The 56173-nt window shown below is 64.5% G+C and carries 52 protein-coding genes and 2 pseudogenes (1 of these 54 cut by a window edge); 25 read left to right on the top strand and 29 right to left on the bottom strand.

The window, feature by feature from the left end; translation table 11 throughout:
* From IWX85_RS12085 to IWX85_RS12070, 4 genes are all read right to left on the bottom strand, one after another.
* Nucleotides 1-1290, bottom strand: partial view of an NAD(P)(+) transhydrogenase (Re/Si-specific) subunit beta gene (locus IWX85_RS12085; RefSeq protein ID WP_036808224.1) — the 5' portion only. 135 nt of this gene lie to the left of the window's left edge; 1290 of the gene's 1425 nt are visible here — the first part of the coding sequence; its start codon is at nt 1288-1290; its stop codon lies off the left edge, out of view.
* Nucleotides 1287-1619, bottom strand: coding sequence for an NAD(P) transhydrogenase subunit alpha (locus IWX85_RS12080; RefSeq protein ID WP_196869890.1), 333 nt, complete (start codon nt 1617-1619; stop codon nt 1287-1289). The genes IWX85_RS12085 and IWX85_RS12080 overlap by 4 nt, the downstream gene beginning before the upstream one ends.
* 87 nt (nt 1620-1706) lie before the next feature.
* Nucleotides 1707-2822 carry a Re/Si-specific NAD(P)(+) transhydrogenase subunit alpha gene (locus tag IWX85_RS12075; protein WP_036808218.1) on the bottom strand — a complete coding sequence of 372 codons (1116 nt, stop codon included), beginning with the start codon at nt 2820-2822 and terminating at the stop codon, nt 1707-1709.
* 235 nt (nt 2823-3057) lie between these two features.
* A complete protein-coding gene (locus IWX85_RS12070) occupies nt 3058-4593 on the bottom strand; it encodes a CoA-acylating methylmalonate-semialdehyde dehydrogenase (RefSeq protein ID WP_196869889.1) in 1536 nt (511 codons plus the stop codon).
* Nucleotides 4594-4712: 119 nt separating this feature from the next.
* On the opposite strand from IWX85_RS12070, the gene IWX85_RS12065 reads away from it, so the two are divergent.
* The 3 genes from IWX85_RS12065 to mnmA are packed head-to-tail and all read left to right on the top strand — an operon-like array spanning nt 4713 to nt 7538.
* Nucleotides 4713-5720, top strand: a complete 1008-nt coding sequence (locus IWX85_RS12065; protein WP_196869888.1) for a LysR substrate-binding domain-containing protein — start codon at nt 4713-4715, stop codon at nt 5718-5720.
* A gap of 35 nt (nt 5721-5755) precedes the next feature.
* The gene (locus tag IWX85_RS12060; RefSeq protein WP_036808214.1) at nt 5756-6265 is read left to right on the top strand and encodes an NUDIX hydrolase; all 510 of its coding nucleotides are present in this window, start codon (nt 5756-5758) and stop codon (nt 6263-6265) included.
* Nucleotides 6266-6323: 58 nt separating this feature from the next.
* Complete coding sequence (mnmA, locus tag IWX85_RS12055; protein ID WP_051984212.1) at nt 6324-7538, top strand: tRNA 2-thiouridine(34) synthase MnmA; 1215 nt, start codon at nt 6324-6326, stop codon at nt 7536-7538.
* A gap of 32 nt (nt 7539-7570) precedes the next feature.
* Here the strand turns inward: mnmA and IWX85_RS12050 are convergent, their stop codons facing one another.
* On the bottom strand, nt 7571-9007 hold the full coding sequence (locus IWX85_RS12050; RefSeq protein ID WP_370584272.1) for a MipA/OmpV family protein: 1437 nt from the start codon (nt 9005-9007) through the stop codon (nt 7571-7573).
* A gap of 218 nt (nt 9008-9225) precedes the next feature.
* On the opposite strand from IWX85_RS12050, the gene IWX85_RS12045 reads away from it, so the two are divergent.
* Together IWX85_RS12045 and IWX85_RS12040 are read left to right on the top strand one after the other, a co-directional pair.
* Nucleotides 9226-10029: an alpha/beta fold hydrolase gene (locus IWX85_RS12045; protein ID WP_196869887.1), complete on the top strand. Its 804-nt coding sequence runs from the start codon at nt 9226-9228 to the stop codon at nt 10027-10029.
* Nucleotides 10030-10044: 15 nt separating this feature from the next.
* Entirely contained in the window at nt 10045-11607 is a 1563-nt protein-coding gene (locus IWX85_RS12040; RefSeq protein ID WP_370584271.1) for an ATP-binding protein, read from the top strand.
* A 106-nt stretch (nt 11608-11713) separates the two neighbouring features.
* On the opposite strand, the gene ssb is transcribed toward IWX85_RS12040, so the two are convergent.
* Nucleotides 11714-12217: a single-stranded DNA-binding protein gene (gene ssb / locus IWX85_RS12035; protein WP_196869885.1), complete on the bottom strand. Its 504-nt coding sequence runs from the start codon at nt 12215-12217 to the stop codon at nt 11714-11716.
* A gap of 130 nt (nt 12218-12347) precedes the next feature.
* Between ssb and IWX85_RS12030 the strand changes: the two genes are divergently transcribed.
* The gene (locus tag IWX85_RS12030) at nt 12348-13712 is read left to right on the top strand and encodes a chloride channel protein (RefSeq protein WP_196869884.1); all 1365 of its coding nucleotides are present in this window, start codon (nt 12348-12350) and stop codon (nt 13710-13712) included.
* A 4-nt stretch (nt 13713-13716) separates the two neighbouring features.
* Here IWX85_RS12030 and IWX85_RS12025 read toward each other — a convergent pair whose 3' ends face one another.
* Nucleotides 13717-14919: an MFS transporter gene (locus IWX85_RS12025; protein ID WP_196869941.1), complete on the bottom strand. Its 1203-nt coding sequence runs from the start codon at nt 14917-14919 to the stop codon at nt 13717-13719.
* A 335-nt stretch (nt 14920-15254) separates the two neighbouring features.
* On the opposite strand from IWX85_RS12025, the gene uvrA reads away from it, so the two are divergent.
* The 3 genes and pseudogenes from uvrA to IWX85_RS20475 form a co-directional block, all read left to right on the top strand.
* On the top strand, nt 15255-18311 hold the full coding sequence (gene uvrA, locus IWX85_RS12020; protein WP_196869940.1) for an excinuclease ABC subunit UvrA: 3057 nt from the start codon (nt 15255-15257) through the stop codon (nt 18309-18311).
* Between the two features lie 161 nt (nt 18312-18472).
* Nucleotides 18473-19696, top strand: coding sequence for a glycerophosphodiester phosphodiesterase (locus IWX85_RS12015; RefSeq protein ID WP_231379717.1), 1224 nt, complete (start codon nt 18473-18475; stop codon nt 19694-19696).
* Nucleotides 19697-19850: 154 nt separating this feature from the next.
* Nucleotides 19851-20015: pseudogene (locus tag IWX85_RS20475) on the top strand (EamA/RhaT family transporter); the annotation flags it as partial.
* A gap of 211 nt (nt 20016-20226) precedes the next feature.
* Here IWX85_RS20475 and IWX85_RS12005 read toward each other — a convergent pair.
* The 6 genes from IWX85_RS12005 to IWX85_RS11980 form a co-directional block, all read right to left on the bottom strand.
* Nucleotides 20227-22086 (bottom strand): N-6 DNA methylase, encoded by a 1860-nt coding sequence (locus tag IWX85_RS12005; RefSeq protein WP_255529446.1) that lies wholly within the window; start codon nt 22084-22086, stop codon nt 20227-20229.
* 90 nt (nt 22087-22176) lie between these two features.
* Complete coding sequence (locus IWX85_RS12000) at nt 22177-23049, bottom strand: nucleotidyl transferase AbiEii/AbiGii toxin family protein (protein ID WP_196869881.1); 873 nt, start codon at nt 23047-23049, stop codon at nt 22177-22179.
* Nucleotides 23046-23657, bottom strand: coding sequence for a type IV toxin-antitoxin system AbiEi family antitoxin domain-containing protein (locus tag IWX85_RS11995; protein WP_196869880.1), 612 nt, complete (start codon nt 23655-23657; stop codon nt 23046-23048). The genes IWX85_RS12000 and IWX85_RS11995 overlap by 4 nt, the downstream gene beginning before the upstream one ends.
* An 85-nt stretch (nt 23658-23742) precedes the next feature.
* Complete coding sequence (locus tag IWX85_RS11990; protein ID WP_196869879.1) at nt 23743-24207, bottom strand: RES family NAD+ phosphorylase; 465 nt, start codon at nt 24205-24207, stop codon at nt 23743-23745.
* An 8-nt stretch (nt 24208-24215) separates the two neighbouring features.
* Entirely contained in the window at nt 24216-24644 is a 429-nt protein-coding gene (locus IWX85_RS11985) for an antitoxin Xre/MbcA/ParS toxin-binding domain-containing protein (RefSeq protein WP_196869878.1), read from the bottom strand.
* 216 nt (nt 24645-24860) lie between these two features.
* The gene (locus IWX85_RS11980; RefSeq protein WP_196869877.1) at nt 24861-25640 is read right to left on the bottom strand and encodes a hypothetical protein; all 780 of its coding nucleotides are present in this window, start codon (nt 25638-25640) and stop codon (nt 24861-24863) included.
* A gap of 89 nt (nt 25641-25729) precedes the next feature.
* Between IWX85_RS11980 and IWX85_RS11975 the strand changes: the two genes are divergently transcribed.
* On the top strand, nt 25730-25963 hold the full coding sequence (locus tag IWX85_RS11975; protein ID WP_196869876.1) for a helix-turn-helix transcriptional regulator: 234 nt from the start codon (nt 25730-25732) through the stop codon (nt 25961-25963).
* On the opposite strand, the gene IWX85_RS11970 is transcribed toward IWX85_RS11975, so the two are convergent.
* Nucleotides 25953-26264 carry a hypothetical protein gene (locus IWX85_RS11970; protein WP_196869946.1) on the bottom strand — a complete coding sequence of 104 codons (312 nt, stop codon included), beginning with the start codon at nt 26262-26264 and terminating at the stop codon, nt 25953-25955. The two genes, IWX85_RS11975 and IWX85_RS11970, sit on opposite strands and share 11 nt — an antisense overlap.
* On the opposite strand from IWX85_RS11970, the gene IWX85_RS11965 reads away from it, so the two are divergent.
* The 5 genes from IWX85_RS11965 to IWX85_RS11945 all read left to right on the top strand — a co-directional run bounded on the left by IWX85_RS11965 (nt 26254) and on the right by IWX85_RS11945 (nt 31643).
* A complete protein-coding gene (locus IWX85_RS11965) occupies nt 26254-27879 on the top strand; it encodes an ABC transporter substrate-binding protein (protein WP_231379715.1) in 1626 nt (541 codons plus the stop codon). The two genes, IWX85_RS11970 and IWX85_RS11965, sit on opposite strands and share 11 nt — an antisense overlap.
* A 17-nt stretch (nt 27880-27896) precedes the next feature.
* Nucleotides 27897-28988, top strand: a complete 1092-nt coding sequence (locus IWX85_RS11960; RefSeq protein WP_370584270.1) for an ABC transporter permease — start codon at nt 27897-27899, stop codon at nt 28986-28988.
* 167 nt (nt 28989-29155) lie between these two features.
* Nucleotides 29156-30034, top strand: a complete 879-nt coding sequence (locus IWX85_RS11955) for an ABC transporter permease (RefSeq protein WP_051984207.1) — start codon at nt 29156-29158, stop codon at nt 30032-30034.
* Nucleotides 30031-30873 carry an ABC transporter ATP-binding protein gene (locus IWX85_RS11950; RefSeq protein WP_196869873.1) on the top strand — a complete coding sequence of 281 codons (843 nt, stop codon included), beginning with the start codon at nt 30031-30033 and terminating at the stop codon, nt 30871-30873. The genes IWX85_RS11955 and IWX85_RS11950 overlap by 4 nt, the downstream gene beginning before the upstream one ends.
* Complete coding sequence (locus tag IWX85_RS11945) at nt 30870-31643, top strand: ABC transporter ATP-binding protein (RefSeq protein WP_196869872.1); 774 nt, start codon at nt 30870-30872, stop codon at nt 31641-31643. Before IWX85_RS11950 ends, IWX85_RS11945 begins: the two co-directional genes overlap by 4 nt.
* 259 nt (nt 31644-31902) lie before the next feature.
* On the opposite strand, the gene IWX85_RS11940 is transcribed toward IWX85_RS11945, so the two are convergent.
* Nucleotides 31903-32226, bottom strand: a complete 324-nt coding sequence (locus IWX85_RS11940; RefSeq protein WP_036808179.1) for a YqjD family protein — start codon at nt 32224-32226, stop codon at nt 31903-31905.
* A 351-nt stretch (nt 32227-32577) separates the two neighbouring features.
* On the opposite strand from IWX85_RS11940, the gene IWX85_RS11935 reads away from it, so the two are divergent.
* Together IWX85_RS11935 and IWX85_RS11930 are read left to right on the top strand one after the other, a co-directional pair.
* On the top strand, nt 32578-33453 hold the full coding sequence (locus IWX85_RS11935) for an EamA family transporter (protein ID WP_051984497.1): 876 nt from the start codon (nt 32578-32580) through the stop codon (nt 33451-33453).
* A gap of 91 nt (nt 33454-33544) precedes the next feature.
* Nucleotides 33545-33820, top strand: coding sequence for a hypothetical protein (locus IWX85_RS11930; protein WP_036808173.1), 276 nt, complete (start codon nt 33545-33547; stop codon nt 33818-33820).
* A 69-nt stretch (nt 33821-33889) separates the two neighbouring features.
* Here IWX85_RS11930 and IWX85_RS11925 read toward each other — a convergent pair whose 3' ends face one another.
* The 8 genes from IWX85_RS11925 to tsaB form a co-directional block, all read right to left on the bottom strand.
* Nucleotides 33890-34870, bottom strand: coding sequence for a succinylglutamate desuccinylase/aspartoacylase family protein (locus IWX85_RS11925; RefSeq protein WP_196869871.1), 981 nt, complete (start codon nt 34868-34870; stop codon nt 33890-33892).
* The gene (locus IWX85_RS11920; protein WP_370584269.1) at nt 34867-35871 is read right to left on the bottom strand and encodes a Bug family tripartite tricarboxylate transporter substrate binding protein; all 1005 of its coding nucleotides are present in this window, start codon (nt 35869-35871) and stop codon (nt 34867-34869) included. The genes IWX85_RS11925 and IWX85_RS11920 overlap by 4 nt, the downstream gene beginning before the upstream one ends.
* 32 nt (nt 35872-35903) lie before the next feature.
* Nucleotides 35904-36884 carry a tripartite tricarboxylate transporter substrate binding protein gene (locus IWX85_RS11915; protein ID WP_196869870.1) on the bottom strand — a complete coding sequence of 327 codons (981 nt, stop codon included), beginning with the start codon at nt 36882-36884 and terminating at the stop codon, nt 35904-35906.
* A gap of 108 nt (nt 36885-36992) precedes the next feature.
* Nucleotides 36993-37892, bottom strand: a complete 900-nt coding sequence (locus IWX85_RS11910) for a LysR family transcriptional regulator (RefSeq protein ID WP_036808161.1) — start codon at nt 37890-37892, stop codon at nt 36993-36995.
* 32 nt (nt 37893-37924) lie between these two features.
* Nucleotides 37925-38749 carry an orotidine-5'-phosphate decarboxylase gene (gene pyrF / locus IWX85_RS11905; protein WP_196869869.1) on the bottom strand — a complete coding sequence of 275 codons (825 nt, stop codon included), beginning with the start codon at nt 38747-38749 and terminating at the stop codon, nt 37925-37927.
* Nucleotides 38750-38773: 24 nt separating this feature from the next.
* Nucleotides 38774-39568 (bottom strand): uracil-DNA glycosylase family protein, encoded by a 795-nt coding sequence (locus IWX85_RS11900; protein ID WP_196869868.1) that lies wholly within the window; start codon nt 39566-39568, stop codon nt 38774-38776.
* Nucleotides 39569-39591: 23 nt separating this feature from the next.
* Entirely contained in the window at nt 39592-40086 is a 495-nt protein-coding gene (gene rimI / locus IWX85_RS11895) for a ribosomal protein S18-alanine N-acetyltransferase (RefSeq protein WP_036808152.1), read from the bottom strand.
* Nucleotides 40087-40098: 12 nt separating this feature from the next.
* The gene (gene tsaB, locus IWX85_RS11890; RefSeq protein ID WP_036808149.1) at nt 40099-40887 is read right to left on the bottom strand and encodes a tRNA (adenosine(37)-N6)-threonylcarbamoyltransferase complex dimerization subunit type 1 TsaB; all 789 of its coding nucleotides are present in this window, start codon (nt 40885-40887) and stop codon (nt 40099-40101) included.
* A gap of 288 nt (nt 40888-41175) precedes the next feature.
* Here tsaB and IWX85_RS11885 point away from each other — a divergent pair, with 288 nt between their 5' ends.
* The 6 genes from IWX85_RS11885 (at nt 41176) to IWX85_RS11860 (ending at nt 46020) form a co-directional block, all read left to right on the top strand.
* Complete coding sequence (locus tag IWX85_RS11885; protein WP_196869867.1) at nt 41176-41670, top strand: DUF1499 domain-containing protein; 495 nt, start codon at nt 41176-41178, stop codon at nt 41668-41670.
* 216 nt (nt 41671-41886) lie between these two features.
* Entirely contained in the window at nt 41887-43410 is a 1524-nt protein-coding gene (dacB, locus tag IWX85_RS11880; protein ID WP_196869866.1) for a D-alanyl-D-alanine carboxypeptidase/D-alanyl-D-alanine-endopeptidase, read from the top strand.
* A 5-nt stretch (nt 43411-43415) separates the two neighbouring features.
* A complete protein-coding gene (locus IWX85_RS11875; RefSeq protein ID WP_036812999.1) occupies nt 43416-43703 on the top strand; it encodes a SemiSWEET family sugar transporter in 288 nt (95 codons plus the stop codon).
* 255 nt (nt 43704-43958) lie between these two features.
* Nucleotides 43959-44801: a transglutaminase family protein gene (locus IWX85_RS11870; protein ID WP_196869865.1), complete on the top strand. Its 843-nt coding sequence runs from the start codon at nt 43959-43961 to the stop codon at nt 44799-44801.
* Nucleotides 44798-45547 carry an N-formylglutamate amidohydrolase gene (locus IWX85_RS11865; RefSeq protein ID WP_370584268.1) on the top strand — a complete coding sequence of 250 codons (750 nt, stop codon included), beginning with the start codon at nt 44798-44800 and terminating at the stop codon, nt 45545-45547. The genes IWX85_RS11870 and IWX85_RS11865 overlap by 4 nt, the downstream gene beginning before the upstream one ends.
* A gap of 224 nt (nt 45548-45771) precedes the next feature.
* Nucleotides 45772-46020, top strand: a complete 249-nt coding sequence (locus tag IWX85_RS11860) for a DUF3297 family protein (protein WP_036808143.1) — start codon at nt 45772-45774, stop codon at nt 46018-46020.
* A 33-nt stretch (nt 46021-46053) separates the two neighbouring features.
* Here the strand turns inward: IWX85_RS11860 and IWX85_RS11855 are convergent, their stop codons facing one another.
* The 5 genes from IWX85_RS11855 to IWX85_RS11835 form a co-directional block, all read right to left on the bottom strand.
* Nucleotides 46054-47151, bottom strand: coding sequence for an NAD(P)-dependent alcohol dehydrogenase (locus IWX85_RS11855; protein ID WP_196869864.1), 1098 nt, complete (start codon nt 47149-47151; stop codon nt 46054-46056).
* Nucleotides 47152-47279: 128 nt separating this feature from the next.
* Nucleotides 47280-48029, bottom strand: coding sequence for a hypothetical protein (locus IWX85_RS11850; RefSeq protein ID WP_036808137.1), 750 nt, complete (start codon nt 48027-48029; stop codon nt 47280-47282).
* A gap of 104 nt (nt 48030-48133) precedes the next feature.
* Complete coding sequence (locus IWX85_RS11845) at nt 48134-49357, bottom strand: PHB depolymerase family esterase (protein WP_196869863.1); 1224 nt, start codon at nt 49355-49357, stop codon at nt 48134-48136.
* A gap of 47 nt (nt 49358-49404) precedes the next feature.
* Entirely contained in the window at nt 49405-49827 is a 423-nt protein-coding gene (locus IWX85_RS11840) for a CopG family transcriptional regulator (protein ID WP_196869862.1), read from the bottom strand.
* Nucleotides 49828-49997: 170 nt separating this feature from the next.
* Nucleotides 49998-50225: a SlyX family protein gene (locus IWX85_RS11835; RefSeq protein ID WP_196869861.1), complete on the bottom strand. Its 228-nt coding sequence runs from the start codon at nt 50223-50225 to the stop codon at nt 49998-50000.
* A gap of 338 nt (nt 50226-50563) precedes the next feature.
* On the opposite strand from IWX85_RS11835, the gene IWX85_RS11830 reads away from it, so the two are divergent.
* Both IWX85_RS11830 and IWX85_RS20760 read left to right on the top strand, forming a co-directional pair.
* Nucleotides 50564-54538 carry a Pls/PosA family non-ribosomal peptide synthetase gene (locus tag IWX85_RS11830; protein WP_231379720.1) on the top strand — a complete coding sequence of 1325 codons (3975 nt, stop codon included), beginning with the start codon at nt 50564-50566 and terminating at the stop codon, nt 54536-54538.
* Nucleotides 54539-54741: 203 nt separating this feature from the next.
* Entirely contained in the window at nt 54742-55248 is a 507-nt protein-coding gene (locus IWX85_RS20760; protein ID WP_196869859.1) for a 4'-phosphopantetheinyl transferase superfamily protein, read from the top strand.
* A 607-nt stretch (nt 55249-55855) separates the two neighbouring features.
* Here the strand turns inward: IWX85_RS20760 and IWX85_RS20465 are convergent.
* Nucleotides 55856-56173, bottom strand: a pseudogene (locus tag IWX85_RS20465) (hypothetical protein); the annotation flags it as partial.

The raw sequence follows: 56173 nt of genomic DNA, 5'->3' as shown, positions 1-56173 counted from the left end.
GGTCTTGGCCTTGTAGGCCTCCAGGATCGGCATGCCATAGATGGCGCTGCCCTTGACATGCGCGGCCGGGTTCACCACGTCGTTGGCACCCAGGATGATGGCGACATCGGCCTGGCCGAACTCGGCATTGATATCTTCCATCTCGAACACCTGGTCATAAGGCACCTCGGCCTCGGCCAGCAGCACGTTCATGTGGCCGGGCATGCGGCCGGCCACCGGGTGAATCGCATATTTGACGGTAATGCCTTTGTCTGTCAGCTTTTGCGCCAGTTCCTTGACCGAGTGCTGCGCGCGCGCCACCGCCAGACCGTAGCCCGGCACGATGATGACGGTTTCGGCATTGCCCAGGATGAAAGCCGCATCGTCGGCAGAGCCCGACTTGACCGGCCGCTGCTCCTTGGCGCCGGTGGCAGCCGTCGCGGTTTCGCCGCCAAATCCGCCCAGGATCACGTTGAAAAACGAGCGGTTCATCGCCTTGCACATGATGTACGACAGGATGGCGCCGGACGAACCGACCAGCGAGCCGGCAATGATCAGCATGGAGTTGTTCAGCGAAAAGCCGATGCCCGCCGCCGCCCAGCCCGAATAGCTGTTGAGCATTGACACCACCACCGGCATGTCAGCGCCGCCGATCGGAATGATGATGAGCACGCCCATGACAAAAGACAGTGCCAGCATGGCAAAGAAGGCTACCCAGTTACCGGTCAGCATGAACGTGATGCCCAGCGCGACAGTGATCAGGCCAAGGACAAGGTTGATCTTGTGCTGGCCCGGAAACGACACCGGCGCGCCCTGGAACAGGCGGAACTTGTATTTGCCGCTGAGCTTGCCGAAGGCAATCACCGAGCCACTGAAGGTGATTGCGCCAATCGCCGCGCCGAGGAACAATTCGAGCCGGTTGCCCGCCGGAATCGGCAGGCCCTTGGCGACGATGTTGAAGGCATAAGGCTCGGCCACGGCCGCCACGGCGATAAACACGGCGGCCAGACCGATCATGCTGTGCATGAAGGCCACCAGCTCGGGCATTTTGGTCATCTCGACGCGTTTGGCCATCAGGGTGCCGGTCGCACCGCCCACGACGAGCGCACCCAGCACATAGACCATGCCGCCGGCTTTGCCGCCCGAAATTTCAACGATCAAGGCACCGGTCGTGAGGATGGCAATGGCCATGCCCACCATGCCGAACAGGTTGCCGCGCAGCGAGGTGGTCGGGTGCGACAGACCCTTGAGCGCCTGGATGAAGAAGACAGAAGCCACCAGGTACAGCAGCGTGACAAGGTTCATGCTCATTTGGCGGCTCCCGAATCAGCAACAACCGCGACGCTCTTCTTTTCCTTCTTGCGGAACATCTCCAGCATCCGGCGCGTGACCAGGAAGCCGCCAAAGACGTTGACCGCCGCCAGCGCCACAGCCAGCACACCCATGGTGCGGCCCAGCGTGGTTTCGGTCAGCGCGGCGGCCAGCATGGCGCCAACGATGACGATGGCCGAAATCGCGTTGGTCACCGCCATCAGCGGCGTGTGCAGCGCGGGCGTGACGGTCCACACGACGTGGTAGCCCACGTAGATGGCCAGCACAAAAATGATCAGGTTGATGATGGTGGGGGACACGGCATCCATGGTCTTCTCCTAAGGCTTGAACGGGGTTGCGGAGCGCGGTTTGGCGCGACCTTGACTTGGCGCAGGGGACGCTTGCCCCTGCCCGGCTTATTTGCGCTTGACTTCGCCGCCCTGGGTCATCAGGCAGGCCGCCACGATGTCGTCTTCCAGGTCGACCTGGAGCACGCCTTCCTTGGTGATGATGAGCTTGAGGAAGTCGAGCAGGTTGCGCGCATACAGCGCGCTGGCGTCGGCCGCCACCAGCGCCGGGATGTTGGTCTGGCCCATCAGCGTCACGCCGTGTTTGACCACGGTCCTGTCCGGCTCGGTCAGCGGGCAGTTACCGCCTTGCGCAGCAGCGAGGTCAACGATCACGCTGCCGGGCTTCATGGCCATGACCATCTCCTCGGTCACCAGCACCGGCGCGGCCCGGCCCGGAATCAGGGCAGTGGTGATCACCACGTCGGCCTGCGCGACGCGCTTGGCGACCTCGATCTTTTGCCGCGCCATCCAGCTCGGCGGCATCGGCTTGGCATAGCCGCCCACGCCAATGGCGGCTTCACGCTCCTCGTCGGTTTCGTAGGGCACGTCGATGAACTTGCCGCCCAGCGACTCGACCTGCTCCTTGACGCTGGGGCGCACGTCGCTGGCCTCGATCACCGCGCCCAGGCGCTTGGCCGTGGCAATCGCCTGCAATCCGGCCACGCCGACGCCCAGGATCACCACCCGGGCCGCCTTGACGGTGCCGGCGGCGGTCATCAGCATCGGGAAGAAGCGCTGGTATTCATTGGCCGCCATCATGACGGCCTTGTAGCCGGCGATGTTGGCTTGACTGGACAGCACGTCCATGCTCTGGGCGCGGCTGGTGCGTGGGGCTGCTTCGAGCGAAAAGGATGTCAGCTGCGCGGCGGCCAGGCGCTGCAGCCCGGCAGCGTCAAAAGGGTTGAGCATGCCGACCACCACGCCGCCGGCCCTGGCCAGCGCCATTTCACTGTCCTCTGGGCAGCGCACCTTGAGCACGATGTCCGCAGCATAGGCGCCCGCCGCATCGGTGATCTCGGCGCCCACAGCGCGGTAGGCGTCATCGGGCACACTGGCGGCCACGCCCGCGCCTGACTGGATGCGGACCGTGTGGCCCTGGGCCTTGAGCTTTTTGGCCGTCTCGGGCGTGATGGCAACGCGCGTCTCTCCGGCCGTGATTTCGCCGGGTATCCCAATGATCATGGGTTCTCCTCGATGCTTTATTTTTTGTCGGAGGCCCTTGGAAAGGACCTGGGCGGATTTGCAACTGTCGTAAAGCTTACATTAGTTTTTTGTAAATTTTAGTCAGCTCTGAGGAATGCGGTTCTGCGTGGGTAACCCTAGGTATGAACCTAGGCCAAAAAAAACCCGTTGGCTTGTGACAAACCGACGGGTTCCGTGAAAAACTCGTTCAAGCCGCAAGCGGCTTTCAGCGGGCCTATTTGGCCGTTGGCATCACGAATTCCGCGCCCTTGCCAATGCTTTCAGGCCAGCGCTGCATGATCGATTTCTGCTTGGTGTAAAAGCGCACACCCTCTTCGCCGTAAGCATGCATGTCGCCAAACAGGCTTTTCTTCCAGCCGCCAAAGCCATGCCAGGCCATGGGCACCGGAATCGGCACATTGATGCCGACCATGCCGACCTGGATGCGACGGCTGAATTCACGCGCCACATGGCCGTCGCGGGTAAAGCAGCTCACGCCGTTGCCAAACTCGTGGGCATTGATCAACTCCACCGCTTCGGCCAGATCCTTCACGCGCACGCACCCCAATACCGGGCCGAAGATTTCTTCCTTGTAGATGCGCATGTCCGGCGTGACGTGGTCGAACAGCGTGCCGCCCATCCAGAAACCCTGCTCGCAGCCCTCGCCCGCATCAGCACCGGTGAAGGTCCGTCCATCGACCAGCAGTTCAGCGCCCTCTTCCACGCCCAGGTCGATATAGCCGGTGATGCGCTGGTGCGCCGTGCCGGTGACGATCGGACCCATTTCCGCATCCAGGTTCACGCCGTTTTTGATCACCAGTGTTTCGGCTCGGGCCTTGAGCATCGGAATCAGCCGTTCGGCCACGTTGCCGACCAGCACCGCCACCGAAATCGCCATGCAGCGCTCGCCGGCCGAACCGTAGCCCGCGCCGATCAGCGCATCGACCGCCTGCTCCAGGTCGGCGTCGGGCATGACCACCATGTGGTTCTTGGCGCCGCCCAGCGCCTGCACGCGCTTGCCGTGGTGCGCGCCGGTTTCGTAGATGTAGTTGGCAATCGGCGTAGAGCCGACGAAAGACACCGCCTTCACATCCGGATGCACCAGCAGCGCGTCGACCGCTTCCTTGTCGCCCTGAACCACATTGAACACGCCGTCGGGCAGCCCGGCCCGTTTGAGCAGTTCGGCCATGAACAGGCTGGCGCTCGGGTCAATCGGGCTGGGCTTGAGCACGAAGCAGTTGCCCGCCGCAATCGCCACCGGGAACATCCACATCGGCACCATCACCGGAAAGTTGAACGGCGTGATGCCGGCAACCACGCCCAGCGGCTGGCGCAGCGTCCAGTTGTCGATGCCGGTGGAGACCTGGTCGGTGAAGTCGCCCTTGAGCAGTTGCGGAATGCCGCAGGCAAATTCGACGATGTCGATGCCGCGCGAAACCTCGCCCTGCGCGTCGGTGAACACCTTGCCATGCTCGGCGGTGATCAGGTGGGCCAGCTTGTCCTTGTTCTGATTGAGCAGTTCCAGAAACTTGAACATGACCCGGGCGCGGCGAATCGGCGGGATGTCTGCCCAGGCCGGAAAGGCCGCTTGCGCGGCGGCGACAGCGGCATCGACATCGGCTGAACTGCCCAGCGCCACATGGCCAGACACCGCGCCGGTGGCCGGATTGAACACCGCCTGGCTGCGCCCGGCGGCCGGCGTGACAGCACTGCCGTTCACATGGTGGCCAATGGTGATGTGCGGAACGTTTTCGGCGGGCGATGAAGACATGGCAATCCTTGGAAATGAACAAACGAATGAATAGGCACAGTCTAGGGTTCGCCATCCGGTTTGATAACCCCCTGAAAAACAATTACATTGTTCATATTTTTGAACAATGGTGACATGCCATGTCTTCTGACCAACTGGCGCCGCTCGTCGCCGACCTTCATCTGCTGACCGTGCTGGCCGCGACCCGCAGCTTCACCGAAACCGCGCGCCGGCTGGGCCTGTCCAAGGCCTCGGCCAGCATGCGCATCAGCGAGCTCGAGCGCAGCGCCGGCGTGCTGCTGGTGCGCCGTACGACGCGCTCGGTTGGCCTGACCGAGGCTGGCCAGCAACTGGTCAACGACATGCAGCCGGCGTTCAGGCGCATCAGCGAAAGCTACAGCGCCGCCCGCGACCTGGCTGGCACGCCGCGCGGGCTGATCCGGCTGACGGCGCCCGTCGCGCTGGGGCGGCAGCACCTGGCGCCGCGCATTGCCTCGTTCCTGCAGCAGTTCCCCGACATCCAGATTGAACTGGATCTGACCGACCGTTTCGTCAACCTGGCCAATGAAGGCTTCGACCTGGCGATCCGGCACACCAACACGCCGCCCGAAACCCATGTCGCCTGGGTGCTGTGCGAAACCCGCTCCTGGCTCGCAGCCAGCCCGCATTACCTGGCCAGGCGCGGCACGCCTTCGCATCCGGCGGAGCTGACCACGCACGACTGCCTGCTGTACCTGCGGGACAGCCATGCAGGCAGCTGGACATTTGCGCGTCCGGACACCGGCACCGGCACCGGCAAAGGCAAAGGCAGGATGGCCGGAGCGGAGGTCGAGCGTGTTGGCGTGACGGTAGCCGGCTCGCTCAAGGCCAACAACAGCGAGGTGCTGCGCGATGCCCTGCTGGCTGGCCTGGGCATCGGCCTGCTGCCGGATTTCAGCCTGTCCCCAGCCTTGGGCACAGAGGGCCAGGCGCCGCTGGTGCAGGTCCTGCCAGAGTGGCAGGTGCAGGGGTTTTTCGGCGAACGCATCTATGCCTTGCGGCCGTGGTCGGCGCAGGTGCCCAAGGCCGTCCAGTGCCTGGTCGAGCATCTGCGCCAGAGCTTTGCCGGTGGTTTTGCGGCAATGTTGAAAAACCCATTGGGAGGATAAGCACGGCGTCAAAAATGCCCCGGATAATCCTGCGCATGAACAAACGATGGAAACCGAATGTTACCGTTGCAGCGCTTATTGAGCGCGACTTCGATGGCGTTCAGAAATTTTTGCTGGTCGAGGAAGAAACCCGCGATGGCCTGAAACTCAACAACCCGGCAGGCCACCTGGACCCCGGCGAAAGCCCGGTCCAGGCCTGCACGCGCGAAACACTGGAAGAAACCGCGTTTCACTTCACCCCGACCGCGCTGGTGGGCATTTATTTCTCGCGTTTCGACAGTTCCCAGCCCGGTCAGGCCATGCCGCAGGACATCACCTACCTGCGTTTTACCTTTTGCGGCGAACTGGGCGAGCATGTCGCCGGCCAGGCGCTGGACAAAGGCATCGTGCGCGCACTGTGGCTCACGGCGGATGAAATCAGGGCCTGCACCGCCATGCACCGCAGCCCCCTGCTGCTGACCAACCTGGAGGACTACCTGGCCGGCCGGCGCTACCCGCTGGACATCATCCATGCAGATGAAAGCGTTTACGCCCGAAAGGCATGAAAACGCGGCGGCCTTCCCGTTTTACCAGCGCACCCGACCCACTCGGTAAAATCCTGCCATGCACAAGCAACGAATAGTGGTCGGATTAAGTGGCGGCGTGGATTCAGCGGTGACCGCGCACCTGCTCAAAGCAATGGGCCACGAGGTCATCGGCATCTTCATGAAGAACTGGGAAGATGACGACGACTCCGAATTCTGCTCGTCGAACATCGACTTTGTCGATGCCGCCGCCGTGGCCGACGTGATCGGCATCGAAATCGAGCATGTCAACTTTGCTGGTGACTACAAGGACCGCGTCTTTGCCGAATTCCTGCGCGAATACCAGGCCGGTCGCACGCCCAACCCCGACATCCTGTGCAACGCCGAGATCAAGTTCAAGGCCTTCCTGGACCACGCGATGCGGCTGGGCGCCGAGAAAATCGCCACCGGCCACTATGCACGCGTGCGCCACAACCCGGCGAACGGCCTGCACGAGTTGCTCAAGGGCCTGGACCCGGCCAAGGACCAGAGCTACTTCCTGCACCGGCTGAACCAGGCGCAGCTGTCCAAAACGCTGTTCCCGGTCGGCGAGCTGCACAAGACCGAGGTGCGGCGCATCGCCGACGAAATAGGTTTGCCGAACGCGAAGAAAAAGGATTCGACCGGCATCTGCTTCATCGGCGAGCGGCCGTTCCGCGATTTTTTGAACCGCTACATCGCCAGAGCGCCGGGACCAATCAGGAACGACCAGGGCCGCCTCCTGGGCGAGCATGTCGGCCTGAGCTTTTACACGCTGGGCCAGCGCCAGGGCCTGGGCATTGGCGGCGTGAAGGCCCGGGGCGCCGACCTGAAGGCGGCGCAGGCACGCGGCCAGCGCGGTGTGGGCGAGCACGAGCCGTGGTTCGTCGCGCGCAAGGACATGGACAGCAACACGCTGTGGGTGGTGCAGGGCCACGACCATCCCTGGCTGCAATCGACGGTGCTCCAGGCGCAGGACTGCAGCTGGGTGGCGGGCAGCGCACCGGCCCTGGGCGCAGTGGCCGCCAAGACGCGCTACCGCCAGGCGGACGCCGCCTGCGAAGTGGCCAGCGCCTCGGCTGGCGGCTGCGAATTGGTGTTCCTTGAGCCCCAGTGGGCGGTCACGCCGGGCCAGTCGGCGGTGCTCTACCAGGGCGAAGTCTGCCTGGGTGGCGGCGTGATTGCATCGAGCAATGTGCAGAATTTTCCCGGCGGCAAGCCCGTCGCTGCACTTTTTAAGAAAAACAAGCCAGTTGCGCAAGCAGGGCATGCATAAGCAGCTATCAATAATATAGCAATACTGCCGCTTTATAGCGCCGACTCGACATAGGTGTAAAGGTAATTGGAGCCGCCGCTGACATTGCCCAGCAGGCGCGACGAGCCAAAGATGCCCGAGCGGTGCGACACGCCAACACCGATGAAGGTGTCCTTCAAGGCACGCGAACCAACCAGGTCACCCAGGCTGACATCAATCGTCGGGTCCAGGTAATTGAGCATGCGCGAGACCGGCTTGCCGGCCTGCGCCTGGCTGCTGGCTTCAATGTACGGCGCGCGCTGAGCCAGCGAAACGCCCACGCCCATGCCCAGGCGCGTCTTGACGCGGTCGCTCCACGGAAAGCCGGAATAAAAGGCCTTCATGAACAGGTCGATCTGCACGCCATTGGCCTGCAGGCCGCGGTCGTTGTGGCTGGTCAAGCCGGCATAGCCGACAAAATCAAGCGGCCAGCCGTTCACGTTCTGCAAAAAAGGCTTGCCGACCTGAAGGCCGGTGATGCTGGTCGGGTTCACGCTGGCAACCGACAGGCATTGCGCGGTCACGATCTTGAGCAGGTGGCAGCCGTCGTCGGTGGCCTTGCCGTAAAGCAGCTTGAACCAGGTCGGCGAGCCGTCCTGCGCCCCTTCACGCGTGTGCCCGCCAAAGTCGTAGGCCGCGCCCACGTACACGCCGGGCAGCACGCGCTTTTGCACGATGGGGCTGTCCCTGACCTGGCGGTCCAGCAGCGTGGCCGACACGCCGGCCAGCAGGCGCCAGCGCTGCGACAGGTCGTAGGAACCGAACAGGCCGAGCGTGGTGTTGAGGCCCGCCCCCGGCGAATAGGCGGCGCGGCCGGGCGTGGCTTCACCGGGCCGCACGCCGTAGTAATAGTTGTTCAGACGGGCATCGCGCAGCGCCACGCTCAGGCTGGGGCGCAGGCTCCACGGGCCGGAGCGCCAGTCGTAGGTGTAGCCCAGGCGGAACTCGCTGCCTTTTGAAAAGCCGCCGATGTCATGCAGCAGTTCGGCCTGCAGCGTGCCCCAGGGCTGGCGGTAGCGCCATGACAGGCCCAGATCGATCCCGGAGTCGCGCGTTGCCATGCCCGTCAGGCTGGCTGGCAGGCGGTCGGCCGGAAAACCTTCAAGCCGCTGCTCGATGAACAGATCAAAGCGCTGGTCGCCAGCGTCCTGCAACTTGACGCCGCCCCGGTTGGCATGAAGAAAGAAGCGCTCGCCTTCATAAAGGTAAAGCGGCAGGACGTCGTAGCGGTTACCGCCATCCCGGTAGGCCGAATGCTCGAAGTGGGTGACCACGCCCAGTCCCGCACTGCCGGGCACCGACAGAATGTTGGTCAGCGGTTCCAGTTCGCCAAGCGCCAGCGCCGGCGTCATGGCCAGCAGGCCGGCGGCGGCCAAACCGGCGCCCAGCAGCTGCTGCAGCCGCTGCTTCAGCAAGCGGGCACTTTTCATCAGGAATCGGTCAGAAGGCACGGGGAATTCTCCACTCTCGTCATGGACGTTGGGTTGGGTTGGGGCGGCGCAGGCTGACATTTTGTCACGTCTGCGGCTTGGGAACGCAGGCCGCAGCGGTCATGGTGCACTGCAGCGGACGATGGTAGTATGGCCTTCAGCCATCCGGACGGACCTGCAGCGCCCGGCCTTGCGATGAACCTGCCGCGAAGGCGGCTTTTCCCCTTATCCAGAATCCTATGAGTATCCAGCGTCGAAACAACGTGCAGGCCTATGGCGATGGTCCCGTCACCATGCTGCTTGCCCATGGATTTGGCTGCGACCAGTCCATGTGGCGATATCTGGCGCCCGCCTTCAGTGAACGGTTCCGGGTCGTCACCTTCGATCTGGTCGGCAGCGGCGGCTCGCTCCTGAGCGCCTACGACCGGCAAAAATACGGTTCGCTGAATGGCTATGCGGCCGACCTGCTGGAAATCGTCGATGAGTTCGCCACCGGCCCGGTGATCCTGGTCGGCCACTCGGTCAGCACCATGATAGGCCTGCTGGCCACCATCGAGGCGCCCGAGCACTTTTTGGCCCAGATCATGGTGGCGCCGTCGCCGTGCTACATCAACCAGAACGACTATGTCGGCGGTTTCACGCGCGCCGACATCGACGACCTGCTCGACACGATGGACAGCAACTACCTGGGCTGGTCCAGCAATATGGCGCCAGCCATCATGGGCGTGCCGGACCAGCCGGAACTGGGCATCGAGCTGACCAACAGCTTTTGCCGCAACGACCCGGAGATCGCCAAGCATTTTGCCCGGGTCACCTTCCTGTCCGACCACCGCGCCGCCCTGTCCCTTTCACCCACGCCCGCGCTGATCCTGCAATGCAGCGACGACCTGATCGCGCCTGTTACGGTGGGCCACTACATGCAGCAGCAGCTGCAGCACAGCGTGCTGGACCTGATTGACAACGTCGGCCACTGCCCGCACGTCAGCACGCCGTCCGCCTGCTCCACAGCCATTGAGCGATTTCTTGAGCGCATGCTCACCTAGGCCATGAGCCAGAGCGTGCCACTGCCCGCAGACAACGTGCTGTTCGAACATGCCGCGTGCGGCCTGATGTTGACAGACCCGGATGGCAGCATCCTGCGCGTCAACACCACACTGTGCCGATGGCTGGGCTACCAGGCCGACGAACTGCGCGGCCGGCTGCGACTGCAGGACCTGCTCCCCATTGGAGGCAAGGTGTTCCATCAGACCAACTGCGTGCCGCTGCTGCAGATGCAGGGTTCGGTGGCCGAGGTGCAGTTCGACCTGCTGCACCGCGACGGCAGCCGCCTGCCGATGCTGCTCAACATCGTGCGGCGGCGCCACGGGGGTCAACTGCTGGACGAACTGGCGATCTTCATGGCCACCGACCGGCGCTCCTACGAACGAGAACTGCTGCTGGCACGCAAGGCTGCCGAGGCTGCCCTCGAAGCGCGCCTGGGTGCCGAGGCACAGCTGCTCCAAAGCAATCAGAAGCTGCAGATGGCAGACCGTCGCAAGGACGAATTCCTGGCCACTCTGGCGCATGAGCTGCGCAACCCGCTGGCGCCCATGTCCAACGTGCTGGAGATGCTCAAACTGCAGGGCCCGCACGCGCCCTCGCAAGACTGGTCGGTCAGGGTGCTGGAGCGCCAGTTGCAGCAGCTCACCCATCTGGTGGATGACCTGATGGAGGTCTCTCGCATCACCCAGGGCCGCATGGCGCTGCGCCGCCAGCCGGTCGACTTGGCTGCCATCGTGCACCTGGCGCTGGAGGATGCGCGCGGCATGCTGCAAAACGCCGGGCATACGCTCGACGTGGAACTACCGCCCGAGGCGGTCATCGTCGACGCCGACGCGACCCGACTGACCCAGGTGATTGCCAACCTGCTCAACAATGCAGCCAAGTACACCCCCCGGGGCGGCCACATCTGGCTGGGGCTGCAGTGCTGCGGCCACGAAGCCGTGGTGTCCGTGCGCGACACCGGCATCGGCATTCCAAAGGAGTCGCTGGCCGCCATCTTCGAGATGTTCTCGCAGCTGACGCCGGCACTGGAACGCTCGCAGGGCGGACTCGGCATCGGACTGGCGCTGGTGCGCGGGCTGGTTGCGTTGCATGGCGGCAGCATCAGCGCGGCCAGTGAAGGCGTCGGCCAGGGCAGCGAATTCACCGTGCGCCTGCCGCTCGCGCAAGCGCCGTTGCAGTCCGCCGAAGACACGCCCCCCGCCACTGGCGTGCAGGGCCTGCGAATCCTGGTGGTCGATGACAACGTCGATGCTGCCGAGAGCCTGAAAATGGTGCTCGAATTGCTGGGGCACGAGGCGCGCACAGCCCACAACGGCACCAGCGGCCTGCAACTGGCAGAAGAATTTGCCCCCCAGGTGGCGCTGCTGGACATCGGCCTGCCCGACGTGAGCGGCTACGAAATGGCGCGCCGCTTGCGTCAACCTTCCTGGGGAAAGAACATTTTCCTGATCGCTGCGACCGGCTGGGGCCAAGAGTCGGACAAGCAGCTGGCGCGCGAGGCCGGCTTCGATGGCCACCTGACCAAGCCGATCGATCTGGAGCAGCTCGAGGCGCTGCTGCTGCAGATCAAGCACTGAGCCGCCGATGCGCCAGGGTTGGCGAATTCAGAACGTAAAAACAAAAAAGCCCTGATAAATCAGGGCTTTAGGACTAAAACTTTACAAGTTTAGTCTCAGGTACACCTCAAAACGGAATGTCATCGTCCATGTCGTCAAAACCGCTGGAGGCCTTGGAAGGTGCGGGCGCGGGGGCCTGCCGTGGCGGCGGCGGGCGGTTGGCGGGCGCGGCGGACTGGCGCGGCGCTTCGTAGCCGCCACCCTCGTCCTGACCGCCGCCGGGGCCGCCCATGCCCTGGCGGCTGCCCAGCATCTGCATCTGGTCGGCACGAATTTCGGTGGTGTACTTTTCAACGCCGCTCTGGTCGGTCCACTTGCGGGTGCGCAAGCTGCCCTCGACATAGACCTGCGAGCCTTTTCGCAGGTACTGACCGACGATCTCGGCCAGCCGGCCGTTGAACACGATGCGGTGCCATTCGGTGGCTTCCTTCATTTCGCCGGACTGCTTGTCCTTCCACTTGTCGGTGGTGGCGATGGTGACGTTGGCGACCTGGTCGCCGCTGGGAAAACTGCGCATTTCGGGGTCTTTGCCCAAATTGCCGACGATGATGACTTTGTTGACTGATGCCATGGTGTGCCGCCTCTTGCTCTGGAATGGGTCAGGAAAATATCGTAACGGGCGGGTGGCGCCCAAAGCGCAATTGTGCCGCATCCGGCAGGCCTGGGCATGACGAATTGGCCTGTCACGCAATAATCGGCCCATGCATCAGCCGCCCCATGAGCCCAATTTCCTGCACAACCTTCGCAGCGAACTGTCCAATGGCCGACTTTGGTTCGACCGCGCCGTGGTGCTGGTGTATGCCATGGCGGCGGGACTGTGCGTGGTGGCCTTCACGCTGCTCGGTGAATGGGGCTTCGGGCTGTTTGAGCGTCTTTACGGCTTCAACCGCTGGACCATTCTGCTCTGGACACCGGCCCTGACGGCGGCCATCGTCTGGGCGACCCGGCGCCATTTTCCCGGCGCTGCGGGTTCGGGCATTCCGCAGGTCATGGCGGCGCTGGACCCGGCCTTGCCGCCGGGCGCGCAGGGTCGGTTCGTGTCGCTGCGCCTGACGCTGGCCAAGATCGGGCTGTCCACCGCCGGGCTGATGGCCGGCCTGTCCATCGGCCGCGAGGGGCCGTCGGTGCAGGTCGCGGCCGGCGTGATGCAGCATGCGCGCCGCTGGCTGCGTCCCGACTCCGGCATGAGCAACCATGCCCTGCTGGTGGCAGGCGGCGCGGCCGGCATTGCAGCCGCCTTCAATGCGCCGCTGGCCGGCGTGGTGTTTGCCATTGAGGAGCTGTCGCGCAAGCTGGAGTCGCGCAACAGCGGCCTGATCATCACGGCCATCGTACTGGCCGGACTGATGGGGGTTTCCACCTTTGGCAACATCACCTATTTCGGCGTCATCAAGGTGCCGATCCTGGGCTGGAATGCGCTGTTTCCCGGCCTGATGGTGGCACTGGCCTGCGGCCTGCTCGGCGGCGTTTTTGCACGCCTGATGGCGATTTCACTGACCGGGTCGTCACCTGACCGCTTCAGCCGGTGGCGCAGCCGCTACCCGGTGCGCTTTGCCGCTGCGGGCGGCCTGGCGATTGCCGTGATCGGCCTGGTCAGCGACGGCTCGACCTTTGGCGCGGGCTCCCACGCCGTCACGCAGATGCTGGCCGGCCAGGCCGACGTGCCGTCGCTGTATGTGCTGCTGAAATTCATTGCTACCTGGCTGGCCGCGTGGTGCGGCGTGCCCGGCGGTATTTTTGCCCCTTCGCTGTCGATTGGCGCCGGCGTGGGCAGCAACATTGCCTTGCTAATGTCGCCCGACATCAGCGCCGCGCTGATCGCCATCGGCATGGCCGCTTTCCTGGCCGCCGTCACGCAGGCGCCGCTGACGGCGTTCATCATCGTGATGGAAATGGTCGATGGCCGCGCCATGGTGCTGAGCCTGATGATGGCGGCCATGCTGGCCAGCCTGCTGTCGCGCATGATCAGCCGGCCGCTGTATGCGACCCTGGCGGAGTTCATGATTGCAGGCTTGCAACCGCAACCGGCTGCCACCGTCGAGGCCGAAAGGCGGCAGGCGCGCTGAGTCTTCAAGCCGGGACTTGTCGGGCCGTGGAGGGCTGAACCGGCAGCATTCGCCAGGCCACCAGCAGCCAGAGCAGCGACAGCGCCGTCGTTGACACGAACAGGCCTTGCGCGCCGCCCCACTTGAGCACCGCACCGCCAACTGCGCCGCCGGCAAACAGGCCCAGCGACTGCGAGGTGTTGTAAAGCCCCAGCGCAGCCCCGCGGTGTGAGGCGTGCGCCAGGCGCGACACCAGGCTCGGCTGGCTGGCCTCCAACACATTGAAACTGCAAAAAAACAGCAGCAGCAAGGCGCCCAGCATCCAGAGCGATGGCGCCACGCCGCCGGCGGCCAGCGTCACCCCCAGGAAACCCAGTTGCACCAGCGCCAACAGGGCAATCGCGGCCAGCAGCACGGCGCGCAGATGGCCGCGCCGCTCCAGCGGAAACAGCGTGCCGCCCATCACCAGGAAAGAAGCCAGCACCGCCGGCAAATAGACCTGCCAGTGCAGCGCCTTGAGCAGCCCGGCCTGCACCAGCAGCGCCGGCACCGCCACCCACATCGACAATTGCACCGTATGCAGCACGAACACGCCAAAGTTCAGGCCCACCAGATCGCTGCGCGCGAGCACATCGGCCAGGCCACCGCGCGCCATGTCCTTGTGCAGCACCGGCTCGGGCGGCACCAGCCACAGCACCATGGCAATGCCGGCCAGCGCCAGCACGCCCGTCAGCATGAACAGGCCGCTCAGCCCGATGCGGGCATTGAGCGCCGGCGCCAGCACCAGCGACACGGCAAACATCAGCCCGATGCTGCCACCGACCAGCGCCATGGCCTTGGTGCGCACCTCGTCGCGCGTCTGGTCTGCCAGCAAGGCGGTCACGGCGGCAGAGATCGCGCCTGCGCCCTGCAGCGCCCGGCCCGCCAGCAGCCAGTTGAGGTCCGGTGCGGCGGCGGCCAGGAAGCTGCCCAGTGCAAACACCAGCAGTCCGGCCACGATCACCCGCTTGCGGCCCAGCCGGTCCGACGCCAGACCGAAAGGAATCTGCAGCAGCGCCTGCGTCAGCCCGTAAATGCCCATCGCCAGGCCGATCCGCGCCGGATCGTCACCCCCCGGATAGCGCGCCGCCTCCAGCGCAAACACCGGCAGCACGAGGAACAGGCCAAGCATGCGCAGCGCAAAAATCGACGCCAGCGAGAAGCTGGCGCGCCGCTCGGTGGCGGTCATCGGGAATGAGGGGGCTGCAGAAGACACGGTGAAGGAGTCTCAAAAATGAAAAGTACAGCAAAAACAGCCGCGATCGGAACGCATGAAGGCCGTGCATGAAGAGCGTTTCCAGCGAACCACAGCCGCTGAATGATTGCCCCTGACAAGGCCCCGTATTGTGCTTGATACCCGGCCGCCGCCCTGCCCGCCGGGCGGCTCAGGTCTATGATCGAAGGTTTTTCCGGCGCTGCAACCCTGTGAACTTTCCCAACGACAGCAAACCCCTGACTTCCCTGCCAGCACTCGACCACGCCACCGCACATTCAGACGCACACGCGGCCTCTGAAGACAAAGCGATCCAGGCCTTCGAGCGGGCAGCCCGGCCGGCCGGCCACGGCGCGCAGGCCATCAGCATTCGCGGTGCGCGCACCCACAACCTGAAAAACATCGACCTCGACATTCCGCGCAACCAGCTGGTCGTTATTACCGGCCTCTCGGGCTCGGGCAAGTCGAGCCTGGCCTTTGACACGCTGTATGCCGAGGGCCAGCGCCGCTATGTCGAAAGCCTCTCGACCTATGCGCGGCAGTTTCTGCAGCTGATGGACAAACCCGACGTGGACATGATCGAGGGCCTGTCGCCGGCGATTTCGATCGAGCAAAAAGCCACCAGCCACAACCCGCGCTCCACCGTCGGCACCGTGACCGAGATCCACGACTACCTGCGGCTGCTGTTCGCCCGCGCCGGCACGCCGTTTTGCCCGGTGCATGACCTGCCGCTGCAGGCGCAAAGCGTCAGCGAAATGGTCGATGCCGTGCTGGCCCTGCCCGAAGACACGCGGCTGATGATCCTGGCGCCGGTGGCGCGCGAGCGCAAGGGCGAATTTGTCGACCTGTTCGAGCAAATGCAGGCCCAGGGTTATGTGCGCTTCCGGGTCGATGGCGCGACCTATGAATTTGACGCACTGCCCAAGCTCAAGAAAACCGAAAAGCACACGATTGACGTGGTGATTGACCGTATCAAGGTGCGCCTGGACAGGGAAACCCCGCCCGACGCCGAAGCCGGGGTGGTCCCGCCGCCGGCCTTGCGCCAGCGCCTGGCCGAGAGTTTTGAAGCGGCGCTGCGGCTGGCCGACGGCCGGGCGCTGGCGCTGGAAATGGATTCCGGCCAGGAACACCTGTTCAGCGCCAAGTTCTCCTGCCCGGTCTGCAGCTATTCGCTCAGCGAGATGGAGCCGCGCCTGTTTTCGTTCAACTCGCCGGTCGGCGCCTGCCCGTGCTGCGACGGCCTGGGGCATCGGGACTTTTTCGATCCGGCGCGGGTGGTGGCTTTTCCGTCGCTCAGCCTGGCCAGCGGCGCGGTCAAGGGCTGGGACCGGCGCAACGCCTATTATTTTTCCATGCTGGAGAGCCTGGCCGCGCATTACAAATTCGACATCGACACGGCGTTTGAAGACCTGCCCGATAACGTGCGGCAGGTCGTGCTGCACGGTTCGGGCGAAGAAGACATCCGGTTCAGCTACCTCATGGATTCAGGCGAGAAGGCCGGCAAGAAGGTGAGCAAGAAGCATCCGTTCGAAGGCATCATCACCAACTTCGAGCGCCGCTACCGCGAAACCGACTCCGCCGTGGTGCGCGACGACCTGGCGCGCTACCGCAGCGTGCAACCCTGCCCCGACTGCGGCGGCACGCGACTGCGCCAGGAAGCGCGGCATGTCTACCTGGTCGGCACGGCAGAAGGCGGCGAAAAGCCCAGCCGCAAGGCGATTTATGAAGTCAGCCACATCACCCTGCGCGAGAGCTTCAAGTACTTCAGCACCTTGACCATGCAAGGCGCCAAGGCCGAGATCGCCGCCAAGGTGGTGCGCGAGATCGGCCTGCGGCTGAAGTTCCTGAACGACGTGGGCCTGAACTATTTGAGCCTGGACCGCAGCGCCGAAACGCTGTCGGGCGGCGAGTCGCAGCGCATCCGGCTGGCGTCGCAAATCGGCTCGGGCCTGACGGGGGTAATGTACGTGCTCGACGAGCCCAGCATCGGCCTGCACCAGCGCGACAACGACCGGCTCATCGGCACGCTCAAGCATTTGCGCGACATCGGCAACAGCGTGCTGGTGGTCGAGCATGACGAGGACATGATCCGCGCCGCCGACCACGTCATCGACATGGGGCCGGGCGCCGGCATTCACGGCGGCCGCGTGATGGCGCAGGGCACGTTCGAGCAGGTGCAGGCCAATCCCGATTCGCTGACCGGAAAGTATCTGGCGGGCACGCTGGAGATTGCCGTGCCCAAGCACCGCACGCCGTGGCTGCCCACCGTTAAGAATGCCCGCGCGTTCGATCAAAGCAAATCGCGCTTTGCGCCCAGCCCGGCGGCCGAACGCCGCGCGGCGCGTGAAGCTCAGCACCAGGCCACACTGGGGGACATGCAGGCGCTGCGCGTCATCAACGCCACCGGCCACAACCTGCAGGGCGTGAGCGTCGAGTTTCCGGTCGGCCTGCTGACCTGCGTGACCGGCGTTTCGGGCTCGGGCAAGTCCACGCTGGTCAACGACACGTTGTATGCGGCCGTCGCCCGAACGCTCTACCGCGCCCACGAAGAACCGGCGCCGCATGAAGCCATCGAAGGCATTGAGCACTTCGACAAGGTCATCAATGTCGACCAGTCGCCGATCGGCCGCACGCCGCGCAGCAACCCGGCCACCTACACCGGCCTGTTCACGCCGATTCGCGAGCTGATGGCCGAAATGAACACCGCGCGCGAGCGCGGCTACGGCGCCGGGCGTTTCAGCTTCAACGTGGCCGGCGGGCGCTGCGAAGCCTGCCAGGGTGACGGCATGGTGAAGGTCGAAATGCACTTTCTGCCCGATGTGTACGTGCCCTGCGACGTCTGCCACGGCATGCGCTACAACCGCGAAACGCTGGAAGTGCAGTACAAGGGCAAGAACATCGCGCAGATCCTCGACCTGACGGTTGAGCTGGCGGCCGAATTCTTCAAGGCCGTGCCGACGATTGCGCGCAAGCTGCACACGCTGCTCGACGTGGGCCTGTCCTACATCAAGCTCGGCCAGTCGGCGACGACGCTGTCGGGCGGCGAGGCGCAGCGGGTGAAACTCGCGCTGGAACTGAGCAAGCGTGACACCGGCCGCACACTCTACATCCTGGACGAACCGACCACCGGCCTGCATTTCGCCGACATCGACCTGCTGCTCAAGGTGCTGCACCAGCTGCGCGACGCGGGCAACACCATCGTCGTGATCGAGCACAACCTGGACGTCATCAAGACCGCCGACTGGCTGATCGACATGGGGCCGGAAGGCGGCGCCGGCGGAGGCATGGTGGTGGGCGTGGGCACGCCCGAAGACATTGCTGCCAACCCTGACAGCCATACCGGGCATTACCTTGCGCGGCTGTTGTAGCGGTGTTTATGTTTCCTGTTGCCGACAACAGCGTCATCGTGTTGCCAACGGTATTCAAGCACTACCTTTTCGGCGGTAAAAGTGGCAACCAACGGCCTTTTGCATGAAATTGTCATGAAAAGGGCGGAAGCTCTCGGTCATCAACCACCGGGAGGCTTTTAATGCATGTTTTTGTCCCAATCACTTCCTTGCGGCGGCTGGCGTTGGCCGGCGCCATGGTGCTGACGCTGAGCGCATGCGGCGGCGGCAGCAGTGACCCGGTGCCGCCACCACTGCCGTTCAAGACGCTGGCCAATGTGCAGCCGCTGGTCATCGGCCACCGGGGCGCCTCGGGCTATTTGCCCGAGCACACGCTGGAGTCGTACAGCCGCGCCATCGAGATGGGCGCCGACTTCGTCGAGCCCGACCTGGTGGTGACAAAAGACGGTGTGCTGATCGCGCGCCACGAGCCCAACATCACCAGCACCACCAACGTCGCCACACTGGCGCAGTTCGCCAGCCGCAAGACCACCAAAAAAGTCGATGGCGTGGACGAAACCGGCTGGTTTGCCAGCGACTTCACGCTGGCTGAAATCAAGACTTTGGGCGCGCTGATCACCGATGCCGAGCGGCCGCAGCAGTTCAACGGCCTCTACAAAATCCCGACGCTTCAGGAAATCGTCGACCTGGTCAAGGCCCGGCGCACCGCCACCGGCCGCGACATCGGCATCTACCCGGAAACCAAGCACCCGACCTTTCACCGCCAGCTGGGCCTGGGCCTGGAAGACCGCCTGATCACCGTGCTGAACGCGGCGGGCTGGAACAGCAAGGCGGCCCCGGTGCTGGTGCAGAGCTTCGAGCCGGGCAGCCTGAAGGAAATGCGCGGCAAGGGCCTGACCACCCGCATGGTCCAGCTGATCGACGGCGACGACTACGACCTCAAGACCGGCAAGATCACCTATGCCGCGCCTTTCGACCGCCCGTACGACTGGGCGCTCAGCGGCGACCCCCGGCTGTTCAGCGCCATGGTCACCCCGGCGGGCCTGGCCGAGATCAAGACCTATGCTGACGGCATCGGGCCGTGGAAACCGTACATCGTGCCGGTCAAGGGCGCACTGGACGCGGCCGGCAACCTGCGCGATGTCAACGGCGACGGCAAGGCCAATTACAACGATGCCAGCAGCCAGCCGGCCACCACGCTGATCGACGATGCCCACAAGGCCGGCCTGTTCGTGCATGCCTACACCTTCAGGAACGAGCAGCGCCGCCTGGCCTTCGACTACAACAAGGACCCGAAAGCCGAGTACCTGCAGTTTTACCGCCTCGGGGTGGACGGCCTGTTCAGCGACTTTCCCGACACCGCCATCGAGGCGCGCGGCAGCTACCTGAAGGAACTGGGGCGCTGAATTCTGCCCGGCAGCGGCAACGCAGCGCTGTGAGCGGGAAACCCGCTGAGCACGTATCATCACGTCCCTTTTTGCCCCGCCGGGATGGTATTCCGGCGGGGCTGAACGTTTTCCCGGGCGCTTCACGTGCTTTTTTCAGTGAAAGTTTCCCCTCTTGACCAGCGCTTCACTTTTTACCCGCTGCAAGGTGGTTTTCCTCGTCGCCACGCTGTGCTGCCTGCTCTGGGGCGGCGCCTGACCGGCCATCAAGAACGGCTATGCGCTGTTCAACATCGCGTCTGGCGACATTCCTTCCAAGCTGGTGTTTGCGGGCTGGCGCTGCTGCTGGTCGGACTGGCCGCCGGCGGCACGCTGAGCGGCTTCACCGTCAAGTCCACCGCCCTGCTGGCTTGCCTGGTGGTGCCGTCGTCAACCGTGTTTTCACTCTTATAGCTTTTAGGACTCTAGCGCACGGCTGACAAGCGCTACTAGCTATATTTTCAATAGCATCGCACCCAACCCTCGAACAACTGCGCTGACCTTCATGCGGGCTACAGCGCCACCAACCCGCGCAGCCGGCCCAGCGCGGCGGCGACCGTGTCGCCATGCAGGGCGATGGCGTCCAGGATTTCACCGGGCGTGCGGTTGTCTCGCTCTACCCTGGCGCGGGGATTCACGGCTTTCAAGTCAAAGGTTGTGGCGTCAATTGCATCGGCCTTGGCTTGCGCATCGCGCACGGCTTTGTCCGTCGCGCTCAACTGCTCGCGGCAGGCGGCCAGCCGGGCCTCATCAATGCCTTTTTTCAACCTGGCGATTTCTTCCTTGAGCGCTACCGCCTGATTTTTGAGCTTTTCCACTTCGGCCAGATGCGGTGCCATGTCTTCGCGGGCCTTGGCGCGGCGGGCGGAAAAATCCACGGTCCATGAAAAATCGCTGTCCGCGTCTACCGTGCCGCGCTGCGCCAGCAGGCGCGCCAGCGTCGGAAAAGGTTTGCCGGCGTTGCCATCCTGCGCAGGCCAGTCACCCACCAGCGTGCCTGGCAAGGCGGCATCGTCCAGCACTTCGAACTGCGGCCCCCAGCCGAACTGGCTGAGCGTCATCGGCGTTTTCTTGCCCACCTTGACATGCGACAGGTCGTAGTACCAGATGCGTTCGGTCTTTTTGCCCTTGGTCATGAACAGCAAGTTGGTCTTGACACCTGCGCCCGCCGTCGAAAACACGCCGCCCGGCAGGCTGACGATGCACCACAGATCGCACTCGTCGAGCAGCTTGCGCTTGGTTTCGACAAAGGCGCTTTCGTTGGTGCGAAACAGCAGACCCTCGTCCAGCACCACGGCGCAGCGCCCGCCCGGGTTGCCGTCCAGCGCCGGCTTCAGGTCGTCCAGGATGTGCTGCATGAACAGCACCTGGGTCGAGCTGGTCTCGAAGCTGTAGTTCTTCTGCGCCTCCTTGCCTTCCTTGCCGCCAAACGGCGGGTTGGTCAGGATCACATCGAAAGTGGCCGGCGCCTGCTCGAACAGCGCCTCGTAGGTCGGCGCGCCCGACAGCGTGTTGCCGTGCCACAGGTTGGGCTGGTCGATGCCGTGCAGCACCAGGTTGGCCAGCGCAATCGGGTACACCAGGTTTTCCTTTTCGCGGCCAAAAAAGGTGTCGTGCTTCAGGCGCTCCAGTTCCGTGCTCGATACCGCATCGCCCAACGCGTGCGCCATCTGCTCGTAGGCTTGCGCCAGAAAACCGCCCGTGCCGCAGCAGGGGTCGTACACGGTTTCGCCCGGCTGCGGATCGACGATGCGCACCATGGCGCGCACCACCTCGCGCGGCGTGAAGAACTGGCCGCCGTCGGAATTCTTCTCGCCCATCTTCAGCAGCAAATCCTCGTACACCTGCGACAAGGTGAAGAAATGCTGGTCGTCGATGTGGTCGGTGTGAATGTCGTTGACCTTGTCCAGGATGTCGCACAGGTTGGTTTCCGAATCCACCCGCACTCGCTCGACGGCCGACATGATGCGGCCAATCACCCGCTGCTTCGGGCTGGCGGCCGGGTTGAGCCGGCCGTCTGGCAGCACGTCAAGCCCATGCAGATAAGGCAGCAAGTCCTTGTTCAGGAAGGCGAACAGGTCGCCGACCTTCGCCTTGAGTTCATCGCGCTTCCAGCCCACCGGCCGGCCTTCGGGCGTCAGCGCGCCGCCCTCGGGCTGGAGCGGCGCGGCCCAGTCCTGCCAGCGGTAGGGCGCGCGCAAGGCCGGCGTGAACAGGTTGCCCTGGGCCTCGGCCGATTCGCGGGCGCGCTCCTCCTGCGCGTCGAGGATGCGCAGAAACAGAATCCAGGTCAGCTCCGGCACGTACTGCAGGGCGCTGGCGCAGTTGGAGCGCCGCATGATGTCGCAGATCGACTTGACGAAGCTCGACAGCGATTGCGTGGAGGCGATGGCTTTAGGGGGTTTTTTGGGCTTTTGTGACCACGGTTTTTACAGATTTTGGTGTGCTGGGTTTTGTCATTTTCAAGGGGTCGGGTTTTCATCATCATTGGCGTTCAAGCCCCAGAGCCATGGGCGCAATTCATCCATGACGAATTCCAGGGCTGGGGCTTGCAGCTTGTTCTTGCGCAGAAATGCCTTCCATTGCTGAACCTTGGCAAGGTCTTGTGCAAAAACATTCGACAAGCCCAAGGGCAGACTTTGAGGAAGAAGCGTTCCTCGCCGGGCAAAGGTTGCTGCGATGGCCTCATGCAATACCGCCTGATCGAAGGGAATGTGCCGGGCTAGGAACCAAAGGTCGAAATAGTCTTTCAGTCGGGTGTTGGCCATGCCAAGACTGGCCAGGGCGTGGTATTTTTCTGCCACCACGGTATAGACGGGATAGACACGCATCACGGGTGCGGTCATCTCCGCCAGCAACACCGGGTAGCGCATGCGCTGCGGCTCTGGCGTCACCGCGTCCCCATAGCCCACGTCTATCTGCACCGCGCAGCGGGCGCCATCCAATGCGCCGGTGAAGGACACACGGACACCTGCATAGTGGGCTTGGTTTCGGATTTGCGCCGCACGGACCGTCGCCGGGTCAAAGGTCATGCCGTCATCGCTGCTGAGCACGCAGATTTCGCGAAACACCGCCGCCACGTCATCCACCCCGGACGGCCCAAAACCGAGCAGGTCCATATCGCGGGTCGGGCGATGCGGCTGATCAAACCAAAGGTCGAACAACAAGGCGCCTTTGAGCAAAAAAGCGTCCCTCCATGGGGACACGCTCAGCCGGTAGAGCACGCGCTCCAGTGCGTATCGGGTCAGGATCAGGTTGTAATCCATGCCATCTTCCCGAGCGCGGTTGAGCAAACGCACGCGAACCGAAGCGCCCCTGTTTTTGGGCAGGCTCATGGCCTGGCCCCGAGCGCCTGCATGTAAGGCCGCATTACATTGGCGACCCGGCAAATCTGAGCATGGCGCCACAGCTCGTCCATGCTGACGCGGCCCTGCGTCCAGGCTTCGTGCAGCGCCTCCAGCGCCACATCCAGTCCGATCTTGTTGCGAAACTTGAAGCAGTCGGCCACGGTTTTGGCCACCCCAAACACCCGCACAGGCATGCCCGCCACGTCCACCGTTTCAATGCCCTCCAGCATGGCCTGGCCAGACATGCGCACCACCCGCAGCGGCGGATAAGCCAGCCTGGGAGGATGGGTCTTGTGGGGAATGGCCAGCCAGACGTCGGCGGACTGCTGGGTCGTCAACTCATGCAAACGCAATGCGGAGATCAGGCACACCACGCCTTGCCCGCTCTTGGCCGCGACTTCCGCCAAGGCACCATGTTCTGAAATCGGCCGGTCCGGCAGGGCGTAGAGTCCGCGCCCGAGTCTGGAAAGATGGCCCTTGCGCACCAGTTGCGCCAGCGACACGCGCGACTCGCCCGCAGCGCTGACATCACGCGTGCGAAGCACGCCCTTGCTGCGCGCCAGGGCCAGGATGGGATGTTCCGAAGGAAGGGCCATGACGTGAAGTTTATACAAAATTGCAGCATAAATTTATAAATGCCGAACTTTTGTAAAGATGCAATCGGGTGGGCCGGATGACTGTTCAAGCGCCTGCGCGAAAAAACAGCCGCTGGTCCCAGATGACTTTTTGACTTGGCGCGACCCGCAGCCGGCTGGCGTCGGGATGCAGCAGATTGATGAGCGCATTGCATTCCAGCCGGGCCACGACCGACGGCAGCACCAGCACGGCGCTGCGCGCCTCCTGCAGCCACTGGTCGCCAAAACGCCGGGCCGGCGAAAGGTCGTCGCCGTCCCAGCCGGCGGGCAACGACAGCGCATCCTGGCGCTCGATGCCCACGCCGTCGGGCACTTCGGCCACCGCACAGGCCTGCGTCGTCGGAATGCGGCCAATGTTGGCATGCACCAGAATTTCGAGCATGGCACAGGCGTAGCTGAGTGATGCATAGATGACGGGGCGACCAGGGCTGTTCCAGCGCCCGCCGACCAGGGCGGCCCCGGTGCCGTCCCAGAGCGGGTGCCGGCTGTCGGCGATGCGGTAAAGCTGCATCGGGCGTATCAAGCGGCCAGGCCGTAATAAAGCTTCCAGAGCAGTTCTTCCACCCGCCGCGCGCCCAGTTCGGTCATGGACACGTCAAGCGGCGTGCGGCCCTGCAGCATGGGATGCGGCGCGCTCAGGAAAGCTCGGGCGTCGTCTTCGGAGTTCCACACGTAGTCGGCTGTGGCGAAAACGCGCGCCAGCCGTTCAGCCCGCCCGGACTCGTCGGCCGTGAGCGTGCCGCGCCGGCGCTTGTAGGTGGCTTCGGGAACGATACGGTAGAGCAGTTTTTTGCGGTCTTCACCGGCAAGCAGCACCCGGTCCACGCTGGCTTTCAGCGCGTCCTTGGGCAGGCCGTGGGCAATGCGGTCATCGAGTTCGGCGAACGAATGCGGCAGCGGCAGCAGCGCCATGACGGCGGCGATTTTCTCGGGGGTTACCAGCACCATGGCGGCCTTTCGGGTATCAATTGATACCTTGATTATAGGTCGAATGATGCTGAATCTACCACTGCTTGCGTTGCAAGCGCAGGGCTGAACCTGACGAAAAGACCAGATCACCCCATTCGCAGCGGGTTTTGGCTTTGTTGTCAGGCAGCCGGCCCAGCCCGGCGGCCAGCATGTCGCGCAGTGATGCCGTTAATAGCAAACGGCATTCAAAAATGATCAACGCTGCGCAAAAACTACGGTCCCAGCGGTACGGTCTGTATTCGTCACAGCAATCAGGAACTGACGCTTGCCGCTGGACAGCAGGCTACTGACGCCTATGCCTTTTCCGGTCAAACCCGGCAGAGTACAAGGTGCGGAGCCAAAAGTAATCGAGACATCCAGCACATTTTTGCCGGAAGCCCGTGGCGTGGAGGTTCCGGTGAACGAACAACCTGAAACCGCCGTACCGGAAATGGCACCCGCCGAGCTGATTGAAAAGCTCAACCCTTCACCGGCCAGCGAGGTTCCAGACCAGTTTCCTGAAACGCTGGCAAGCGTTGCAGCGGTGTCATAGGTGTAATTTGCCGTGGCTGGCGCCGTACCGGTGAAGCTGGCCGAGCCGCCTGCATTTGAAACGCTGCCCGTGATGCTGACCTTCGGGCTGTAGGAAGCCGAAAGCGTTCCGGTATCGACTTGTCCGTTGTTCACATACTCTTTGACGTTCGAGGCTGAAAAACTGTTGTTGTTGGACGCGCCTTTGCCCTCGACCAAGCTCGTGACCCTGAACACGCCTTGCGTATCCGTGTTGCCTATCAAGGAGTAAAACTGGTCGTTTTCCAGCATCAGCAACTGAAATTGCTTGCCGGTGGAAACCGTGCCTTGGTAATAGCCTTCGGCTGCAGCCAACGGTACGGGGGCGGCAGGGATGCTTGCCGCCGGGCTGTCGCTTCCGCCGCCACAAGCTGTTAACAAAGACGCAACTGCCAAGACAAAGGCGGTAAGGGGCGAGTAATTCATTATTTCCTTTTTTACTGTGATGTTCTGCGTAACAAGCGCAACAAATATCCCAAAATGGAATATTCCGAATCGGAATTTAGCATGAATAAATGCTTTATCAAGCCCGCTACATTGCCTTGCGCCAGGAATTGGTTCAGGCGCGGGTGCGGGCAGGAATTACCCAGCTCCAACTGGCGCAGTCGCTTCACAAGGTTCAGTCTTTCGTGTCCAAGGTTGAAACCGGCGAGCGTTACCTGGATGTGCTTGACTTTCTTGCCTGGTGCGAGGCCGTCGAAGCCAGTGCCGAAGACGTGCTCCGGAAAATAAAAATGGTCACGCCCTGAACAGGAACCCTGCGGCTGAATTGACTTTTTTCTTGGTTCGTTGGCAGCGCTGCATGGTTTCAGGAAAACCGCCGGTATTAGACGCTTTTACAGGAAGGACAGCCGTTCTAAACGGATGCGAGCAAAAATTTACAGGTTTTAGAGCGATTGCGCAGGTAAGGCATGCATGCATAGCTCTGTTTTTTATAGCAGTCTTGGCAGCGTTCCAGAGGAAATCAGCCATGTTTCCTGCATCCTTTGCAGTACGATCAACCTTCGCTTCATCCCGGTTGACCCACCCAAAGGAATTCATGTTGGCCACTTCGTCACTTTCCTCCTTGTCGCTCTCGCGCCGCGTGCTGTGCGCCACCGCCACAGCCGCCCTTTTGCTGTGCCACGGCGCGGGTGCGCTGGCCGCAACGCCGAAAGACACGCTGGTGATCGCCTTCGGGTTTGACGACATCATCACCATGGACCCGGCCGAGGCCTTCGAGCTGTCGGCGGGCGAAGTGATGGGCAACACCTATGACCGACTGGTGCGGCTCGATGTGAACGACCCGTCGAAGCTGATCGGCGACGTGGCGAAATCGTGGACGGTGTCGCCGGATGGCAAGACCTACACCTTCGAGCTGAAACCCGGGCTAAAGTTTGCATCAGGCAACGCGCTGACGGCAGACGAAGTGGCTTGGTCGCTGCACCGGGCGGTGAGCCTGGACAAGTCGCCCGCCTTCATCCTGACGCAGTTCGGCTTCACCAAGGACAACGCCCGGGACAAGATCAAGGCCACCGGCCCCTTGAGCCTGACGCTGGAAACCGACAAGGCGTATGCGCCGACCTTCGTGCTCAACTGCCTGACCGCCAACATCGGCGCCATCGTGGACAAGAAACTGCTGATGTCCAAGGAGCAAAACGGCGACTGGGGCTACGGCTGGCTGAAAACCAACTACGCCGGTTCCGGCCCGATGAAGCTGCGCGAATGGCGGGCCAACGAAATCGTCGCGCTGGAGCGCAACGACAACTACTACGGCCCCAAGCCGCCGCTGGCCCGCATCATCTACCGCCACGTGAAGGAAGCGGCCACCCAGCGCCTGCTGCTGGAAAAAGGCGACATCGACATTGCCCGCAACCTGAGCCCGCAGGATATCGCGGCCCTCTCGACCAACAAGGACATCAAGCTGACCTCGGCGACCAAGGGCACGGTGTACTACATCAGCCTGAACCAGAAAAACGCCAACCTGGCCAAACCCGAGGTGCGGGAAGCCCTGAAATGGCTGGTTGATTATTCGGCCATCGGTGACACGCTGATCAAGAACATCGGCGTGGTGCACCAGAACTTCCTGCCCATCGGCCTGCTGGGCGCGAGCAAGGACAACCCGTACAGGCTGGACGTGGCCAAGGCCAAGGCGCTGCTGGCCAAGGCCGGCCTGCCCAACGGCTTCAAGGTGACGATCGACATGCGCACCATCCAGCCGGTGCAGGGCATCACCGAAGCTTTTCAACAAACCGCCAAGCAGGCCGGCATCGACATCGAGATCATTCCCGGCGACGGCAAGCAGGTGCTGACCAAGTACCGAGGCCGCACCCACGACATGTACATCGGCCAATGGGGTTCGGACTACTGGGACCCGCATTCGAATGCCGACACCTTCACCCGCAACCCCGACAATGCCGACGAGGCCAAGGCCAAGCCGCTGTCCTGGCGCAATGCCTGGGCGATTCCGGAATTGACCAAAAAGTCGGATGCCGCCGTGCTGGAGCGCGATTCGGCCAAGCGCCGTGCGATGTACGAAGAGCTGCAGGCCGAGTTCCGCAAGACCAGCCCGTTCATCATGCTGTACCAGCAGACCGAAGTCGCCGCCTACCGCAGCAATGTCGATGGCCTGAAGCTGGGCCCGACCTTTGACACCAACTACATGTTCAAGGTAGCCAAGCGCTGACCCGGCGACTTGCAGTTTTGGCAGTTCCTGATCCCCTCGCCCTGAGCCCGGCGCCGCTGTCTGCGGCCCGGTCCTCCCGCCCATCAAACCACGTCCGCCGCCTGAACGCCCTCGGGCGTTTTCTGGTGGTGATTCTGCTCACCTACCTGGGCCTGCTGGCCGTCACCTTTTTCATCGGCCGGGTGATTCCGGTCGATCCGGTGCTGGCGATGGTCGGCGACAACGCGCCGCCGCATGTGGTGGCCCGGGTGCGCGAGGAAATGGGGCTGAACAAGCCGCTGTACACGCAGTTTTATATCTACCTGCGCAAGGTGCTGAGCGGCGATTTTGGCGTCTCGGTGCTGACCGCCAACCCGGTGATGCAGGACATTCGCCGTGCCTTTCCGGCGACGATGGAACTGGCCAGCCTGGGCATTTTGTTCGGCGCGGGCCTGGGCGTGCCGCTGGGCGTGTGGGCGGCGGTGCGGCGCGGCCAACTGGTCGACCAGGTGGTGCGCGTCATCGGGCTGGTGGGGTATTCGGTGCCGATCTTCTGGCTCGGGCTGATGGCGCTGGTGCTGTTTTACGCCAGGCTGGACTGGGTCAGCGGGCCGGGTCGCATTGACGTGGCGTATGAATTCACGCTGGTGCCGGTCACCGGTTTTCTGCTAATCGACACCGCGATGGCGGGCGAATGGGACGCCTTTGGCAATGCGCTGTCGCACTTGATCTTGCCGGCGTCGCTGCTGGGCTACTTTTCGCTCGCCTACATCAGCCGCATGACGCGCTCCTTCATGCTCAACGAGCTGGCGCAGGAGTACGTGGTGGCGGCGCGCGCCAAGGGCCTGTCCGAAGCCCGCATCATCTGGCGCCACGCGCTGCGCAATGCGATGGTGCCGCTGGTCACGGTGATTGCGCTGTCGTATGCCGGGCTGTTAGAGGGCTCGGTGCTGACCGAAACCGTGTTTGCCTGGCCGGGCCTGGGGCTGTACATCACCAATTCGCTGCAGAACGCCGACATGAACGCGGTGCTGGGCGGGACGATTGTGGTGGGCTCGATCTTCATCGGCCTGAACCTGCTGTCGGACCTGCTCTACACCCTGCTGGACCCGAGGACGCGCACGCGATGAACGAGACGACGACTTCACTGCCCGAAGCACCGGCCAACGACGCGGTCGCATCTCTGCCTCAGCAGGGGCCGCGGGACTGGCTTCGCCAGACCGCAGGCGCAGCGGCCCCCCCGGGGGGCAGAGAGCCACACGCAGTGGGCGAACGTGGGGGTCTTGTTCAGTGGCTGATGTCGGACCGGCCTTCATCCAGAAGGCAGGCGGCGCTGGGCCGGGCCTACGGCGGCTGCCGCACGTTTGCGCGCAACCGGCTGGCGATGGTCGGGCTGGTGATCGTGGTGGCCTTGGTCTTGGTGGCGATTTTTGCCGACCTGCTGGCGCCCTACTCGGCCTACATCGGCGATTTGCGCACCACGCGGTTGCTGCCGCCGTCATGGGCGCACTGGATGGGCACTGACGACCAGGGCCGGGACATCTTGTCGCGGCTGATTCACGGCTCGCGCATCACGCTGTTCGTGGTGGTGCTGGTCGCCGTGCTGGCCGCGCCGCTCGGGCTGCTGGTGGGCACGGTGGCGGGGTATGCCGGCGGGCTGGTCGATGCCGCCTTGATGCGCATCACCGACATTTTTCTGGCGTTTCCGCGACTGATTCTGGCGCTGGCGTTTGTCGCCGCGCTTGGCCCCGGCATCGAAAACGCGGTGATTGCGATTGCCATCACCTCCTGGCCGCCCTATGCGCGCATGGCGCGGGCCGAGACACTGACGATCCGCCAGACCGACTACATTGCCGCCGTGCAGCTGCTGGGCGCGTCGCCGTGGCGCATCGTGCTGCGCCACATCATGCCGCTGTGTCTGTCGTCGGTGATCGTTCGCGTCACGCTGGACATGGCGGGCATCATTTTGACCGCCGCCGGTCTGGGTTTTCTGGGCCTGGGCGCGCAGCCGCCGATGCCCGAATGGGGCGCGATGATTGCCAACGGCCGGCTCTATGTGCTGGACCAGTGGTGGGTAGCGGCGGCGCCCGGCGCGGCGATTTTTGTCGTCAGCCTGGCCTTTAACCTGCTGGGCGACGGCTTGCGCGATGCGCTGGACCCGAAGGCGGCCAAATGAGCACACCGCCGCTTCTGGTCGTCGAGGATTTGCGCGTGGCGTTTCCCAGCCGCGATGGCGGCATGGTCGAAGCCGTGCGCGGCGTGTCGTTCACGCTGGGCCGCGAGCGACTCGGCATTGTGGGCGAATCGGGTTCGGGCAAGTCGCAGACTGGACGCGCCATTCTGGGCCTGACCGCACCCGAAGGCCTCGTCAAGGCCCGGCGGCTGGAGTTCAGCGGCGTCGATCTGCTCAGCTGCCCGCCCAAGCAGCGCCGGGCCTTGCGCGGCGGGCGCATCGCCATGGTGCTGCAGGACCCGAAGTTCTCGCTGAATCCGGTGATGACCATCGGCGCGCAGATTGTGGAAACGCTGCAGGCGCATACCCGCATCTCCAGCCGCGAAGCCAAAAAGCGCGCACTGGCAGCGCTTGAATCGGTGCGCATCGACAACCCCGAACGGGTTTATAAGCTCTATCCGCACGAAGTCTCGGGCGGCATGGGCCAGCGCGCCATGATTGCGATGATGCTGATTGCCGAACCGGACATTTTGATTGCCGACGAGCCAACGTCGGCGCTCGATGTCACGGTGCAGTTGCAGGTCCTGTCCATCCTCGATGCGCTGGTGACCGAGCGCGGCATGGGCCTGATTCTGGTGTCGCACGATTTGCGGCTGGTGTCGTCGTTTTGCGACCGCATTTTGGTGATGTACGCCGGCCGGGTGGTGGAGGAACTGGCGGCGGGCGGACTCGCCCATGCGCAGCACCCGTACACGCGCGGGCTGATGGCGTGTCTGCCGCAGCTTGGCGCCTCCACGCACCCGCTGGCGACGCTGGACCGCCGGCCGGAGTGGGCGCTGTGAGCACGCACACGGCCCTGGGCCTGGACGTTGGCCACCTGCGCGTCAGTTTTGACGGCTTCGTCGCTGTGGCCGACACGTCGTTTCGCGTCGCGCCGGGTGAAAGCTTCGGCATCGTCGGCGAATCGGGCTCGGGCAAATCAACCGTGTTGCGCGCCATCTGCGGCCTGGTGCCGAAAGAGTCGGGCACGGTGCAACTGACCGGCGACGGCGCAAGCCATGCGCCCGGCAGCAAGGCTTTTCGCCGCCGGGTGCAGATGGTGTTCCAGGACCCCTACGGTTCGCTGCACCCGCGCCAGACAGTGGACCGGCTGCTGGCCGAGCCGCTGGCAATTCACGGCATGCTGGACGCCGAAACCCGCATCGAGCGCGCGCTCGATGAAGTCGGACTCGGCCAGGGTTTCCGCTTTCGCTACCCGCACCAGCTGTCGGGCGGGCAGCGCCAGCGCATCGCGATTGCCCGGGCGCTGATCCTGGAGCCGCAAATTTTGCTGCTGGACGAACCCACCTCGGCGCTCGATGCCTCGGTGCAGGCCGAGGTGCTGAACCTGCTCGAAGACCTGCGCCAGCGTCGCAACCTGACCTTCGTCATGGTCAGCCACGACCTGGCGGTGGTGACGCATTTGTGCGAGCGGCTGATGGTGATGCAGCGCGGCCAGACGGTGGAAGTTGTGGCGTCCAGCGACCTCGCCGCCCACCGCGTGACCGAGCCTTACACGCTGAGCCTGATGCAGGCGTCGTCGGGCTTTCAGCGCGCGTCCGGGACGGTCTGATCCGGCAGCGCTTGCCCACAAGAGCGGCATCAAATGCTCCTGATTAAATAGCGGGTTGTGCATACTCAGCAAGCGCTACAGGCATTATTTGCTTGAATTTTTAACCCAGGCGCTGGTTCTTGCAGGCCTGAAGCCCCGACTTGGCACAACGCTCTTGGCTGGGCTGAAAAACGGAAGGCCTGCCGCCATGCGCGACAGGCCTTCACGCTGTTCCGCAGCGAAGCACTGGCAGGCGGCCAGGGCGCCGCCGCTTTTTTCTTTACAGGCGCCGGCCCAGCAGCAGGCCCACCACCACGCCCACGCCCGCCGCCACGCCGATGGCGGTCCAGGGCGACTCGTGCACATAGTGGTCGGCGGCATGGGCGGCCTCGCGGGTCCGGGCGAGCAGCGCCTCTTCGGCATCGATCAGGCGGAACTTGGCTTCGCGCAGGCGGTTTTCGATGCGGCTGCGCAGCCTGGCCATCTTTTCTCCCGCCTGGTCTGCCGTGGCCGACAAGGTTTCTTCGGCGTCGGCTATTTCCGAGCGGATGGCCGAAACCAGTCTTTCCTGTGTCTGAACCAGGGTGGGGCTGTCGTTGGTCATGAATGAATCTTTCAAAAAAATTGACTGAACCCTCAAAAGATAGCAGATTCACCGCGTTTTACTGGCGATTCGGCGCAGATTTCCATGCAGCAGACCCTGGGTTGCGCCTGTGCTGAAAAGAAAATGAAGCCGCGTCGGGGCGGTGCCCGCCCCGACGCGTGCGCAAAAAGCCGCAGGTGAGGAATAATCCAGACGCCCATCGACTTGCTGCCGCCCTTCCCGAACTCTTTTTTTTACCTCTATTTACGCATCCACCATGTCCGTCTGTCCTCAGCCTCTGCGCGTCTTCACGCCTGCATCGACCCGACGCGGCGGTCGGTCTTGACCGCCGCGCGCCTGAGCGGACGCGACATGGCGGCCGCGCTGGTCGTGGTGCTGATCTGGGGGGTGAATTTTGTCGCGATGAAATTCGCCCTGCGCGACTTCACGCCGTTCCAGTTGGGCGTTGCCCGGTTCACCTTTGCCTTGCTGCCGCTGGCGCTGTTCATCCGGCCGCCGCAGGTGCCGTGGAAATGGGTGGTGCTGTACGGGTTGTTCCAGGGGGTCGGGCAGTTCGGCATCTTGTTCATCGCGCTGAAGATCGGCATGACGGCGGCGCTGGCGTCGGTGCTGCTGCAGACGCAGGTGTTCTTTACCGCGCTGTTTGGTTTTGTCCTGCTGCAGGAGCGCGCCAGCCGGCCGCTGCAGGCCGGCATGGTGCTGGCGGCGCTGGGCCTGGCCTGCTTTGGCTACAACTATGCCAGTCCCGGCGCGGCCAGCGGCACCACGGTCGCCGGCTTTGCGCTGACGCTGTGCGCCGCCGCCATGTGGGCAGCATCCAACATCGTGGCGCGGCAGTTGCAGAAAGTCTCCAGCCACTACTCGCCGATCGCTTTTGTCGTCTGGAGCGGCGGCGTGGCTATCCTGCCCTTCATGGCGCTGTCCTGGGCTTTCGACGACCCGGCCGTGCGCTGGCAGTGGCTCGAAGCGGGCTGGACCAGCTGGCTGTCCATCGCCTACCTGGGCTGGGTGGCCACGGTGGTGGGCTACAGCCTGTGGACCGGGCTGCTCAAGCGCCACCCGGCCAACCGTGTCTCGCCTTTCGGCCTGGGCGTTCCGGTGGTCGGCCTGGCCGCCGGCATGGGGGTGCTGGGCGAGTCGGTCACGCCCTGGCAGTGGGCCGGCATTGCGCTGCTGGTGGCGGCACTGGCCTGCGTGATGCTCGGCGGGCTGGTCAGGCGGCGCTGAGGCGTCGGTTCAGCGCCTGAATGTTGCAGACACGCTTTTGCGGCGTCGTCCGACAACCACGAAACATCCGCCTGCCTAAGCTGAACGTCTTATGCAAAATGACTCACCCACCTCCACCAAAATTCCGACGCTCAGGCAAGTGAAGGAATTCGACCAAAACCGGTCCAGTTTTCCCGGCGAACACTGGCTGGTGCTTGGCGCCGGTGTCGCCGTGCTGATGGCGTCCCGCCGCAGCCGGTCGTTTTTGATGCGCACGGCGGGTTCGACGCTGGGCAGTGCGCTGCTCTACCGCGCGGCCAGCGGCCGGGACGGACTGGGCAAAGTGCTTCGTTTCCTGCCTGGCGGCTTTTTGACCGGCAGACGTTGACACCGCCAACGGCTTGTCTGCCTGCATGCCCCGCGGCCTGGCCACGACAGACATCCAGCGGTCAACGCATCACAAGGGACGGCGGCGGGCGAAACGAACCACGGTGACGCCGGGTTTTGCCTGGCGCACCGAAGGCATGACCAGGACGCAATCGTCGTAAGGCGTCGTCACTGGTTCGGACCCATTCCAGCCCAACACCGTGCCTGCCTTGGCAATGCATTCAAGTCCCTGGAAAGATTCGGTGAAACGAAAGTCCGCGCTGCGGGCCACCACCGGGCCGGTCACTTCCAGCACCCACTGGCGTTCGCAATCGCCCTGCAGCCAACCCGGCAAAAGCTGCTGCAATGCGTCGCTTGGCAGCGTTCCGGCTGCTTGCAGGAAACGCACACACATGTCCTGGGCGACCTTGCGGCTGGACACATCGCCATGAAAGCCGCATTCCAGCAACAGTGACCGGGTTTGTGCATCGCCGCCTTCAGGATTCAGCGTTCCGAAACGCCCGAAGTCCCGCATCCGTACGCCGTCCTTGTGGCCGGCATCGACCACGACATATTCCGGCGTGCGCAGACATCTGGCAAGTTCGAGGTTGCGGGCCTGCATGCCGGCCAGCAGCAACGGGGCGGCGCGCTCGTGCATGGAGTGCAGGTCGAGCAGCCAGTCGGCGCGCGCAACCAACGGGCGCAGCGCGGCGGCACGGCGGCGCTCTGCCGTGCTGCCGCTCTCGATGCGGTCGGTCTCCCATTGACGGTTCAGGTCTTCCTCGACAAAGCGCGAGGCGTCGTGGTCGGCCGGGTCAAACCGGTCAAACGCAGCCAGATTGCAAAATGCCAGCGTCAGCTTGCCCTGTTGCGGTCGCACACCGGCTTCCAGCAAGCCCTTGAGCGCCCAGGCCCCGCACAGTTCGTTGCCGTGAACCAGAGCCGTGATCAGCACATCACGCCCAGCCAAACCTGAGTCGAATTGCCAGACGCCCTCGACGCCGGTGTTGCCGGCGCGCCAGTCAGCGATGTCGGGTTTGGGCAGATGAAACTGCAAAGTAGAGGCGGTCATTCCTTGATCTTCGCGAAGTCGACAATGCGCTGGTATTTTGCGGTTTCCTGCTTCAGGAAAGCGGGCATGTCCACATTGAGCGGCGAGACGGTCGAGCCCGAGTCTTCAAGTTTCTTGCGCAGCGCCAGGGTCTGCAGGGACTCGTTCAGGGCGGTTTTGAGTTTGGCAACCACGGGTGCTGGCATGCGCGCCGGACCCATCAGCGCAAACCAGATGTTGATGTCGATGCCCTTGAGCTTGGGCGTTTCGGCCAGCGCCGGGATATCGGTCGTCATCGGCGAACGTTTGGCTTCGGTGGTGCCAAGCGCGACCACCTTGCCGCTGCGAATATGCGGCAACCCGCTGGACAGCACAAACACGCCGAAGTCGATGTTGTTGCCCAGCAGGTCGTTGGCCAGGGGCGCCACGCCGCGGTACGGGATGTGCGTCATGAACAGGCCGCCCTGGTCTTTCACCATCTCGCCGGCCAGATGCAGGGCGGTGCCGACGCCGGAACTGCCATAGCTGTACTTGCCCGGATTCTGGGCGACCTGGCGCATGAACTGCTCCACGGTTTTCACGCCTGAGCTTTGCGACGCCACCAGCACCATCGGCTGGGTGGCGATCAGGCCGATGGGGGTGAAGTCCTTGATGTCGTACTTGACGGCGCTCGACACCAGGCGGGAGATGGCAATCTCGTTGCTCGCGCCGACCAGCAGCGTGTAGCCATCGGCGGCGGCGTTGGCCACCTTCTGGGCGCCGATGGCGCCACCAGCGCCACCCACGTTTTCGATGATCACCGGAACGCCGAGTTTTTTGGACAACTCCAAGCCCAGCACACGCCCGGTCAGGTCGGTGCTGCCACCGGCCGGGTAAGCCACCACGATCGTGATGGGTTTGCTGGGGTAAGGGTCAGGCTGGGCGAGCACGCTGGCGCCCGCCAGCAGGGCCAGCGCGCCGAACAATGCGGGACGGCCGGGAAAAGCTAAAGAGAAGCTAAAGGGGAATAAAAGGGATTTCAAGGGATTTCTTTCCAAAGTGGCAAACGCGGGGGTTACTCGGTGATCCTGGCAAAGTCGACGATTTTTTTGTACTTCGCCATTTCGGTGTTCAGGAACCTGTCCATGTCCACGCCGGGCGGGGCGATGGTGGAACTGGCGTCTTCGAGTTTTTTGCGCAGCTCGGGCGATTGAAGGGAGTCGCCCAGGGCTTTCTTGAGCCGGGCTGCCACTGGCGCGGGCAGGTGGGCCGGTCCCATCAGGACATACCAGGTGCCTATATCAATGCCCTTGAGCTGGGGCGTTTCGGCCAGCGCGGGAATCTCCTGCGTCACCGCTGAACGCTTGCGTTCGGTCGTGCCCAGCGCCACCAGCTTGCCACTGCGAATAAAAGGCAGCGCACTGGACAGCACATACACACCAAAATCGATGTTGCCGCCCAGCAAGTCATTGGTCAGCGGCGCCACGCCGCGGTAGGGGATGTGGGTCATGAACAGGCCCGCCTGGTCCTTCACCATTTCACCGGCCAGGTGCAGCGAGCTGCCGACACCCGATGAGCCATAGCTGAACTTGCCCGGGTTTTGCTTGACCAGACTCAAGAACTGGCCGACGTTTTTGACGCCGGATTTCTGCGAAGCCACCAGCACCAGTGGCTGCGAGGCAATCAGGCCCAGCGGTGTGAAATCCTTGATGTCGTACTTCACGGAAGCTGAAACCAGCCGGTTGATCGCGACTTCGTTGTTGGCGCCGACCAGCAGCGTGTAGCCATCCGGCGCGGCGTTGGCCACTTTCTGGGCGCCGATGGCGCCCGCAGCACCACCGATGTTTTCGATCACCACCGGCACCCCGAGTTTTTTGGACAGTTCAATCGCCAGGGTTCGACCGGTCAAATCGGTGCTGCCGCCGGGCGGATAGGCCACCACGAGCGTGACCGGCTTGTTGGGGTAGGCGTCGACCTGCGCGGCCGCAGGGCCCGGCATCAGCAGCGCAATGCTGCCCAGCAGCGCCGTGCAACGAAAAATAGTCAAAAAAGCCATGGCAAATCCTGGGTGAAATGAGTCCGCCCATTGTCCGGACTGTCGCGCGCTGCCTGGTGCCACTAAAGCACAGAACGGTGCTTTTTCGGAAAAGACTTTCCAACGGGCTCAGCGGGATTCGAGCGAATTCCAGATGCTTTCAGCCAGTGGGCTGAGCGGCCGCTTGGCGCGGCAGATACGCACTTCAAATGCAATCTCCAGCCGCTTGTCACCCACCGCCACCAGCTGCCCGGCCTTGACCGCGCCGACCGCCATGGACCACGGCAGCCAGGCCACGCCAAGACCCTTGAGGACGTATTCGATCAGTGCGTCGGCTGAATCGCTTTCCACAACGCGGCGCAGGGCAGGCGCATGCGGGTTGTTGGCCAGGTGGTCCTGCACCAGGCGGCCCAGGGCCAGCGTTCCGGCATACGCCAGATAGGGCGCCGGACTGCCGTGTCCGAAGCGGTGCAAGCCCTGCCCATGCGCATCGGCGCGCGTCAGCGGCACCAGCCGGTCCTGCCCCAGAGACAAATAGGCATATTGCCGGGCATTGAGCCGCAGGGCCAGCAGCGGATGGTGGTAGGTCAGCATGAAGTCGGCATCGCCGCGTTCCAGCAACTGCGCCGTATCCGCCAGGGAGCGTGTCAGGATGCGGAACTCGCCGCCCGCCTGTTCCAGCATCGGCTGCAGCTTGACGAGCCAGTCGGCGACCAGCGTGCGCGCCAGCGTGCGGCCGGTGGCCAGTGTCACCGTGTGGTCCTGCCGTCCTGCCGCGCTCAGCAACTCCTCCCGGGCATAGCCCAGGCTGCGCAACATCTGCTGGGCGTTGTCCAACAGGCTGACGCCGGACGAGGTGAACGTGACCGGGCTGCTGCCGCGCTCGATCAGTGGTGCGCCAGCCCAGGCTTCAAGCGCCTTGATGCGCCGGCCAAAGGCCGGATGCGTGACACTGCGCAGCTCCGCCGCACGGCTGAAATTGCGGGTTTGCGCCAGTGCGGCCAGGTCTTCCAGCCACTTGAGTTGCATGACAGCCAAGGCCTGGGAATCCACGCCGGCGTTCAGCCGCGGGCGGCCTTCAAGACATCGCGCGTCTTCAGCGCTTCGCGCCGCGCAGCCTGGGCAAAGTCGTCGCCAGCCGAGGCATACAGGATGGCCCGCGACGAGTTGACGATGATGGGCGCGTCCGGGCGCCAGCCGGCCTTGACGGTGGCCACGGCATCGCCGCCCTGCGCGCCCACGCCGGGGATCAGCAGCGGCAGCACAGGCGCCATGGCGCGCACTTTTTCAATTTCCGCCGGATAGGTCGCGCCGACCACCAGCCCGAGCTGGCCGTTGAGGTTCCACGGGCCTTGCGCCAGCCGGGCGATGTGTTCGTAGAGCAGCGGCTGGCCTTCGACCGACGCCAGGCGCTGGCTTTGCAGGTCGTCGCCGCCGGGGTTGGAGGTGCGGCAGAGCAGGAAGGCGCCCTTGCCGGGGTACTTCAGGTAGGGCGCGACCGAGTCAAAGCCCATGAAGGGCGACAGCGTGACCGCGTCGGCGCCGTAGCGCTCGAAGGCTTCAATCGCGTATTGCTCGGCGGTGCTGCCGATGTCGCCGCGCTTGGCGTCCAAGATGATGGGCACCTGCGGCGCGCTGCGGCGCATGTGCGCCATCAGGCGCTCCAGCTGGTCTTCGGCGCGGTGGGCGGCAAAGTAGGCGATCTGCGGCTTGAAGGCGATCACCAGGTCGGCGGTCGCATCGACGATGGCGGCGCAAAAATCGTAAATCCGGCCGGCATCGCCCTGGAGTTTTCCGGGAAACCGCGCCGGATCGGGGTCCAGCCCGACGCACAGCATGGACTGGTTCTGGCGTTCTGCGGCGCCGAGCATGTCAAGAAAGGTCATGCCCTTATTGTAAGAAGCGCACGCTCAGCCTGCGCGCGCCGCCAGGCCCATGGCCAGGCACAGGTCGTCCCAGGCCTTGGCCTTGTCCTGCGGGCAGCGCAGCAGGTAGGGCGCGTCATGCGTCACCACGGCGCTACGGCCGTGCAGCGCATGCGGCTGGCCGCGCAACTTGCCGAAGGGCTCGCTGGATGCCAGCAGCGCCTGCGCCGCCAGCCGGCCCATGACCAGCACCATATCGGGCCGCGCCTGTTCAACCAGCGCGCCCAGCGCGGCCAGGAATTCGTCCATGGCCCCGGCGATGGTCTGGCGCACCAGCGGCGCGAACAGCACGGCGCCGGCGTCCTGGTGCAGCCGGGCGGCGCGCAGCATGTTGTCCAACAGCCGGCCGGCATCGCCCTCGAAAGCCGGGGCATCCAGCGCGGCCGGCGGCGCTTGCGCCAGCACCAGCCAGCGCGCGCCACCGACCCGCGCGGTGTCGGCATACAGCCGCTGCGCCGGGCCCAGGCGCCAGCCGGGCTGGACGCTGCCGTCGGAGATGTGGACGGACGGCGCCGGCGACGGCGTGGGCGGCGCAGCGCGGACAGGCCGGGGCGCCGCCGCATCCTGCCGGGCGGCTGGCGCCAGAGGTGCAGCAGCCGCCAAGGCACTGTCCACCTGAAAATTTTGACCAGAACCGGCCTTTGCGCTTACCGGGAATGCATTAGCTGCTATGACTTCGATAGCAGGCGGCATTTCAACCACCGGCGCCAGGGGTTGCCAGATGCGCACGCCCATTTCCTGCAGCATGGCGCGCTGGCGCGTGTCGAGGTTCAGGCGCATGGGGGACGGCTTTTCATCAGGCTTCACAACTTCAGGCTCATGACGATGGCGTCCTCGCCCCGGGGCGATGCCGCGCTGGCCGGGTAGTAACTGCGACGCGTGCCGACATGGCGAAAGCCATGGCTTTCGTACACCGCCCGGGCGCGCGCATTGCTGACGCGCGCCTCCAGCCACAGCCACTGCGCGCCCTGCCCGCGCGACCAGACGCCGAGCGCATCGAGCATCACCCGCGCCCAGCCCTGGCGCTGGCAGGCGGGCGCCACCGTGATGTTGAGCAGATGCACCTCGTCCACGCCCTTCATGGCGACAAAATAACCCAGCAGTTCGGGCTTGTCCGCCGGGCCGGCGGCCAGCAGCTGCGCCTGGTAGCCGGCCTGCAGCGAATCGAGGAAATTGCGCTCGCTCCACGGATGCGGATACGCGCTGTGCTCGGTCCGAAGCACCGCCGGCAGCCAGGCGTGGGTCATGGTTTCGAAGCGGGCTTCGAGCAGCTGGAAGGGTTGAAGGGCGGCGTTCATGCGCAGGGCCTGTCAGCTTTGCAGTGGCATCACCGGAGCCGCTGGAATCAGCGACGCGGCCAGGGCAGCGGCCTTGGCCCGGGCGCGCTCGTCGGTGGTCTGGGCGACCTTGTCGCGCACATACAGCGGCAGCGCCTGCGCAGCATCAATGCATTGCCCGGCGGCGGCCAGCGCGGGCGCCAGGCGCAGCAGCGCGGTGGCGGTCGGAAAGGCCTCGATGCAGTCCAGCGCGGCCAGGCCTGCGGGCAGCCGGCCGGCATACACGGCGAACACATTGCCGGCCAGCAGCTGCGGCGCCGCGCCAGGCACCAGGTTTTCGGGCCGGATCAGCTCGCAGCCCATCAGGGACGCGCAGGAGCCGCGCCTGAATTCATAGCTCTGCACATACATCTCGTCCATGCGGGCATCGAGCAGCGCGGTGATGGTCAAGGGCGCGTCACTGTCGGCCATGGCCCCGTAGCGCTGAAAGCGCGCCTCCTCGGCAACGGCCATCAGCGTGTCGATGGGCAGCACCGGGATGCCCGCGCCGTGGTTGGCGCCGAAGGCCAGCCCCTGCGCCACCGCGCAGGCGGTGCGCAGCCCGGTGAACGAGCCCGGTCCCCGGCCAAAGGCAATCGCATCCAGCGCGCCCAGCGTCATGCCGGACTCGCTCAGCAGCGCCAGGATCGCCGGGATCAGGGTGGTGGAGGCTTGCGCCCCGCCCGGGCCGCTGCGCGGCCAGACGCGCGTGCCGTCGGTCACGGCAATCGACAGGCGGTCGGTGCTGGTGTCAAACGCGAGGAATTTAAGAGGTTTAGGCATTGAATCGGGCTCTAGCCCATTAGAGTCGGGCACTGTCAGCTATTAATTTGATAGTTTTTAGCGGCATGAGACCAGGTGGCGCACGCAGCAACCCCAGTCGTGGTGCCGCGATTATCCGGCCTGGCTGCTTGCGCTACCGGGCGGCCCATAATGACACTGTGCTTTTTTCGCGGCGCTTTCAGCGCCATCATCCTTCAGCCCGCAGCCCCTGGCTCCCCCCTGGCAGGCTCAATACGCGCTACCGCAGTGGCACGCACAAGCCAATCGCTGCGCAAGAAAAAGACCCCCATGAAAATTATTGGCTACATTGCAGTCCTGCTCGTGACATTGGCCGTTTTGCTGCTGGGTGCGGGACAGCTTGGGTTTTTGGCGGGCCAAGCGCCGGGTGATCTTGGTGTGCGCCAACACAGGCTCAAGCCGCCGTCGCTCACGCCCAATAGCGTTTCAAGCCAGACAGCGCTTTACCCTGACAACCCGCAGCGCGTTGATGCCGAGGTGGCGCCACTGAGTTACACCGGCGACGCAAAGGCCGCAATGGCACGGCTTGCAGGCATCGTCAGCAACATGCCGCGCACCACCGTGGTCACCCGTGAGCCGGCTTACCTCTACGCGCAGTGCAAGACCCAATGGCTGGGGTTTACCGACGATCTGGAGTTCTTGCTCGACGAGCCGGCAGGCGTGATCCAGGTGCGCTCGGCGAGCCGGTTGGGCAAGAGCGACATGGGCGTGAACCGCAAGCGCGTTGAAGCGCTGCGCCAACAGTTCGAGCAGGGTGGCGCGTAAAGGGGTTTAAAGGGGTTTAAAGGGGTTTAAAGGGGCTTAAAGGGGCTTAAAGGCGCATCAAGGCGCCGCGTCTTCCTGTCGTCGTGCGCTTTAAGCGCGCCCGCTGAAGGGCTCGGTGCAAACTGAAACCCCTGGGACGGTTCACGGGCGCCCGAATTAAACACCCTTATTTTTACGCTCAAGACGTAACGCGGCAGGACAGCGCGAGAATTGCGGATGCTTTTTCCTTTCCTGTCCCACAGTGCGACTCCTCACACCCGCGCCCACCCCGGCTGCAACGTTCGCCTGACCCAAGGCCTGTTGGCCGGGCTGGTAGCACTGATCAGCTTGAATGCCGGTGCCCAAGCCCTGCCGCCCGAGGTCGAGGCCCTGCTGGCGCGCGCCAAGGTGCCGCGCGAAGCCTTCGCCGCCGTGGTCGTCGATGCCGCGCCGGCCCTGAACGGCCGGGCCGCGCCGCTGCTCAGCCACCGCGCCGGCAGCGCCATGAACCCGGCGTCGGTCATGAAGCTGGTCACGACCTATGCCGGGCTGGAACTGCTCGGCCCCGCCTACACCTGGGCCACGCCGGTCTACACCGACGGCCCGGTGATTGATGGCGTGCTGAACGGCAACCTGATCATCCAGGGCCGGGGCGACCCCAAGCTGGTGATGGAGCGGCTCTGGCTGCTGCTGCGCCGGGTGCAGGGCCTGGGCATCCAGCGCATCAGCGGCGACATCGTGCTTGACCGCAGCGCCTTTGCCGCGTCCACGCAAAACCCCGGCGACTTCGACGGCGAGGCGCTGCGCCCCTACAACGTCCAGCCCGATGCGCTGCTGGTGAACTACAAGTCGGTGGTGATGTCCTTCGCGCCAAGTCCGGGCAGCGGCAGCGCCAGCATCAGCTACGACCCGCCGCTGGCCGGCGTGCGGATGCAGGCCAGCGTGCCGTTGTCGGCGGGAAGCAACGGCCGCGCCGCCCTGGGCGACTGCGGCGACTACCGGGCGCAGCTCCAGCCCGACCTGACCGACCCGCTGCGCATGGCGTTTGCCGGCAGCTATCCGGCCGCCTGCGGCGAAAAGGTCTGGGCCATCGCCTACCCCGACCCGGCCGGCTATGCCGCGCGGGCGATTGCCGGGCTGTGGCAGGAAATGGGCGGCCGGCTGGACGGCCGGGTGCGCGAGGGCGCCGCGCCGCCCCGCCTGGCGCCGGCGTTCGAGATGCTCTCGCCGTCCCTGGCCGAGGTGATCCGCGACATCAACAAGTTCAGCAACAACGTGATGGCGCAGCAGCTGTTCCTCACGCTCAGCCTGCAGCGCCCCGGCGGCGCGAGCAACGAGGCGTCGCGCGAGGCAGTACGCGGCTGGTGGCTGGCGCGCTTTGGCAGGGCGGACGGCGGGGAGGATGGGCCGGTGCTGGACAACGGCTCGGGCCTGTCCCGGCTGGAGCGTGTCACGCCGCAGGGTTTGGCGCGCATGCTGCAGACCGCCTATGTGTCGGGCGCCATGCCTGAGCTGATGGCGTCGCTGCCCATCACCGGCGTTGATGGCACGCTCAAACGCAGCAAGTCGCTGGTGTCGCAAGGCTGGGCGCACCTGAAATCGGGCACGCTGCGCGACGCCACCGCGCTGGCCGGCTATGTTCACACGACCAGCGGCCGGCGCCTGGTGGTGGTCGGCATCGTCAACCACCCGAACGCCCCGGCGGCGCGGCCGGCGCTCGAAGCGCTGGTCGACTGGGCGGTGAAGGAAGGCAGCCGGTGAACGCCATGAACCTGACCGACCTTGTCGGCTCGGTGGCGGCCTTCTTGACCACCGCGAGCTTCCTGCCGCAGGCCTGGCTGAGCTTTCGCACGCGCGATGTCAGCGGCGTGTCGCTGGGGATGTACAGCGTGTTCACCGCTGGCGTGGCGCTGTGGTTGGCCTACGGCTGGCTGCTTGGCTCCTGGCCGATGGTGATTGCCAACACCATCACGCTGGTGCTGGCCCTGGCGATTCTGGCAATGAAGCTGGCGTATGGCCGCAAGCCCGGCCGGCGCCGCAGCGTGGTGGAATAAGGCGACTCGCAACCCGGCGTACACCCGGCCATGCCAGTCACGCCGGTCATGCACCAAAATGTTCAAGGGGGAACCTCCGCAGGGCGGCCCAGGCGGCAAGGGTTTTCCCGAGCCGATGTTCTCCGGTTTCTGACACCTGCACGGCGCCAGAGACGATAAGCCCATCCCACGCCCTGGCACCATACTTGCACGCACGGGACCCAGGCAAACCGGCAAGACACGACCACGCTCAACCACTTTCTGGCGGCAAATCCTATGTATATCAAAATTGGTTTCGATATCCAGTTGGCCATCACGTCGCCGATGGCGCTGGTGTATGTGCTGCATGTGCATCCGTCACGGCGCGACGACCTGCTGGCGCCCGAGGTCGTGCTGATCGAACCCCACCTGCTGGCCGACGAGTACCTGGACGCCTTCGGCAACCGCTGCGGGCGCGTCAATGCGCCGGCCGGGGTCGGCGAAGTGCGCTTTCACAGCGAGTCCATCATCCGCGACTCGGGCCTGCCCGACGAGGTGGACTGGGCCGCCAGGCAGCACGACCCGACCGAACTGCCGCCGGCCACGCTGCAGTTCCTGCTGCCCAGCCGCTACTGCGAGGTGGACAGCGAACTGCTGCAGTTCGCCTGGAACCAGTTCGGCCAGGTGCCGGCCGGCTGGGCACGGGTGCAGACCATCTGCGACTATGTGCACCAGCACATCCATTTCAACTACAGCGCCGCCCGCGCCACGCGCACCGCCGTCGAAGGCTGGCGCGAAGGCACCGGCGTGTGCCGCGACTTCACCCACCTGGCGGTGACGCTGTGCCGCTGCATGAACATCCCGGCGCGTTACTGCACCGGCTACCTGGGCGACATTGGCATTCTCCCGGTGCCCTACCCGATGGATTTCAGCGCCTGGTTCGAGGTCTTCCTGGGGGGCCGCTGGTACACCTTCGATGCGCGCCACAACACGCCGCGCATCGGCCGCGTGGTGATGGCGCGCGGCCGCGATGCCGGCGACGTGCCATTGACGATGGCTTTCGGGGCCAACACGCTGAAAAAGTTCGAGGTCACGACCTGCGAAGTCGATACGCATGGCCATGCCATCCGCACGGTGTGACCCTGGCGCCTGTCGCTGACACGCTGGCCGGTGACGCCCTGCTGATCACCTGCGAGCATGGCGGGCGCGAGGTGCCCGCCAGCTATGCCTCGCTGTTCGCCGGACATGAAGTCTTGCTGCAAACCCACCGAGGCTGGGACCCCGGCGCGCTGGAACTGGCGCAGCAGATGGCCCGTGCCCTGGGCGCGCCGCTGTTTGCCGCCACCACCACGCGCCTGCTGATCGACCTGAACCGTTCCATTGGCCACCGGCAGCTGCATTCGCAGGCCACGCGCGGGCTGCCGGCAGCCGCCCGGCGCGAGATGGCCGCACAGCATTACCGGCCGCACCGCGATGCGGTCGAATCGGAAGTCGCACGCCTGATTGCCGGCGGCCGGCGAGTCATCCACGTGGCCTCGCACAGTTTCACGCCCGAGCTGAACGGCGTGGTGCGCCAGGCCGATGTGGCCTGGCTGTATGACCCGAGGCGCGCCGGCGAGGGCGCGCTGGCAGCGCGCTGGCTCAGCGCCTTGCGCCGCCGCCGGCCCTCATTGAAGCTGCGGCGCAACTATCCGTATGAAGGCAAGGGCGACGGCCTGACGTCGTTGCTGCGCAAGCGCCATGCGCCCGGGCAGTATGTCGGCCTGGAACTGGAGGTGAACCAGCGCTTTTACCTGGCGGGCGGCGACGCCTGGGCGGCGTTGCGCGGCGACATCACCGGGGCGCTGGGCGATGCGCTGGCGCTGGCGCTGCCGCTGCCGGTGTGACGAAACGCAGGCAGCACGGCTTCGGTCATCGGGGATACTCCGAAGCTATTCAAAAATTTCGCGAATCGAACAGCCCCTGTCCACAGCCCCCACCTGGCCCCAATGCAAGACGGACGCCGGCCGCTTAATGCGCGAAGCCTGATTTTGAAGAAGGTTTGCCCCTGCGGCCCAAGCGGAATCATGGAAAATCGACACCCATTCGCGTCAACTGAAAAAAGATACACATGAACGAAGCCACTGAATTTCCAGTCCTGCCCGACCGCCTGTCGGTCGATCCGCGCAGCCCGCACCATGTTGCGGCCGTGTTCGAACATGACGTTGGCATTCGCCTGAACGACAAGGAACACATCAACGTCGAGGAATACTGCATCAGCGAAGGCTGGGTGAAGGTGCCCGCCGGCAAGACGCTGGACCGCAACGGCCGGCCGCTGCTGATCAAGCTCAAGGGCAAAGTCGAGGCGTTTTACAAATAACAGGGCGCTGCTGGAAGGCCAAGCCTGGCTTGCTTAAGGCTTGACCGCGATCTTCAGCACCCCGTCGCGCTGGTGCGAAAACAGGTCGTAGGCGGCAACGATGTTTTCCAGCTTGTACTCGTGCGTCACCAGCACACCCAGGTCGAGCCGGCCGGACGCCAACACATTCATCAGCCGGCGCATGCGTTCCTTGCCGCCGGGGCACAGCGCCGTTCGAATGGTGTGGTCGCCCAGTCCGGCAGCAAAGGCCGCCAGCGGAATCGTCAGGTCGCTCGAATACACGCCCAGGCTGGACAGCGTGCCGCCGGGTTTGAGCACCCGCAGCGCCGACTCGAACGTTGCTTGCGTGCCCAGCGCCTCGATGGATGAATCGGCGCCGCGCCCGCCGGTGAGCTTCATGATCTCCTCGACCACGTCGCAGTTGTTGAAGTTCAGCGTCACGTCGGCGCCCAGTTGTTTCGAGATGCCCAGGCGGTGGTCGTTGCCATCGACGCTGATGATGGTGCTGGCGCCCAACAGGCGCGCGCCGGCGGTGGCGCACAGGCCAATCGGCCCCTGGGCAAACACCACCACCGTGTCGCCGATCTTGATGCGGGCGTTTTCCGCGCCCTTGAAGCCGGTGGACATGATGTCCGGGCACATCAGCACCTGTTCGTCGGTGAGGCCGTCGGGAATCGGCGCCAGGTTGGCCTGCGCGTCGGGCACCAGCACGTACTCGGCCTGCGTGCCGTCGATCAGGTTGCCAAAGCGCCAGCCGGCCGTGGCCTTGAAGCCGTGGCAGCCGCACAGCCCCAGCGGGATCAGGTAGCTGCCGTCCTGCGACGGCGCGCCGTCCTGCGCGGCGTAGGAATTGAAATTCGGGCAGATGGCGCCGGCAATCACGCGCTGGCCTTCGGTATAACCCTGCACCGCGCTGCCGAGCTTTTCGATCACGCCGACCGGCTCATGGCCAATCGTCAGCCCCCGGGCGACGGGGTATTCGCCCTTGAGGATGTGCACGTCGGTGCCGCAGATGGTGGTGGTGGTGATGCGTACCAGGGCGTCGTTGGGCCCGACGTCGGGGATGCGCTTGTCGGCAAGTTCAATACGGCCGGGTTCGACGAACACGGCGGCTTTCATCATGGCGGGCATGGGGGCTCCTTGAATGGTGAACAGGGCTGAATCACAACGCTTGTGAAATCAGTCTATCGCGCATCCCTGCGGTGCAGGTGCCTCATCCCGCCGCGATTGATGCAGGTCAATGCATTGATGGTTCCGCTTCAGGCGGCCAGTTCAGCCAGCCTGGCCTTCAGCGCCGCATTCTCTGCACTGAGTTCGGTGATGGTCTGGCGCAGCCGGGCGATCACGCCTTCGGGCGTTTCGGGCTCGGTGCGGGCCACGGCCTTGCTTTCCCGCACCTGCCGGGCGGCCTGCTGCAACTCTTTCTTGCCGCCGGCGACCGCCGCCACCTGTGCCTCCACCGGCAGCGACGCCACGGTGGCCGCCGCGTTGATCGAGATCGTTCCCGACTTCACCGCCGCCACCAGTTCGGGCGCTGCCGATTTCTGGATCTTTTCAATCTGGCTGATGGTGGCGTTGCTGATGCGCGCGGACTTGGCGATGGCGCCCATCGTTGGCACGGGCTCGGGCTTGCCGGAAACATCGGCAGCTTCAGACCCCGACGCTTCGGCAGGCGCCGGCTGCACCCGCGCGGTCAGGATGTCCTTGCGGCGCAGGGCCAGCACGCCGCGCTGGAAATCGGACACACTGCGCCGGCCCAGGTGCTGCTCGATCATCCACAGGTGCACATCGTCGAGGGAGGTGAAACGCGTGTTCTGCACGGTGTTGAAGGGAATGCCATGCTGCGTGCAGAGGCGGTGGCGGTTGTGGCCATCGACCAGCACCTCGCCCCACAGCACCAGCGCGTCACGGCAGCCCTCGGCCAGCAGGCTGCGCTCCAGGGCTTCGTTTTCTTCCGGCGTCAGCGGGTCGATGTAGGCAAGCAATTCTTCGTTGACGGTGATGTTCATGGCGGGGCCGAAAGGCAGGCAGTTGATGAAAGGGGTGCCATTCTATGAAACCGTTCAAGTCCGGCTTCTTGCGAATGGCGCCCCGGGCCCGGGCGGGCCGGCCATCAATGCCTGGCGGGCAGCGTGTTGTTCAAGAAGAACCGCAGCATTTCTACGGAAGCGTCGGGACCGGTGCCGTCGGTGTAGGAACCCCGCGAACTGCCGCCCGACCAGGCATGGCCGGCGCCGTGCACCGCCCAGTGCTCGGCCACCACGCGGCCGCTGGCGTCCTGGTAGGTGCGCTGGGTGTATTGGCGGCCGTTGGCGCTTTTGGCGCGATTCGTTTCCGGCTTGTGAGCGCCGGCACTGGCGGCCAGAACCTGCTCGCCATTGACCGGGTTCACGGTCGCGTCCTGGTCGCCGTGAAAGACGATGGTTGGCGGGCTGGCCGTGGTCCGGGCGCTGGGCGGCGCGCCGGTCTGCATGACGCTGAGCGCGGTCTGCACATTGGTCGCCGAGCCGGTCGCCAGGCCCGAATGCACGCCGACGGCGGCAAACAGGTCGGGGTAGGCGTCGCCCAGGATCGCCGCCATGGCGCCGCCGGCGGACAGGCCGGCCACATAGACGCGCTGCGGGTCGATGTTGTAGCGTTTCATGATGTCACGCGTCATGCCGGCCAGCAATGCCGGCTCGCCACGGCCGCGCTTTTGGTGGTTGTGCTTGAACCAGTTCCAGCAGCGCGACGCATTGGCGTGCTGCGTCTGCGACGGGTAAAGCACATAGAAACCGCGCGTCAAGGCCGCCTCGTTCATCTGGGTGCCGGCGGCAAAGTCGTCCGGGTTTTGCGTGCAGCCGTGCAGCATCACCACCAGCGGCAGCGGCTCGGTGAAGGACGCCGGCGGAATGTAGAGCTTGTACTCGCGGCTGCCAGCCGTGCCTTCGGTGTGGCTGCCGCTGATGAACTGGCCCGCCGGGCCGGGCTTGACGGCCGCATCGGACGGTTGTTGCGCCGGCGCTGCCCGGCCGACTTCGTGCGCCTCCACGTCGATGACATTCAGCTCGTCAGCCGCGCTGGCGGGCACTGCGGCGCCGCCCAGCGCGGCCTGAATGGCAGCGGTGGCGGCCTGCAGGTTGCCGGTCTGCATCAGGCGCGTGGCTTCGGCCATCGAATGCTGGAACGCCGGGTTGTGCATCGGACTGGCTGTGTTTTTGGCGCCAGCGGCCAGCCGGTGCAGGGGATGCTCGCCGCCGCTGTCGGCGTGCTGGCTGGCCGAGGCCAGCGCTTTTTGCATGGCGCCCTGCGCCAGGCGAGAGGCTTCGGACAGGATGCGTTCAAGGTTCGGGTTCATGGTGTTTTCCTTCAGGGAACGGGTGGGTTCAGGGTAGAGGTTGAAATTCAGCGGATGCGGCCAGCCAGCGCCGCCTTCACGGCCGGGCTGGCGTGCAGCGCGCCCAGCACCACCACCGAATCAATGGCGGCCAGCGCCAGTTCGGGGGTGACATCGAGCGCAATGGTGGCCAGGCCCAGCACACGGATCTGCAAGGCTTCACCCGACGCCTGCACGGCGCGCAGGTCGTCGGCGGTGAAATGCTGGATGCCGAGCACCAGCGTCTTGCGCGCCACCACCTGTTTCACCACCTCGGCATGGTTGACGAGCTGGTTGCGGATGGCGGTGCGGATCAGGTCGGTGCGGTTGGCGTAAAAACCTTCCTGCACCAGCAGGTCGATCTGGCCCAGATCAACATAGCCCAGGTTGATGGTGATTTTTTCATCGGCCGGTTTGCTGAGGGCGACAGTGCTGGCGGTTCTTGGTGGCATGGCGCTATCTTAAAACCATCCAAGTGGATGGTCTATGGATGTTTCAACTTTTTACAAGCCGTGACCCAAGACACTTGACTGCTACTTTATCAATAGCTGTCTATGCTTGTGGGGTATGCGCAAAGCCCTATTTTCATCATTAATTTTTAGAAAAATGGCCTATGGCGTACTCAATAGTGCGGCGGCAGGTCGTCGCCAGCCCGGCTGAACACGCCACTGCCGGCTTCGGGCATCTGCTGGCGCAGCCGCTCGACTTCACGCAGCAGCGCATCGATTTGCTGCTGCTGGCGGATGACGACCTGGTTCAGCTGGTCGAGCAGGTCTTCATTGAAGCTGGCCTTGATTTCCAGCTCCGTCAGGCGATGGTCGATGGCGTTGTGGGGTTCGGTAGGGTGCATGCGCTGATTGGACACGAACTGGCGGCGGACCGCCCTTGCGCTGGCGCAGGCCGGGATGGCCGGGCCAAACCGGGCGTCGTGTCATTTTTTTCTTTGCCAGAAAGTTTTGCCATGTCCGCCTTTTCGCTGCTGACCTGAACTGGGTTGAAGGCGCATGGACACCGTGCGTCTTCGGTGTCCATGCGCCCAAGTCACTGCCGGGCTTCGTTCAAAAATCGGTCGTCTGTCAAAATCGGACACCACCAAGCCCTTCAATGACCACGACCCTATTTTCCGACGCCGCCGACCTTTCTCCGATTCACCTTCTTCCCGCCGACGATCCCGTCGCGCATCCCGACATGTTGCTGGGGCCGGTCCGGCCCGACCTGATTCGTGCTGAAGTGCTGGCCGACCTGCTGGAGGCCACGGCCGCGCGCCTGCCGGACCACGTGGCATTGATCTTCGGCGAACGGCAACTGCGCTACCGGGAACTCGATGCGCAAGCCGACCAGGCGGCCTCCCGCCTGATCGAAGCCGGCGTGCGGCCCGGGCAGATCGTCGGCCTGTGGCTGCCGCGCGGCATTGACCTGCTGGTGATGCAGGCGGCCATTGCCAAGACCGGCGCCGCCTGGCTGCCGTTTGATGCGGACACGCCGGTCGAACGCATGGCCGTGTGCCTGGACGATGCGAAGGCGCCCGGCATCGTCAGCTGCGCCGGCTTCGCGCCGCGCCTGGCGGGCTGCGGCCGCCCGGTGTGGACCGCCGAAGCGCTGTCCGCCCCCGGCACGAAACCATTGCTTCGACGCCAGGGCGTCAAGCCGTCGGACCCGGCGTATGTCATCTATACCTCGGGCTCAACCGGCAAGCCCAAGGGCATTGAAATCAGCCAGGGCAGCATCTGCCATTTCCTGCGCAGCGAAAACGCCCTGCTCGGCATCCGGGACAGCGACCGCGTTTACCAGGGCTTTTCAGTCGCCTTTGACATGTCGTTCGAGGAAATCTGGATCAGCTACCTGGCCGGTGCCACGCTGTGGATTGCGCCCAAGGAAGTGGCGTCCGACCCCGAAGCGCTGCCGCGCGCGCTGGAAGAAAACCGCATCACCGTGCTGCACGCCGTGCCAACGCTGCTGGCGCTGTTTACCCAGGACGTGCCCAGCCTGCGGCTGATTAACCTGGGTGGCGAAATGTGCCCGCAGTCGCTGGTGGCGCGCTGGGCGCGGTCCGGGCGCCAGGTGTTCAACACCTACGGCCCGACCGAAGCCACGGTGTCGGCCAGTCTGGCCGAATTGCATGCGGGCGAGCCGGTGACCATTGGGCGGCCGCTGCCGAATTACGGCTTGCTGGTCATCGGCACTGACGTTGAAGGCGGCCTGAAGCTGCTGCCACGGGGCGAAGTCGGCGAGCTGTGCATCACCGGCCCGGGCGTAGCCGCCGGCTACCTCGGGCGCCCCGACCTGAGCGCCGAGAAATTCCTCGCCAACCCCTGGGCCAGCAGCGCCGAGCAAACCCGGCTGTACCGCACCGGCGACCTGGCCCGCATTGCCCCGGACGGCTGCGTGCAGTGCCTGGGCCGCACCGACGACCAGGTCAAGATTCGCGGTTTCCGCGTCGAACTCGGCGAAATCGAAGCCGTTCTGGCCAAACAGCCCGGCGTGGGCACGGTTGCGGTGGTGCTGCGCCCCGAAGACGGCATTGACCAGCTGATCGCCTTCATCGTCGCGGAAAGCGGCCAAACGCTCGCCAGCGCCGTACTGCGCGCTGCGCTCAGCGCCGTGCTGCCGCCGTACATGGTGCCCGGCCACTTTGAAATGCTGCCGGAAATGCCGCGCCTGACATCGGGCAAGATTGACCGCAAGGACTTGAAGGCGCGTCCGCTGGCGCTGGTGGCACGCGACGCGGCCGATTCCGACACGCCCGGGAACCCGGCCGAAGAAGCGCTGTTCGCCGCTTTGTCGAAGCTGTTTCCCGGCCAGCCGATCCGCCGCAGCGCTGATTTCTTTTCCGACCTCGGCGGCCATTCGCTGTTCGCGGCCCGGCTGGCGTCGGCGTTGCGGGCCGATGTGCGTTTTGCGCATGTGACGGTACGCGACATCTACCAGCGCCGCACCATCGGGCGCATTGCCGAAGGGCTGGCGCAAGCGCATGACGCACCGCCGCCGGTCGATACCCGCTGGACACCGCCGTCCGCCTGGAAGCGCTGGCGCTGCGGCGCGGCCCAAGCCGCCGCCATTCCGGCGCTGGTGACGCTGCACATGAGCCAGTGGCTGGCGCCCTTTTTTGCCTACCACTTCTTCACCGGCGAGCCGGGCGATTCGCTGGCGCTGGCGATTGCCGCCGCGACGGGCGCCTATTTGATTGCCACGCTGCTGGGCTTTGCGCTGGCGATTGCCGGCAAATGGCTGATCGCCGGGCGCCTGAGGCCGGGCCGCTACCCGCTGTGGGGCTGGACGTATTACCGCTGGTGGCTGGCCGACCGGCTGATCGAGTCGGCACCGACGTACATGCTCAGTGGCTCGTCGCTGTATCCATGGTGGCTGCGTGCCCTGGGTGCACGAATCGGGCGCGATGTGATGATCGGCTCGATCACCCTGCGCGCGCCTGACCTGCTGGTGATTGGCGACGGGGCCAGCATTGGCAATGCGGTCAATTTCGAGAATGCGCGCGTCGAACACGGCGAGTTGCGTCTGGGCGCCATCGCCATCGGCGCGGATGCCGGTGTCGGCTCGTATGCCATCCTGGAAGGCAACACGGCGATGGGCGCTTTCGGTCATCTGGAAGGGCAAACCGCGCTGAGCGACGGCATGGTCGTGCCGGCCGGGCGCACCTGGAGCGGCTCGCCGGCGCGCGATGTCGGCGCGTTCGACAAGGCGTCCAACCCGGCGCGGCTGCCGGTTTCCAGAACCCGGCTGGCCACCGAAGCGCTGTACTTCCTGTGCGGCGCGCTGCTGATCACGACCGTGTATTTTTTGCCGGTGTTTCCCAGCTTCATGCTGATCGACTGGATCGACAACTCCGAGAATTTCGGGCCGGTGCCCAACAGCGAAATTCCTTTTCAGCTGGCCAAGTATTTCGTGCTGGCTTTCCCGGCCACGGCGGTGCTGATTGTGTTGACCGCCCTGCTGTCGGCGGCGATTCGCTGGGGCGTGCTGCCGCGCATGAAGCCCGGAAGCTGGCCGGTGCACAGCAACAAATACTGCGCCAAATGGCTGGTCAACCAGATTCAGGAATCCTCCTTGAGCGTGCTGCATGGCGTGTATGCCACGGTGTACGCGCCCTTCTGGTACCGGCTGCTGGGCGCCAAGGTCGGCCGGGGCGCAGAAATCTCGACCGCGCTCGGCCTGGTGCCCGACATGCTGACGCTGGGCGAAGACACCTTCATTGCCGACGCGGTGATGCTGGGCGACGAAAAGATCGACGGCGGCTGGATGACGATGAAGCCGACGGTGATTTCCCGGCGCAGCTTTGTCGGCAACGGCGCCTATATTCCCGACGGCACGACGCTGCCGGAAAACGTGCTGATCGGCGTGCATTCGACCGTGCCGGGCAACGCGGCGATGCGCAACGGCGACACCTGGCTCGGCTCGCCGCCCATCAACCTGCCGGCGCGTGAAGAGGTGCGCGGGTTTGCCGAACACCTGACCTTCAGGCCGTCGGCATTGCGCCGCATCGGGCGCGGCACGGTGGAGGCGTTTCGCATCGTCGCGCCGCATGCGTTTGTCATCGCCGTCGGCTACACCGTCGTGCTCGACGTGATGCCGCTGGCCGCCGTGGGACGCTGGGGCGAAGTGGTGGCCGACCTGACCCTGGCCGGCCTGGCGTATGGCATTGGCACCTTTGTTTTCGTGGCGGCGCTCAAGTGGGGGCTGCTGCGCCGCTACCAAAAATGCAGCGTGCCGATGTGGACGCCGTTTGTCTGGCTGTCCGAGGCGGTGACCAACCTGTACGAAGGCATTGCCGTGCCGAATTTCATGCGCTACCTGCGCGGCACGCCGTGGCTGCCGGTCGCGCTGAACCTGCTGGGCAGCCGCATCGGGCGCGGCGTGTACCTCGACACCACCGACATCACCGAATTCGACTGCGTGACGATTGGCGAATACAGCGAACTCAACGCACTGGCCTGCCCGCAAACCCATCTGTTTGAAGACCGGATCATGAAGATCGACCATGTCACCATCGGCCGCCGCGTCTACATGGGGCCACGCAGCACCGTGCTGTACAGCGCCGTGGTGGGCGACAACGCCAAGCTGGGCGCGCTGACGCTGGTGATGAAGGGCGAATTCATTCCGGCGGCGACAGCCTGGCGCGGCTGCCCGGCAGCGCCGGCGCGGGTTTGAGGTTGTTGGGGTAAAGGCTGCGGGGGAGGACGATGCTGGAAAGGCCATATGGACTGCGGAGACTTCAAAGGCCCGAGGCGGGGCTTGTTGCCGTGCACCCTTGGCCTGCTTCGTGTTCCTTGCTGGCGGCAGCAGGCTCCGGCAACGTCTCCGAACTGCCGGGAATAGGCACTGGAACCCCTGCAGACCTACTGGTCATCAGCGTGGTCACACCCGATAGCACTTTGCGCGATGCGGCCCGCGTTCAAGTGCGTGACGCACTGCGCGAAGTGCTTAGCCTGCAACTGGGCTGTGCGCCGGAATCGATTGCCTTAAAGTCAATTCCCGGCCAAGCGCTGCGCGTTGAACTGCCCAGCCACGGCCAAAACATCGGCCTGTCCATCAGCCACGAAGCAGGCCTGTCCGTGGCCGCCTTGCGCCGCAGCGGCCCGGTGGGCGTAGACATCATGCGCATCGCACCCGCCTTCGACTGGGAAGCCGTGGCCCGCGACTACCTCGGCCCGCAGGCCGTTTGTCGGATTGAGCGCCAGCCCTTTCTAGAGCAGCCGCAAGCCTTCACCCGCGAATGGACGCGCCTGGAAGCCGGATTGAAATGCTTGGGACTGGCACTGCAAGAGTGGAATCCGGCGCTGGCGCAAAGGCTTGAAAGCTGTCGCTTCAGGATGCTAAAACTGCCACTGGGCCTGCGCGGCGCAGTAGCTTGGCGCTGAATGACTCTGGCACGAAGAGCCCCCAAGGCACTTTGGAAAACATCTCCCGCCATATAGAAAAGTTGTCTGCACCTGCTGCGTCACAGGAGTTGGGTCGATCACAGATGTGAATTTCAAGGGCTCACCTTGAAGCTGCGACTCGCCTTTTGTACCTTTTCGTGAAGGTCTTTTTACGACCCATTGCGGGTACACGTTGCACGGCCGTCAATGTATGGAATGCTGCGAAAGCGGTCTTGGCTCATTAGAGAAAGCTGAACCGTCCCGGGTTTCGTGGAGGCTGGTTGGCTTAAGTCAGGCCTCGACCGTGGAGACTTGACTTGCGAGTTGCCGGTAGTAGCTTCCTCAGCTTCTGCGGGTAGGACATACCCGATGGGTTTCGATATGTCTGCACGACCCAACCCCAGACTGCAGTAACGCCCTGGGCTTGAGATAGGCAGCGCTGAGCGCGCGCTGCCAAAAAACCTCAGCAAGCAAATGGATCAGCAGGCTACAGGGACCCAGAAGTATGTGCTGATGGTCGGGTTGTAACCGGGGTTGGCGAAATTGGCGACGTAGGTCAAGCCATTGAAGTAGGAGACGCGAGCGCCGGCGGCGTAAGACTGACCATTCACCCAGGCAGCCGGCTTGGTGACACCACTGGGGGCGGCGAAACCGACCAAGGCGCGGGATCCCAATAGTAGGTGCTGATGGTCGGGTTGTAGCCGGGATTGGCGAACTTGGCGACGTATGACAGCCCGTTGGAGTAAGAGACGCGAGCGCCCGCGGCGTAATACTGACCATTTACCCAGGCAGCCGGCTTGGTGCACACCACTGGGGGCGGCGAAACCGAGCAAGGCGCGGGATCCCAATAGTAGGTGCTGATGGTCGGGTTGTAGCCGGGATTGGCGAACTTGGCGACGTATGACAGCCCGTTGGAGTAAGAGAC

The organism is Polaromonas sp. CG_9.11, from assembly GCF_015752225.1.
Taxonomy (GTDB): Bacteria; Pseudomonadota; Gammaproteobacteria; order Burkholderiales; family Burkholderiaceae_C; genus Polaromonas.
Note: the sequence above shows the minus strand (reverse complement) of the source record. Positions and strands in the feature narration are given on the sequence as shown.

Bases quoted from the DNA above. Each gene is read 5' to 3' on its own strand.
- IWX85_RS12080 (WP_196869890.1), bottom strand. From the start codon at position 1,619: ATGGATGCCGTGTCCCCCACCATCATCAACCTGATCATTTTTGTGCTG.
- IWX85_RS12075 (WP_036808218.1), bottom strand. From the start codon at position 2,822: ATGATCATTGGGATACCCGGCGAAATCACGGCCGGAGAGACGCGCGTT.
- IWX85_RS12070 (WP_196869889.1), bottom strand. From the start codon at position 4,593: ATGTCTTCATCGCCCGCCGAAAACGTTCCGCACATCACCATTGGCCAC.
- IWX85_RS12065 (WP_196869888.1), top strand. From the start codon at position 4,713: ATGTCTTCTGACCAACTGGCGCCGCTCGTCGCCGACCTTCATCTGCTG.
- IWX85_RS12060 (WP_036808214.1), top strand. From the start codon at position 5,756: ATGAACAAACGATGGAAACCGAATGTTACCGTTGCAGCGCTTATTGAG.
- mnmA (WP_051984212.1), top strand. From the start codon at position 6,324: ATGCACAAGCAACGAATAGTGGTCGGATTAAGTGGCGGCGTGGATTCA.
- IWX85_RS12045 (WP_196869887.1), top strand. From the start codon at position 9,226: ATGAGTATCCAGCGTCGAAACAACGTGCAGGCCTATGGCGATGGTCCC.
- ssb (WP_196869885.1), bottom strand. From the start codon at position 12,217: ATGGCATCAGTCAACAAAGTCATCATCGTCGGCAATTTGGGCAAAGAC.
- IWX85_RS12030 (WP_196869884.1), top strand. From the start codon at position 12,348: ATGCATCAGCCGCCCCATGAGCCCAATTTCCTGCACAACCTTCGCAGC.
- IWX85_RS12025 (WP_196869941.1), bottom strand. From the start codon at position 14,919: ATGACCGCCACCGAGCGGCGCGCCAGCTTCTCGCTGGCGTCGATTTTT.
- IWX85_RS12015 (WP_231379717.1), top strand. From the start codon at position 18,473: ATGCATGTTTTTGTCCCAATCACTTCCTTGCGGCGGCTGGCGTTGGCC.
- IWX85_RS12000 (WP_196869881.1), bottom strand. From the start codon at position 23,049: ATGAGCCTGCCCAAAAACAGGGGCGCTTCGGTTCGCGTGCGTTTGCTC.
- IWX85_RS11995 (WP_196869880.1), bottom strand. From the start codon at position 23,657: ATGGCCCTTCCTTCGGAACATCCCATCCTGGCCCTGGCGCGCAGCAAG.
- IWX85_RS11990 (WP_196869879.1), bottom strand. From the start codon at position 24,207: ATGCAGCTTTACCGCATCGCCGACAGCCGGCACCCGCTCTGGGACGGC.
- IWX85_RS11985 (WP_196869878.1), bottom strand. From the start codon at position 24,644: ATGGTGCTGGTAACCCCCGAGAAAATCGCCGCCGTCATGGCGCTGCTG.
- IWX85_RS11980 (WP_196869877.1), bottom strand. From the start codon at position 25,640: ATGAATTACTCGCCCCTTACCGCCTTTGTCTTGGCAGTTGCGTCTTTG.
- IWX85_RS11975 (WP_196869876.1), top strand. From the start codon at position 25,730: ATGCTTTATCAAGCCCGCTACATTGCCTTGCGCCAGGAATTGGTTCAG.
- IWX85_RS11965 (WP_231379715.1), top strand. From the start codon at position 26,254: ATGTTGGCCACTTCGTCACTTTCCTCCTTGTCGCTCTCGCGCCGCGTG.
- IWX85_RS11955 (WP_051984207.1), top strand. From the start codon at position 29,156: ATGTCGGACCGGCCTTCATCCAGAAGGCAGGCGGCGCTGGGCCGGGCC.
- IWX85_RS11950 (WP_196869873.1), top strand. From the start codon at position 30,031: ATGAGCACACCGCCGCTTCTGGTCGTCGAGGATTTGCGCGTGGCGTTT.
- IWX85_RS11940 (WP_036808179.1), bottom strand. From the start codon at position 32,226: ATGACCAACGACAGCCCCACCCTGGTTCAGACACAGGAAAGACTGGTT.
- IWX85_RS11935 (WP_051984497.1), top strand. From the start codon at position 32,578: ATGGCGGCCGCGCTGGTCGTGGTGCTGATCTGGGGGGTGAATTTTGTC.
- IWX85_RS11930 (WP_036808173.1), top strand. From the start codon at position 33,545: ATGCAAAATGACTCACCCACCTCCACCAAAATTCCGACGCTCAGGCAA.
- IWX85_RS11925 (WP_196869871.1), bottom strand. From the start codon at position 34,870: ATGACCGCCTCTACTTTGCAGTTTCATCTGCCCAAACCCGACATCGCT.
- IWX85_RS11915 (WP_196869870.1), bottom strand. From the start codon at position 36,884: ATGGCTTTTTTGACTATTTTTCGTTGCACGGCGCTGCTGGGCAGCATT.
- IWX85_RS11910 (WP_036808161.1), bottom strand. From the start codon at position 37,892: ATGCAACTCAAGTGGCTGGAAGACCTGGCCGCACTGGCGCAAACCCGC.
- pyrF (WP_196869869.1), bottom strand. From the start codon at position 38,749: ATGACCTTTCTTGACATGCTCGGCGCCGCAGAACGCCAGAACCAGTCC.
- IWX85_RS11900 (WP_196869868.1), bottom strand. From the start codon at position 39,568: ATGCGCCTGAACCTCGACACGCGCCAGCGCGCCATGCTGCAGGAAATG.
- rimI (WP_036808152.1), bottom strand. From the start codon at position 40,086: ATGAACGCCGCCCTTCAACCCTTCCAGCTGCTCGAAGCCCGCTTCGAA.
- tsaB (WP_036808149.1), bottom strand. From the start codon at position 40,887: ATGCCTAAACCTCTTAAATTCCTCGCGTTTGACACCAGCACCGACCGC.
- IWX85_RS11885 (WP_196869867.1), top strand. From the start codon at position 41,176: ATGAAAATTATTGGCTACATTGCAGTCCTGCTCGTGACATTGGCCGTT.
- dacB (WP_196869866.1), top strand. From the start codon at position 41,887: ATGCTTTTTCCTTTCCTGTCCCACAGTGCGACTCCTCACACCCGCGCC.
- IWX85_RS11875 (WP_036812999.1), top strand. From the start codon at position 43,416: ATGAACCTGACCGACCTTGTCGGCTCGGTGGCGGCCTTCTTGACCACC.
- IWX85_RS11870 (WP_196869865.1), top strand. From the start codon at position 43,959: ATGTATATCAAAATTGGTTTCGATATCCAGTTGGCCATCACGTCGCCG.
- IWX85_RS11860 (WP_036808143.1), top strand. From the start codon at position 45,772: ATGAACGAAGCCACTGAATTTCCAGTCCTGCCCGACCGCCTGTCGGTC.
- IWX85_RS11855 (WP_196869864.1), bottom strand. From the start codon at position 47,151: ATGCCCGCCATGATGAAAGCCGCCGTGTTCGTCGAACCCGGCCGTATT.
- IWX85_RS11850 (WP_036808137.1), bottom strand. From the start codon at position 48,029: ATGAACATCACCGTCAACGAAGAATTGCTTGCCTACATCGACCCGCTG.
- IWX85_RS11845 (WP_196869863.1), bottom strand. From the start codon at position 49,357: ATGAACCCGAACCTTGAACGCATCCTGTCCGAAGCCTCTCGCCTGGCG.
- IWX85_RS11840 (WP_196869862.1), bottom strand. From the start codon at position 49,827: ATGCCACCAAGAACCGCCAGCACTGTCGCCCTCAGCAAACCGGCCGAT.
- IWX85_RS11835 (WP_196869861.1), bottom strand. From the start codon at position 50,225: ATGCACCCTACCGAACCCCACAACGCCATCGACCATCGCCTGACGGAG.
- IWX85_RS11830 (WP_231379720.1), top strand. From the start codon at position 50,564: ATGTTGCTGGGGCCGGTCCGGCCCGACCTGATTCGTGCTGAAGTGCTG.